Source organism: Pseudomonas sp. MC6, assembly GCF_054790575.1.
Genome location: NZ_CP186504.1, coordinates 1,495,247 through 1,552,917, shown reverse-complemented (window position 1 = coordinate 1,552,917; position 57,671 = coordinate 1,495,247). Strand labels below are relative to the sequence as shown.

Annotated in this window: 44 protein-coding genes, 1 tRNA gene and 1 pseudogene (2 of these 46 running past the window's edge); 20 read left to right on the top strand and 26 right to left on the bottom strand. The window is 59.9% G+C overall.

The window, feature by feature from the left end:
* The 9 genes from ACOYXE_RS07025 to ACOYXE_RS06985 form a co-directional block, all read left to right on the top strand.
* Nucleotides 1-21, top strand: partial view of a methyl-accepting chemotaxis protein gene (locus ACOYXE_RS07025; protein ID WP_160057973.1) — the final stretch only. It extends 1,614 nt beyond the left edge of the window; the window shows 21 of its 1,635 coding nt (coding positions 1,615-1,635); the start codon falls outside the window, past its left edge; its stop codon occupies nucleotides 19-21.
* 151 nt (nucleotides 22-172) lie between these two features.
* Complete coding sequence (gene pnuC, locus ACOYXE_RS07020) at nucleotides 173-736, top strand: nicotinamide riboside transporter PnuC (RefSeq protein WP_160057974.1); 564 nt, start codon at nucleotides 173-175, stop codon at nucleotides 734-736.
* Nucleotides 733-1,257: an AAA family ATPase gene (locus ACOYXE_RS07015; protein ID WP_160057975.1), complete on the top strand. Its 525-nt coding sequence runs from the start codon at nucleotides 733-735 to the stop codon at nucleotides 1,255-1,257. The genes pnuC and ACOYXE_RS07015 overlap by 4 nt, the downstream gene beginning before the upstream one ends.
* Before the next feature lie 357 nt (nucleotides 1,258-1,614).
* On the top strand, nucleotides 1,615-2,067 hold the full coding sequence (locus ACOYXE_RS07010; RefSeq protein ID WP_460928362.1) for a hypothetical protein: 453 nt from the start codon (nucleotides 1,615-1,617) through the stop codon (nucleotides 2,065-2,067).
* A 1-nt stretch (nucleotide 2,068) separates the two neighbouring features.
* Entirely contained in the window at nucleotides 2,069-2,644 is a 576-nt protein-coding gene (locus ACOYXE_RS07005) for an adhesin (RefSeq protein ID WP_460928360.1), read from the top strand.
* A gap of 73 nt (nucleotides 2,645-2,717) precedes the next feature.
* Nucleotides 2,718-3,722 (top strand): heme utilization protein, encoded by a 1,005-nt coding sequence (locus ACOYXE_RS07000; RefSeq protein ID WP_160057978.1) that lies wholly within the window; start codon nucleotides 2,718-2,720, stop codon nucleotides 3,720-3,722.
* A 63-nt stretch (nucleotides 3,723-3,785) separates the two neighbouring features.
* Nucleotides 3,786-4,466 (top strand): C39 family peptidase, encoded by a 681-nt coding sequence (locus ACOYXE_RS06995; RefSeq protein WP_127927862.1) that lies wholly within the window; start codon nucleotides 3,786-3,788, stop codon nucleotides 4,464-4,466.
* 44 nt (nucleotides 4,467-4,510) lie between these two features.
* Nucleotides 4,511-5,260 (top strand): hypothetical protein, encoded by a 750-nt coding sequence (locus tag ACOYXE_RS06990; protein WP_160057979.1) that lies wholly within the window; start codon nucleotides 4,511-4,513, stop codon nucleotides 5,258-5,260.
* 45 nt (nucleotides 5,261-5,305) lie between these two features.
* Nucleotides 5,306-6,610, top strand: coding sequence for a hypothetical protein (locus ACOYXE_RS06985; RefSeq protein WP_160057980.1), 1,305 nt, complete (start codon nucleotides 5,306-5,308; stop codon nucleotides 6,608-6,610).
* A 99-nt stretch (nucleotides 6,611-6,709) separates the two neighbouring features.
* Here the strand turns inward: ACOYXE_RS06985 and ACOYXE_RS06980 are convergent, their stop codons facing one another.
* Nucleotides 6,710-8,035 (bottom strand): sigma-54 dependent transcriptional regulator, encoded by a 1,326-nt coding sequence (locus ACOYXE_RS06980; protein WP_160057981.1) that lies wholly within the window; start codon nucleotides 8,033-8,035, stop codon nucleotides 6,710-6,712.
* Between the two features lie 354 nt (nucleotides 8,036-8,389).
* On the opposite strand from ACOYXE_RS06980, the gene ACOYXE_RS06975 reads away from it, so the two are divergent.
* The 3 genes from ACOYXE_RS06975 (at nucleotide 8,390) to nhaB (ending at nucleotide 11,814) form a co-directional block, all read left to right on the top strand.
* Nucleotides 8,390-8,656 carry a hypothetical protein gene (locus tag ACOYXE_RS06975; protein WP_311886994.1) on the top strand — a complete coding sequence of 89 codons (267 nt, stop codon included), beginning with the start codon at nucleotides 8,390-8,392 and terminating at the stop codon, nucleotides 8,654-8,656.
* A gap of 279 nt (nucleotides 8,657-8,935) precedes the next feature.
* Complete coding sequence (locus tag ACOYXE_RS06970; RefSeq protein WP_460928357.1) at nucleotides 8,936-10,237, top strand: hypothetical protein; 1,302 nt, start codon at nucleotides 8,936-8,938, stop codon at nucleotides 10,235-10,237.
* A 74-nt stretch (nucleotides 10,238-10,311) separates the two neighbouring features.
* On the top strand, nucleotides 10,312-11,814 hold the full coding sequence (gene nhaB / locus ACOYXE_RS06965) for a sodium/proton antiporter NhaB (RefSeq protein WP_160057984.1): 1,503 nt from the start codon (nucleotides 10,312-10,314) through the stop codon (nucleotides 11,812-11,814).
* Nucleotides 11,815-11,934: 120 nt separating this feature from the next.
* On the opposite strand, the gene ACOYXE_RS06960 is transcribed toward nhaB, so the two are convergent.
* From ACOYXE_RS06960 to gnd, 3 genes are read right to left on the bottom strand one after another with little or no spacing between them, the layout of a single operon-like run.
* A complete protein-coding gene (locus ACOYXE_RS06960; RefSeq protein WP_460928354.1) occupies nucleotides 11,935-12,756 on the bottom strand; it encodes an HAD family hydrolase in 822 nt (273 codons plus the stop codon).
* Nucleotides 12,753-14,276, bottom strand: coding sequence for a glucose-6-phosphate dehydrogenase (gene zwf, locus ACOYXE_RS06955; protein ID WP_460928352.1), 1,524 nt, complete (start codon nucleotides 14,274-14,276; stop codon nucleotides 12,753-12,755). Before zwf ends, ACOYXE_RS06960 begins: the two co-directional genes overlap by 4 nt.
* Nucleotides 14,273-15,253, bottom strand: a complete 981-nt coding sequence (gene gnd, locus ACOYXE_RS06950; RefSeq protein WP_160057987.1) for a phosphogluconate dehydrogenase (NAD(+)-dependent, decarboxylating) — start codon at nucleotides 15,251-15,253, stop codon at nucleotides 14,273-14,275. Before gnd ends, zwf begins: the two co-directional genes overlap by 4 nt.
* 271 nt (nucleotides 15,254-15,524) lie before the next feature.
* Here gnd and ACOYXE_RS06945 point away from each other — a divergent pair, with 271 nt between their 5' ends.
* The 3 genes from ACOYXE_RS06945 (at nucleotide 15,525) to ACOYXE_RS06935 (ending at nucleotide 18,390) form a co-directional block, all read left to right on the top strand.
* Nucleotides 15,525-15,707 (top strand): DUF6026 family protein, encoded by a 183-nt coding sequence (locus ACOYXE_RS06945; RefSeq protein WP_016983768.1) that lies wholly within the window; start codon nucleotides 15,525-15,527, stop codon nucleotides 15,705-15,707.
* 211 nt (nucleotides 15,708-15,918) lie between these two features.
* The gene (locus tag ACOYXE_RS06940; RefSeq protein ID WP_160057988.1) at nucleotides 15,919-17,667 is read left to right on the top strand and encodes a phosphoethanolamine transferase CptA; all 1,749 of its coding nucleotides are present in this window, start codon (nucleotides 15,919-15,921) and stop codon (nucleotides 17,665-17,667) included.
* 363 nt (nucleotides 17,668-18,030) lie between these two features.
* A complete protein-coding gene (locus tag ACOYXE_RS06935; RefSeq protein ID WP_460928349.1) occupies nucleotides 18,031-18,390 on the top strand; it encodes a DUF6124 family protein in 360 nt (119 codons plus the stop codon).
* A gap of 170 nt (nucleotides 18,391-18,560) precedes the next feature.
* Here the strand turns inward: ACOYXE_RS06935 and ACOYXE_RS06930 are convergent.
* The 7 genes from ACOYXE_RS06930 to fdnG all read right to left on the bottom strand — a co-directional run bounded on the left by ACOYXE_RS06930 (nucleotide 18,561) and on the right by fdnG (nucleotide 27,633).
* Nucleotides 18,561-18,656, bottom strand: a tRNA-Sec gene (locus ACOYXE_RS06930).
* A 6-nt stretch (nucleotides 18,657-18,662) separates the two neighbouring features.
* Nucleotides 18,663-20,579 (bottom strand): selenocysteine-specific translation elongation factor, encoded by a 1,917-nt coding sequence (selB, locus tag ACOYXE_RS06925; RefSeq protein WP_460929791.1) that lies wholly within the window; start codon nucleotides 20,577-20,579, stop codon nucleotides 18,663-18,665.
* Nucleotides 20,576-21,979, bottom strand: a complete 1,404-nt coding sequence (gene selA, locus ACOYXE_RS06920; RefSeq protein WP_460929789.1) for an L-seryl-tRNA(Sec) selenium transferase — start codon at nucleotides 21,977-21,979, stop codon at nucleotides 20,576-20,578. Before selA ends, selB begins: the two co-directional genes overlap by 4 nt.
* Before the next feature lie 60 nt (nucleotides 21,980-22,039).
* Nucleotides 22,040-22,966: a formate dehydrogenase accessory protein FdhE gene (gene fdhE / locus ACOYXE_RS06915; protein ID WP_460928347.1), complete on the bottom strand. Its 927-nt coding sequence runs from the start codon at nucleotides 22,964-22,966 to the stop codon at nucleotides 22,040-22,042.
* Nucleotides 22,967-22,969: 3 nt separating this feature from the next.
* A complete protein-coding gene (locus ACOYXE_RS06910) occupies nucleotides 22,970-23,635 on the bottom strand; it encodes a formate dehydrogenase subunit gamma (RefSeq protein WP_460410746.1) in 666 nt (221 codons plus the stop codon).
* Nucleotides 23,632-24,567, bottom strand: coding sequence for a formate dehydrogenase subunit beta (gene fdxH, locus ACOYXE_RS06905; RefSeq protein WP_460928345.1), 936 nt, complete (start codon nucleotides 24,565-24,567; stop codon nucleotides 23,632-23,634). The genes ACOYXE_RS06910 and fdxH overlap by 4 nt, the downstream gene beginning before the upstream one ends.
* The gene (fdnG, locus tag ACOYXE_RS06900) at nucleotides 24,568-27,633 is read right to left on the bottom strand and encodes a formate dehydrogenase-N subunit alpha (protein ID WP_460928343.1); all 3,066 of its coding nucleotides are present in this window, start codon (nucleotides 27,631-27,633) and stop codon (nucleotides 24,568-24,570) included.
* Between the two features lie 300 nt (nucleotides 27,634-27,933).
* Here fdnG and ACOYXE_RS06895 point away from each other — a divergent pair, with 300 nt between their 5' ends.
* The 4 genes from ACOYXE_RS06895 to ACOYXE_RS06880 all read left to right on the top strand — a co-directional run bounded on the left by ACOYXE_RS06895 (nucleotide 27,934) and on the right by ACOYXE_RS06880 (nucleotide 32,149).
* A complete protein-coding gene (locus tag ACOYXE_RS06895; RefSeq protein WP_460928341.1) occupies nucleotides 27,934-29,088 on the top strand; it encodes a MalY/PatB family protein in 1,155 nt (384 codons plus the stop codon).
* A 215-nt stretch (nucleotides 29,089-29,303) separates the two neighbouring features.
* Nucleotides 29,304-30,161, top strand: a complete 858-nt coding sequence (locus tag ACOYXE_RS06890; RefSeq protein ID WP_110719269.1) for a glucose 1-dehydrogenase — start codon at nucleotides 29,304-29,306, stop codon at nucleotides 30,159-30,161.
* Nucleotides 30,162-30,321: 160 nt separating this feature from the next.
* On the top strand, nucleotides 30,322-31,665 hold the full coding sequence (locus ACOYXE_RS06885) for a cation:proton antiporter (protein WP_460928338.1): 1,344 nt from the start codon (nucleotides 30,322-30,324) through the stop codon (nucleotides 31,663-31,665).
* 187 nt (nucleotides 31,666-31,852) lie between these two features.
* Nucleotides 31,853-32,149, top strand: coding sequence for a hypothetical protein (locus ACOYXE_RS06880; RefSeq protein WP_064389907.1), 297 nt, complete (start codon nucleotides 31,853-31,855; stop codon nucleotides 32,147-32,149).
* Nucleotides 32,150-32,400: 251 nt separating this feature from the next.
* On the opposite strand, the gene ACOYXE_RS06875 is transcribed toward ACOYXE_RS06880, so the two are convergent.
* The 4 genes from ACOYXE_RS06875 to ACOYXE_RS06860 all read right to left on the bottom strand — a co-directional run bounded on the left by ACOYXE_RS06875 (nucleotide 32,401) and on the right by ACOYXE_RS06860 (nucleotide 38,907).
* Nucleotides 32,401-32,937, bottom strand: coding sequence for a hypothetical protein (locus ACOYXE_RS06875; RefSeq protein WP_016983364.1), 537 nt, complete (start codon nucleotides 32,935-32,937; stop codon nucleotides 32,401-32,403).
* Nucleotides 32,938-33,014: 77 nt separating this feature from the next.
* A complete protein-coding gene (locus tag ACOYXE_RS06870) occupies nucleotides 33,015-34,934 on the bottom strand; it encodes a hybrid sensor histidine kinase/response regulator (protein WP_460928335.1) in 1,920 nt (639 codons plus the stop codon).
* Between the two features lie 5 nt (nucleotides 34,935-34,939).
* On the bottom strand, nucleotides 34,940-37,258 hold the full coding sequence (locus ACOYXE_RS06865) for an ATP-dependent DNA helicase (protein ID WP_460928333.1): 2,319 nt from the start codon (nucleotides 37,256-37,258) through the stop codon (nucleotides 34,940-34,942).
* Entirely contained in the window at nucleotides 37,255-38,907 is a 1,653-nt protein-coding gene (locus tag ACOYXE_RS06860; protein ID WP_460928331.1) for a VRR-NUC domain-containing protein, read from the bottom strand. The genes ACOYXE_RS06865 and ACOYXE_RS06860 overlap by 4 nt, the downstream gene beginning before the upstream one ends.
* Nucleotides 38,908-39,101: 194 nt before the next feature.
* On the opposite strand from ACOYXE_RS06860, the gene ACOYXE_RS06855 reads away from it, so the two are divergent.
* Nucleotides 39,102-39,326, top strand: coding sequence for a YgdI/YgdR family lipoprotein (locus ACOYXE_RS06855; RefSeq protein WP_150706623.1), 225 nt, complete (start codon nucleotides 39,102-39,104; stop codon nucleotides 39,324-39,326).
* A 112-nt stretch (nucleotides 39,327-39,438) separates the two neighbouring features.
* Here the strand turns inward: ACOYXE_RS06855 and ACOYXE_RS06850 are convergent, their stop codons facing one another.
* From ACOYXE_RS06850 to ACOYXE_RS06800, 11 genes and pseudogenes are all read right to left on the bottom strand, one after another.
* Nucleotides 39,439-39,813 carry a hypothetical protein gene (locus tag ACOYXE_RS06850; RefSeq protein WP_460928329.1) on the bottom strand — a complete coding sequence of 125 codons (375 nt, stop codon included), beginning with the start codon at nucleotides 39,811-39,813 and terminating at the stop codon, nucleotides 39,439-39,441.
* 240 nt (nucleotides 39,814-40,053) lie between these two features.
* The gene (locus ACOYXE_RS06845) at nucleotides 40,054-41,907 is read right to left on the bottom strand and encodes a polyurethane esterase (protein ID WP_160058000.1); all 1,854 of its coding nucleotides are present in this window, start codon (nucleotides 41,905-41,907) and stop codon (nucleotides 40,054-40,056) included.
* A 198-nt stretch (nucleotides 41,908-42,105) separates the two neighbouring features.
* Nucleotides 42,106-43,794, bottom strand: coding sequence for a polyurethane esterase (locus ACOYXE_RS06840; RefSeq protein WP_460928327.1), 1,689 nt, complete (start codon nucleotides 43,792-43,794; stop codon nucleotides 42,106-42,108).
* A gap of 55 nt (nucleotides 43,795-43,849) precedes the next feature.
* A complete protein-coding gene (locus tag ACOYXE_RS06835) occupies nucleotides 43,850-46,927 on the bottom strand; it encodes an autotransporter domain-containing protein (protein ID WP_460928325.1) in 3,078 nt (1,025 codons plus the stop codon).
* 61 nt (nucleotides 46,928-46,988) lie between these two features.
* Nucleotides 46,989-49,941: pseudogene (eprS, locus tag ACOYXE_RS06830) on the bottom strand (autotransporter serine peptidase EprS).
* A gap of 233 nt (nucleotides 49,942-50,174) precedes the next feature.
* Nucleotides 50,175-51,545 carry a TolC family outer membrane protein gene (locus ACOYXE_RS06825; protein WP_460928323.1) on the bottom strand — a complete coding sequence of 457 codons (1,371 nt, stop codon included), beginning with the start codon at nucleotides 51,543-51,545 and terminating at the stop codon, nucleotides 50,175-50,177.
* Between the two features lie 2 nt (nucleotides 51,546-51,547).
* A complete protein-coding gene (locus ACOYXE_RS06820; protein ID WP_160058005.1) occupies nucleotides 51,548-52,897 on the bottom strand; it encodes an HlyD family type I secretion periplasmic adaptor subunit in 1,350 nt (449 codons plus the stop codon).
* Complete coding sequence (locus tag ACOYXE_RS06815; RefSeq protein ID WP_460928320.1) at nucleotides 52,894-54,669, bottom strand: type I secretion system permease/ATPase; 1,776 nt, start codon at nucleotides 54,667-54,669, stop codon at nucleotides 52,894-52,896. The genes ACOYXE_RS06820 and ACOYXE_RS06815 overlap by 4 nt, the downstream gene beginning before the upstream one ends.
* A 209-nt stretch (nucleotides 54,670-54,878) precedes the next feature.
* A complete protein-coding gene (locus ACOYXE_RS06810; RefSeq protein ID WP_405123692.1) occupies nucleotides 54,879-55,301 on the bottom strand; it encodes an AprI/Inh family metalloprotease inhibitor in 423 nt (140 codons plus the stop codon).
* A 93-nt stretch (nucleotides 55,302-55,394) separates the two neighbouring features.
* A complete protein-coding gene (locus tag ACOYXE_RS06805; protein ID WP_160058008.1) occupies nucleotides 55,395-56,861 on the bottom strand; it encodes a serralysin family metalloprotease in 1,467 nt (488 codons plus the stop codon).
* 456 nt (nucleotides 56,862-57,317) lie between these two features.
* Nucleotides 57,318-57,671, bottom strand: the 3' portion of a protein-coding gene (locus tag ACOYXE_RS06800; RefSeq protein WP_007914896.1) for a polyamine ABC transporter substrate-binding protein. Its footprint extends 732 nt past the window's final position; only the last 354 of its 1,086 coding nucleotides appear in the window; its start codon lies off the right edge, out of view; it ends in the stop codon at nucleotides 57,318-57,320.

Here is a 57,671-nt window from a genome sequence, read left to right as displayed (position 1 = left end):
CTGCGCCAGTTCCGCGTCTAGACACCACCCCCTGTAGGAGTGAGCCTGCTCGCGATAGCGGTGTGTAAGCCACTATAAATTTCGCTGACACACCGCTATCGCGAGCAGGCTCACTCCTACACGTTTTTGGGTACAATCCGCCCCCTTCTTTTTATTTCCCCAAGGAACCCCCATGTCCGGGCTTGAACTGTTTGCCGCCGCCCTCGGTGTGATCGCCGTCTGGCTGACGGTCAAACAGAATCCGTGGTGCTGGCCGATCGGGCTGGTCATGGTGTTGCTCTACAGCTGGATCTTCTTTGAAGTGAAGTTGTACTCGGACATGTTGCTGCAAGTGATTTACGCCGCGCTGCAAGTCTATGGCTGGTGGCAATGGACCCGCGCCGGGACGATGCATGACGGCCGCGAGGTCACTCGCCTCGATCATCGGTCACTTTTGCTCGGCCTCAGCGTTGGCGCTGTCGGCAGTGTCTTGCTCGGCGCGGCCATGGCCCATTGGACCGACGCCGCGCAACCGTGGCTGGATGCGGCGCTGACCGGTTTCAGCCTGGTCGCGCAATTGTGGATGGCGCAGAAACGCCTGCAATGCTGGGCGTTGTGGTTCGTGCTCGATGTGATTTTTGTCGGCCTGTTCATCTATAAAGGGCTGTACCTCACCGCTGCGCTGTACGCTCTGTTCACCCTGCTGGCAATTCAAGGCTTTCGCGAATGGCGCGCCGATCCGGCGTTGCGCACATGAAGGTCGTGGTCCTGACCGGGCCCGAATCCACCGGCAAGAGCTGGCTGGCGGCGGGCCTGCAACAACGCTTTGGCGGTGTGCGCGTGGATGAGTACGTGCGCCGCTTTATCGAACTCAATCCCCGTGACACCTGCCTGGCTGACATCCCCGAAATCGCTCGCGGTCAGCTGCATTGGGAAGACCAGGCACGGGCGCAACAGCCGCCGCTGCTGATTCTCGACACCCATTTGCTGAGCAATATGCTGTGGAGTCAGACGCTGTTCGGCGACTGCCCGGACTGGCTGGAATCGGAATTGTTGGGGCGGCATTACGACCTGCACCTTTTACTCTCGCCAGAACAGATCGACTGGACCGATGACGGTCAGCGCTGCCAACCGGATCTGGACGAGCGTCTGGCGTTTTACCAGTCCACGCAAAACTGGCTGGAAACCCACCATCAGCGCTTTCTGATCATTCAGGGCAATTGGGCCGAACGCCAACGACAGGCTTTTGCCGCCGTCGAGCAACTGCTGGCGGAGTGACCCGGCCAACGGGTCAGTTTCCCCAAAGATTCCCCCTGTTTTGGGGGCAAAGTGTCCAATCCTGAAACACTCCGTGAGGTGCAAAGTGCCCGTCTCAGCACTGTTCACTGTTTTGTCATCGCCGTTGTTTCACGGTTGAAACACATCGTCGCAAACCCTCGTTCCAGAGCTTTGTTCAGCCAATAGACAGGTCGGCGCGCGCACGCGTGTATCAATCCTGAAACAGTGTGCGTATCAGCTGCGCGGCTGATTTTTGCAAGCATCTGAAACCAAACAACATTTAAAAAGCGGCACAGCTTTCGCTCTCTTCTTCACAACGCTGACTCGGGCCAGCCCACTGAAGAAGGAATTGCAGCCGTGGGGAATATCCAAAAAGGTTTGACCTGCCTTCTGCTGATCGGATCAGCAGCCAGCACATTGCTCAGTTTCAATGTCCACGCAGAAGGCAATGGCGTCATCGTCCTCAACCGCGATGTCCAGCCGATCCCGATTGGTCGCAATGGCGGCAAAGACCCCTACCCGACCACCGTCAATGCCAATCCGTCCGCACGCATCAACTCCACCATGAACAGCACCGAATTGAGCGACGGCGACTTCGCCGGTGTCGCCAGCGGCAGCGCGTTCCGCACCGTCAACAATGTCCAGGTCGGCAGCAATCTGCCAGGCCTCAATACCGTCACCAATCCCAATGGCATGCCCGGCATGAGCGCAGGACACGGCGGCGGTTCCGGTGGCGCGATTTCCGGCACGATCAACCGCGCCATGAGTTCCGGCCTTGCCCCCCTGACCCGCATGGCCGGAGGCCAATGAAATGAATCGTTCACTCCTTCTGCTTGCCCTGCTCGGTTGCACCACTGCCATGGCTGCTGATCCTGGTTCAGTGAACAAGGCCAACATTCAAGATTCCGGGGTTCAGTACCGCGGCAATTTCAACGTCAACCAGGCCGCTGGCGATCAAATGCAGCAGACCAACGTCAAGGCTGTGGCGATCGGCACCGAGTCCCACGCCACTACCAGCGTTATGCAGAAAATCGATACACCTGCCTCGCGCTCGATGGACGCCAGCGCAACCATCGGCGGCACCTCTTTCAGCAATGGCAACGGGATCCTGGGCGTGAACCAGGGTGCCGGGGCCAACAACCAGATGGCCAACGTCACGCGCGTCAGCATCAGTGCTGCCCCGCAGAGCGTTGACGACAGTGCCCTTTCACAACAGAACGTGGCGCTTTTACCGAGCTCAGGAGCAACTGGTACCTCACCCGGCAGTCGCCATGTCACGACAAGTGATCAGGCCTTCACCGGCAGCCGCGGGGTAATTCAGGTGAACCAGAGTGCCGGGGTGGGGAACCGTATGGCTAACACCCTGAGCATCCGGGTCGCTGACTGACCCAAACAACAAAAGCAGTGCAATTAGAAAGTACCAACACTTAACCAACTAATAAGCACGATGGAGAAACACCATGAAACCTACAATGGCTCTCAAACCACTGGTTTTCGCACTTGCAGCAGTGATGGCAATCGCAGCACAGGCAGGCGGTCGTGATGACAACAACGGTCATGGTAACGGGCATGGCAATGGACACGGCAACGGTCACGGCCAGCCACAAGGTCCAAATCTTGAACAACTGCTGCAGATCACCGCAGGCGCCGGCGCCGCTGTACTCGACGCGCAAAACAGTGACGGCAACGTGGTGAAAAACCAGGGCACCCTCAACAACGCCAACGCCAGCGACTCGCTTAATGGCTCCAATGGCAACATGGGCGCCAACGTTGCAGCCGGCGACGGCAACCAACAAGACAACGCCGCCGCCCTGGCTACTGCCGACGAAAGCTTCATCTTCGGCACCGCTGTTGCTGCCTCGAGTGCAACTCAAGTCAACAACAACAACTACGTGAAAAACTCGTCCACCTTCAATAACGCCACTCTCAACAATGCAGGCAACAATGGTTCCGGCAACATCGGCATCAACGTCTCTGCCGGCAACTTCAACCAGCAGAAAAACAACCTGGCGATCGCCGTATCCGGTGGCCGTGTAGCCACTGCCGCCGCAGCCGCCAATCAGTCCTCCACCGGCCTGGTTGTAGACAACAAAGGCGTGCAGACCTACAAAACCGACACCCTCACCGGCACCTACGCGGCCGCTGGCGTGTTCAAAGCCAAAGGCACTGCAACCATCGAAGATGATGACCACCACGGCGGTTATGGCAATCGTGGCGGCGGCCACGGTGGCAACGATGACCAGAAAGCCAAATTCGAAGCCGTCGGTACCTTTGGCCTCGCTGGCGTAACCACTCAGCAAGTGATGACCAAAGACGGCTGGAAAGCCCCTGTGGTCAACAATGCCAACATGACCAACTCGATGAACAACTTCTCCGGCAACGGCGGAGCCAACGTCTCGTCTGGTGTGGGCAACCAACAAAGCAACTCGCTGTCCATCGCTGCTGGCTGCAGAGCCTGCCTGTAATCGCGATCGAAACGAAAGCCCCGGAAACGGGGCTTTTCCTCAGTCCGCAAAGGCGTATCGATCATGCGTAAGACGGCCCTCCTCGCTCTGCTTTTCGTCTGTGGCCTGACTCAGGCCGGTCAGATGCCCGTCGCTGCCCTGCCGGGTGGCACGCTCGTCTACAAAAACGTGCAGAGCATCCGTGAGCGCAAGTTTGCCGACATCGTCGAACAGAAAACCGATTTCAGCTGCGGCGCCGCTGCACTGGCAACGGTATTACGCCAAGCCTATTGGCTCGACGTCGATGAGGAGCACATCATCAAAGGCATGCTGGTCAACGCTGACCAGGACCTTGTTCGTACTCAAGGTTTTTCCATGCTGGACATGAAGCGCTACATAGAAAGCATCGGCATGCGCGCCAGGGGTTACAAGATTCCACCGGAAAAGCTCGAAGCGGTAACCATCCCGGTGGTGGTACTGATGGAAATTCGCGGCTACAAGCATTTCGTCGTGTTGCAGCGTTCGGACAAGGATTGGGTTTACATCGGAGACCCGGTGCTCGGCCATAAACGCTACAAACATGATGACTTTGTCAAAGGTTGGAACGGCATTGTCTTCGCGATCGTCGGTCCCGGATATGACAAGGCCAACGCCTTGCGCAGCCCTCCGGTGCCCTTGACGGCCAAGAACAAGCTGGATGGTTTCAACCCGGTCAAAGATGCTGAATTGATGGATTTCGGGTTCATTCAGAGCGACTTCTTTTAATCGCCGATTATAGAAAATGGGACTGGATGTCCCGGGAGCAGCAGATGAAAACCTCATACTGGCTGGCCGCCGCCTGCCTGGCAGCGAGTGCGTCAGGCTATGCCAATGCAGGATTCAAACCCATAGAAATCAAGGACCAGGAGCTCGCCGAGTTGCGTGGTCGTTATGTGATGCCGGGGCGAATTATCAGCTTCGGCATTGTCATGAGCAGTACCTGGCGCAACGCCAGTGGCGATCTGATCGGGGCGTCTGCATCAATGCAGGTGCAACAGACCACCATCAAACCGGAATTTTACGTGTCGACCATCAAGGAGATGGGCAACGGCAATACGCCGCAACAGGGCACGGGATCGATTATCGGCGGTGCCGGCCTTAACTCATCGTCGGGCGTGACGCAGAGCGTACGCGCGGCGGGTGACGGCAACACGGCGAACAACAACGTCGCCATTAACGTCAAGGAAGCCAATCAGGCGCCAGCACTCGCCCCCGTACAGGGCCAAGCCCTGATGGCCGGCCAGACTATTTCCGGCAGTAATGCCGCCGGCAATGTCGCAGTGTCGGCAACCGGTACGGGTGGCGTGCAAATGGCGATACAAGCCAGCGGCAATCAAGGCACGGCACTGCAACAGGTCGCTTCGAGCGGTCTCCTGCAAAACACCCGTCTGCTCGGGAGTGCCAATGTGGTCAACAACCTGACTCAACTTAACGTCGTACTCAATAATAACGGCAGAAGCGCCGGCGCACTGGATTGCAACCTGACTCAACTCGGGGCCCTACGCAGTATTGGATATTGAACTACGCTGAGTCTCGATCATTGGGCTTAAAGGGACGGCTTATTCATGTATCGATCAGTATCACTGCGTGCCGCAGTGTGTTTGAGCGCTCTTCTCCCTGCGGCGATGCTGCAAGCAGCACCCGACGCAGATGTAGAGGCCCTGAAACAGGAACTTCTGGAGCTGAAACAACGATACGAAGTACAACAAAAGGCCCTGGCGGTTCTCGAACAACGAGTCCGCCAGGTTGAAGAACAACCCGCCGCCCCACCACCAAAACGTCTGGCCAAATCGCCATCGGACATGAAAGGCAATCGCGTCGCCACCGGCACCGGTGCGGCAGCAGCATCAGGAGGCGCCGCCGGGGGCAGTGGCGCTTCTTACGGGCAGTCGCTGGCGGACGATTCGCAACCGGCGCAGAGCGTTTCCAACCTGTACGACGAGGCCAGCGGCTTCTTCGGCGGCGGCAAGTTCAGCGTCGAAACCGGCATCACCTACTCGCGCTATGACACCCGCCAGCTGATTCTCAATGGCTTCCTGGCACTCGATTCGATCTTTCTCGGCAACATCAACCTCGACCGGATCAAGGCCGATACCTGGACACTCGACCTGACGGGGCGCTACAACTTCGATAATCGCTGGCAGTTCGACCTGAACGTGCCCGTGGTGTATCGCGAATCGACTTATCAGTCGGGCGGCGGCAATGAGGGCGCGGCGGGTGTCACCACAGAAGAAACTGTCACCAAGGATCCAACCATCGGCGACGTCAACTTCGGCATCGCTTACAAGTTCCTGGACGAGTCGGTCAATACGCCGGACGCGGTAGTCACACTGCGGGTCAAGGCGCCAACCGGCAAAGATCCGTTCGGGATCAAACTACGCCAGACCGATGCCAACTCCAATCTGTTTGTACCTGACACCCTGCCCACCGGCAACGGCGTCTGGTCGATCACACCGGGCATCTCGCTGGTCAAGACGTTCGACCCGGCCGTGCTGTTCGGCAGCCTGTCCTACACCCACAACCTGGAGGAGTCGTTTGACGACATCAGTTCGACGGTCAACCAGAAAAACCCGGGCAAGGTAAAGATCGGCGACAGCTTCCAGATCGGCGCCGGTATTGCGTTTGCGCTGAACGAGAAGATGAGTATGTCGTTCTCGGTGTCTGATCTGGTGCAACGCAAGAGCAAGCTGAAACAGGATGGCGGGGATTGGGAATCGGTGGTGTCCAGCGACGCCAACGCCGGTTACTTCAACGTCGGCATGACCATTGCGGCCACCGACAACCTGACCATCGTACCCAACTTGTCCATCGGCATGACGGATGATGCACCGGACTTTTCCTTCAGTCTGAAATTCCCGTATTACTTCTAGGCAAAAGCAAAAGATCGCAGCCTTCGGCAGCTCCTACATCGGATTTGTGTAATCCCTGTAGGAGCTGCCGAAGGCTGCGATCTTTTGATCTTCAGGTATCTAGCGAATCTGGTGTTTATGCAGCAGGCGATAAAACGTCGGCCGGGACACGCCAAGGACTTTGGCCGCCACACTCAGGTTGTCGCTGTGCCGGTTCAACACATCGCAAAGTGCCTGGCGCTCGGCGCGGGTCTTGTAATCTTCCAGCGTGCCCATTGGGGTAGCGATCGAGTGCTGGCTGATCAGCCCCAGGTCTCGGGCCTCGATCTGCCGGCCTTCGGCCAACACCAGCCCGCGCCGCACACGGTTGGCCAGTTCACGGACGTTGCCCGGCCAGTCATGTTTGCCCATGGCAATCAGCGCATCTTCGCTGAAACTGCGTGGGCGCCGGCCGGTTTCATGGCTGTAGAAATGGGAAAAGTGGTTGGCCAACATCGATAGATCGCCGTGGCGTTCGCGCAAAGGCGCAGTGACCACTTGCAGGACGTTTAGCCGGTAATACAAATCTTCGCGAAATCGCTTCTTCTCGATGGCCGCTTCGAGGTCGACGTGGGTCGCCGCCAGAACGCGCACATCGACCGGGATCGGCTGACTGCCACCGACACGTTCAATGTGCCTTTCTTGCAGGAAGCGCAGCAGATTGGCTTGTAGCTCCAGCGGCAGATCGCCGATTTCATCGAGAAACAGCGTGCCGCCATTGGCCGCTTCAATGCGCCCGACCTTGCGCTGATGGGCGCCGGTAAACGCGCCTTTCTCGTGGCCGAACAGCTCGGACTGAATCAGGTGCTCGGGAATCGCCCCGCAATTGATTGCCACAAACGGTTTACTGTGACGCTGGGATTGTCGATGCAGCGTGCGCGCAACCAGTTCTTTACCGGTGCCACTTTCACCGCGGATCAATACCGGCGATTCCGTGGGTGCCAGTTTGCTCAGTAATTTGCGCAGTTCGCGGATCGGTTTGCTGTCGCCGAGCAGTTCATGTTCGGGCTGATCCACATGAATCGTGCCTTGTCCGCGCAAACGAGCCATGCCGAATGCCCGGCCAAGGGTGACCTGCACCCGTGATACGTCGAACGGCAAGGTGTGGAAATCGAAGAACCATTCACAGACGAAATCACCGACGTTTTGTAAACGCAGGACTTCCTGATTGAGCACCGCGATCCATTCGGTGCCGCTGCGACTGATCAGTTCCTTGACGGCTTCGGGACGTTCGAGGTGAAACGGCTGCAAGCGCAGCAGGCCGACATCACAACTGCGGTCAGCGGCATTTTCCAGGGTGCAGCTATCAACATCCCAACCTACGGCGCGTAATCCGGGCAATAAGCGGTGGCAATCGTCGCAGGGATCGACCACCAATAAACGTCGTAACGCAGGCGCTTCGCTCATGACTGTTCCTTGGCGCCAAATTATTAGAAATGATTGTAAAAACAGTCATTTGGCAGACCCGACTGTAACATTAGCAAGATTTTGACAGGGCCTTGTATCGATTGCTTATAGGCGTACAAGCAAACACGTTATAAGAACAGAAGTTGTTAGTAAGCTATCGACTAATTCCAGCCTTAACCTTTCAGGAAGCTTCCAAAAACCTGTCTATAAAGCAACTCCATGAAAGAAAGTTGAAATTTCTTTGTTTCATGTGTGACCTGCCTGCGGGTTCGGTGCATCAGTACAAGTACCAGCCGAACGGTAAGCCCAACCGACGGCAGATCAATTGATTGGGCACGACAGAGAGAAAAATCCATGACCGCCCCGCTCCGTATCAACGAAGCTCTTCTGATTGCCAACCACGCGTTCAAACCTTTCCAGTGCGTGGCCTGGGCACCACAAGACGGCAATGGCGAACTGAGCCTGACCGTGATCGACCGGACCAATTCCCATATCGGTCGCAAGCAGATTCCCAGCAGCACCTACTCCGATCCGGCGCAACTCGAGCAACTGCTGCAGCAGGCTCGCGCTGAACTCAGCGAAGAAGGTCACAGCCTGCAATCCTGGTCGATGCCACACTAACAGTCGGGCAATGCGGATGACATTCAGGTCATCCGCCCTCTTCTATTAGTTGTTTTCTTTTTAACCCTTCGTACTTTTGTACAACTATTTCCAAGGTGTTCAGGCTTAACTGCTTGGGCGGCTTGCTATTGGTTCAAAAAGACACTGTTCTGGCACAGTGCGACCCTCCACCTGTTAGTTCTTACAGTTGTACTTCTCCCGGTTCAGGGATTGAATGTTTCGCTCATGCAGTTACCCGCCCGGTTCCCGGTACGGGTCAACTCGCAAGGAGATGCGTGCATGTCCACTCTGAACACTTTTACGCTCCCGGCGTTATCAACGACGTTATTGAACCGGACCGGTCAACTCGACAGGACATTTGCCGGGACTGGCGTTGCCCAAGTGTATTTCGCTCGCAGCGTGTCGAGCCTGACGGAGGATGTCGCCGTCGATGCCCAGGGTCGCATTCTCGTCGCAGCGAAAGTCGGCGTCACCGCCGGCAGCCGATTCGGACTGGCCCGCATGCTCGCCGATGGCTCCGCCGATCTGTCCTTCGGTGTTCAAGGCAGCGTGATCGATGCCTTCGCCCCTGGCTTCGAAGCCACCGCCGGCAAAGTCCAGGCACTGCCCGACGGGCGCATCCTGCTCGCCGGCCTGCATTATGAAAACACTCATCGCACCCTACCGGCGCTGGCCTTGTTCGATGCACAGGGCAAACCGGATCTGCGCTTCGGTGACAATGGTCGCCAGGTGGTGCGCCTGGCGGGTGATTTGTCCATGGGCAGCCGCGACAGCTGGCTACCGCCGGGCGTACCGGGCGCCGAAGCCTGCGACTTCGTCGTGCAGGACGACGGGCATATTCTGCTGATCGCCAATCACCACTTCGAACTCGCCGACCATGCCGGCATGCTGATTCGCCTCAAGCCCGATGGCAGTCTCGATGAAACCTTCAACGGCCGCGGCTTTGTGATGATTCGCCACTTGCTGCTCAATACCTGGCTCAGCAGCCTGATATTGCAAAAGGACGGGCGGATTGTGGTGGCAGGCTCCATCGACTTTCCGCAGGAAGGTCTGTTGGCGCGCTACCTGCCCGACGGCCGCCTCGACGAGCGTTTCGCCGTGGACGGCTTCATGGCCTTCAAGGCGCACGGTAAAAGTGCTCAGGTCAGTCAGGTGATTGAAACCTCAGATGCACTGCACTGTTTCGGCAGCAGTCGCGACCCGATTCGCTGTCTGGCATTCAGCCCGCACACAAACGGTCGGCCCAACCTGCACAACCATGGCGGCCAGCCACAATTATTGGAAATCGGCCCCAGTGGCTGCCAATGGAGCGCCGCGCAGCGCATGGCGGACGGCCGCATTATCGCGGTCGGTGCAACCATTGGTGGAATCGAGGCGGATTTTATCGTTGCGCGATACTTGAGTGATGGCTGCCTGGACCACAGCTTCGGCGACGGCAAAGGCTGGTTGCGCACGCGTTTGGGGCGCAGCCTCGACACGGCTAATTCGCTGGCTCTGCAGGCGGATGACGCGATCCTTGTCGGCGGTTATTCGCTGGATGGCAACTACCGAGCGATGGTCGCGCGTTACCTGAACCATTGAAAAACACGGACTGTACTTGATCTTCCGTAACGCATCCGGCAACTTGCGCGCTTCGATAAAACAAGGAGCAACCGATGTCCGGTTCAATGGCCCAGGCGTTCGCGCACAATTTTCTCGGGCAATCGCCACGCTGGTACAAGGCGACCATCGTCGGTTTTCTGATCCTCAATGCGCTGGTGCTGTTCACGGTTGGCCCGGTCGCGGCCGGCTGGCTGCTGGTGATCGAATTCATCTTCACCCTGGCGATGGCGCTCAAGTGCTATCCGCTGATGCCCGGCGGCTTGTTGTTGATCGAAGCGCTACTGTTGAAGATGACTACACCGCAGGCACTTTACGATGAGCTGGTGCACAACTTCCCGGTGATCCTGCTGCTGATGTTCATGGTGGCGGGCATCTATTTCATGAAGGACTTGTTGCTGTTTCTGTTCTCGCGGCTGCTGCTGGGCGTGCGTTCAAAAGCGGCGCTGGCGTTGATGTTCTGCTTTCTTTCGGCGTTTCTGTCGGCGTTTCTCGATGCTCTGACAGTGACCGCTGTGATAATCAGTGCGGCGGTCGGTTTCTATTCCGTCTATCACCGCGTCGCGTCCGGCAATGATCCGCGCCAGGACAGCGAGTTTGGCGACGACCAGAATCTGCCGATACTGCATCACGACGACCTGGAACAATTCCGCGCCTTCCTGCGCAGTCTGTTGATGCACGGCGCTGTCGGTACGGCTCTGGGTGGCGTGTGCACACTGGTGGGCGAGCCGCAGAACCTGCTGATCGGCCATGAAATGGGCTGGCACTTCGGCGAGTTTTTCACCAAGGTTGCACCGGTTTCGTTGCCAGTGCTGGCAGCGGGTCTGGTCACCTGTGTGCTGCTGGAGAAACTGCGTTGGTTCGGTTACGGCACGCTGCTGCCGGACAACGTTCGCGCCGTGCTGGCCAACTACGCCGCCGAAGACAACGCCGAGCGCACAGCTCGCCAACGCGCTGCGCTGCTGGTGCAAGGCGCGGCGGCATTGATCCTGATCGGCTGCCTGGCCTTTCACATCGCTGAAGTCGGCCTGATTGGTTTGATGGTGATTGTGTTGATCACCGCGTTTACCGGCATCACCGACGAGCATCGTCTGGGCAGTGCATTCAAGGACGCCATGCCGTTCACCGCATTGCTGGTGGTGTTTTTTGCGGTGGTCGCGGTGATTCATGATCAGCAGCTGTTCGCGCCGTTGATCCAGTGGGTGCTGGCGCTGCCCGTCGAGCAACAACCGGGCATGCTGTTTATTGCCAACGGCCTGTTGTCGGCGATCAGTGACAACGTGTTTGTCGCCACGATCTACATCACCGAAGTGAAACAGGCGTTCCTCGCCGGGCACATGAGCCGCGAGCATTTCGAGACACTGGCAATCGCGATCAACACCGGCACCAACCTGCCAAGCGTGGCGACGCCGAATGGTCAGGCTGCGTTTCTGTTCCTGCTGACTTCGGCGATTGCGCCGCTGGTGCGCTTGTCGTACGGGCGGATGGTGTGGATGGCGTTGCCGTACACCTTCGTGATGGGGTTGTTGGGCTGGTATGCCGTCAGCTACTGGCTCTGACAAGCACAGAATAAACCTGTGGGAGCGAGCTTGCTCGCGAAGGGAGTGTCAGACGACAGATTCGTTGAATGACACACCGCTTTCGCGAGCAGGCTTGCTCCCACATTTGGTTATGGGGTGTCAGTGAGGGAGGATGTATTTTTTGATCGCTTGGGCCACGCCGTCTTCGGTGTTGGGCGCGGTAACCACGTCGGCTTGACGTTTTACTGCCTCCTCCGCTTGGCCCATGGCGATCGACAAGCCTGCGCAATGGAACATTGCCGGGTCGTTGCCGCCATCGCCGATGGCCGCCGTCTGCTCGAGCGCAATGCCGAGATGCTCGGCCAGGGTCGCCAGTGCGGTGCCCTTGTTGGCTTCCAGCGCGGTCACGTCGAGATACACGGGTTGGGAACGCGATACTTGCGCCATGCCGTTAACCTTGGGCAACAGGCGCGCCTCCAGTTCGATCAACAGTTCAGTGTTGTTGCTGGTGGCCACGATCTTGTCGATGCGCTCCAGATACGGTTCGAAACTCTCGACCACAACCGGCGGATAACCGAGGCCATGCTGTTCTCGCGGCACCATCGGCCCGTGCGGATCCTTGAGCAGCCAGTCGCCGCCGCTGAACACCCAGATTTCCACGTCCGGTTGATCGGCAAACGTTGCCAGCGCAATGAGCGCGGTGGTCGCCGGCAGGTAATGTGCAACCAGCAAACTGCCGTCCGGATTGACGATCGTGCCGCCATTGAACGCTGCCGTCGGCAAATCAACGCCCAAGGCTTCGATCTGCTGCAGCATGGCTTTCGGCGGTCGCCCGGTGGCGAGACTGAACAGCACGCCGGCCTCACGCAGCGCACGCACCGCGTCAATGGTGCGCTGACTCAGCGTGTGATCCGGCAGCAACAGTGTGCCGTCCATGTCGCTGAGCAGAAAACGCACAGGTTGTTTCGGCACGTCACTCATCCGAGGCCATGCCAGACGCGACCATCGCGAGTCAGCAGATCTTCGGCGGCTTGCGGGCCGTCTTCACCAGCGGCATAAGTCTGCACGCTGGCGTCCTGTTGCCAGGCGTCGAGGAACGGTTGCACGGCGCGCCAACCGTTCTCGATGTTGTCGGCACGCTGGAACAGCGTCTGATCGCCGGTCAGGCAGTCGTAGATCAGGGTTTCGTAACCGGTCGACGGCTGCATCTCGAAAAAGTCTTTGTAAGCAAAACCCAGTTCGATGTTGGCCATGTTCAACGCCGGCCCCGGCCGTTTGGCCAGCAGGTCGAACCACATGCCTTCGTTCGGCTGGATCTGAATACGCAGATAAGTCGGCTGTAATTCGTCGACTTCAGTGTCACGGAATTGCGCGTACGGCGCCGGTTTGAAGCAGATGACGATCTCGGTGTCGCGCACGCTCATACGCTTGCCGGTGCGCAGGTAGAACGGCACGCCGACCCAACGCCAGTTGTCGATCATCACTTTCAGCGCGACGTAGGTTTCGGTGCTGCTGTCAGGCGAAACGTTAGGCTCTTGGCGATAGCCGTTCAGCGCTTTGCCGTCGACTTCGCCGGCACTGTACTGACCGCGCACCGAGTTGGCACGCGCCTCTTCAGTGGTCCACGGACGAATCGCGCCAACCACTTTGGCCTTCTCGCCGCGAACCGCATCCGCGCCGAATGCCGCCGGTGGTTCCATGGCAACCATGGCGAGCAACTGGAACAGGTGATTGGGCACCATGTCGCGCAGTGCACCGGTGTGTTCGTAAAAACTGCCACGGGTTTCGACACCGACGGTTTCCGCGGCGGTGATCTGCACGTGGTCGATGTAATGGTTGTTCCAGAACGCTTCGAAGAGGCTGTTGGAGAACCGGCTGACCAGAATGTTCTGCACGGTTTCCTTGCCCAGATAATGGTCGATCCGATAGATCTGCTTCTCGGACATCACCTTGAGCAAACAGGCGTTCAGCGCTTCGGCGGTTTGCAGATCGGAGCCGAACGGCTTCTCGATCACCACCCTTCTGAACGCTTCCGGGGTTTCTTCGAGCAGTTTCGCGGCGCCCAGTCGGCGCACCACTTCACTGAAGAAACGCGGCGCGGTGGCCAGGTAGAACACCGCATTGCCAGTGCCGCTGTCGGCGATCTTCGCCGCCAGCGCGGAATAAGTGCTGTCGTCGAGGAAGTCGCCCTGGACGTAGCTGATACCTTTGGCGAGCTTGGCCCACAAGACCGGATCAAGCATCTGATCGCCCTTGCCGACCTTGGCCGCCACTTCGGTACGGATGAAGTCTTCGAGCTTCTGCGCGAAGGCTTCATCGGTAATGGCGTTGTGGTCAACGCCGACGATCCGCAGATTTTCGTCAAGCAAGCCGTCGCGACTGAGGTTGTACAGCGCCGGCATCAGCAAGCGCTTGACCAGGTCGCCGTGGGCACCGAACAAAAACAGCGTGGTCGGTGGTGCGGGTTCTGCCTTGGATTTTCTGCGGATCGTATGGGTCATTTCTTCGGTGTCTCCACGTGGCCGCCGAAGCCGAAGCGCTGGGCCGAAAGAATCTTGTCGCCAAAGGTGCCCTGACCGCGCGAGCGGTAGCGCGAGAACAGCGAGTTCGACAGCACCGGTACCGGCACCGCTTGTTCCATGGCCGCCTCGATGGTCCATTGACCTTCGCCGCTGTCCGCAACAGAGCCGGAGTAGCCGTCAAGCTTCGGATCGCTGGCCAGCGCATCGGCGGTCAGATCGAGCAACCACGACGACACCACGCTGCCACGACGCCACACTTCAGCGATATCGGCCACGTTCAGATCAAAACGCTGATCTTCCGGCAGGCGCTCGCTGGACTTGGTCTTGAGGATGTCGAAGCCCTCGGCGAACGCGGCCATCATGCCGTACTCGATACCGTTGTGAATCATCTTCACGAAGTGCCCGGCACCGGCGGGACCGGCGTGAATGTAGCCATGTTCGGCGCGGTGGTCGTCGGATTTGCGATCCTTGGTGCGCGGGATGTCACCCATGCCCGGTGCCAGTGCGGCGAACAGCGGATCGAGGCGCTGCACGGTTTCAGCGTCGCCGCCGATCATCATGCAATAGCCGCGCTCCAGGCCCCAAACGCCTCCGGAGGTGCCGACGTCGATGTAGTGCAGGCCCTTTTCGGCCAGGGTCCTGGCCCGGCGGATATCATCCTTATAGTTGGTGTTGCCGCCGTCGATGATGGTATCGCCGGCTTCGAGCAAAGCGCTCAGGGTGTTGATGGTGTCTTCGGTTGGCGCGCCGGCCGGCAACATGACCCAGACCGCACGCGGCTTGGCAAGGCCGGCAACCAGTGCCGGCAAGTCGGCGACGCCGGTGGAGCCCTCGGCGACCAGGTTATCGATGAAAGCGGTATTGCGGTCGTAAACAACGGTGGTGTGACCGTTGAGCATCAGACGTCGCGCAATATTGCCGCCCATGCGGCCCAGTCCAATAATCCCGAGTTGCATGTGCTGATGCTCCTTACTACAAATAAATGTGTGTCATTGGTTATAGCCCAACGCGACTGATGGAGGTTAGTCCAGAGCGTTGCGATGAAGTTTCCGGGCATTGTGCCCGATCCAGACTGATAACGCCCCGAATCATGCAGAAGACACACCGACCCTGAAAAATAAAAAAGTTCCATTCCCAGGCAAAAGAAATCAAAATCGGCGCCGATAGTAAGTCAGCACCCCAGAGCGGGGGCCTTACATTTGATGCACGCCATTTGCGAGGTGAGCAATGGGCACAGTACACACAGCAATGCCGCCACAAACCCTGTACGTGACAATCCGTCGCGATGAATTGCGTCAGTTGAAAGACGAACGTGACCAGTTGAAGCAGGAACTGGCGCAGCTGCGCCTCTTGACCCAAGGTGCGCAACCGCAACCTTTGCCGGTCGTTCAGCGTCACCCCCACGCCTGATCCCCCGCCTGATTCGGGAACGGCCGCCGCTGTTCCCGACATGATGCACCCCTGCCCGCCGGGCGAAAGCCAAAAAGCGGCAACTAACAAACTTTTCACATTCTCTTCGTAATACTCCGCCCCATTCTGGCCGTACCTGCGCGTACGGCTTTCGTTCGTCGGTTTCATGGATGTTCCGGCGGTGGTTGTAACGAGTGAGCTGGAGCGCCGAATGGCATTGTTCAAACGCAGCAAAACGACTGCGACAGGTTTCGACTGGGCCGGTTTTCTCTGGCTGTTTGTATTCTTCTGGTACTTCTCGGGTATCACCCAACTGCTGATCCAACTGACTGGTACCTCCGGCTTCACCGGGTTCCGTCAGGCGTTCGTCATGAGCGCGATCTGGCTGGCACCGATGTTGCTGTTCCCCAAGCGCACCAAACTGCTCGCCGCCATCATTGGCTTGGTGCTGTGGGCCTGCTCGATGGCCAGCCTGGGTTATTTCTTCATCTATGAGCAGGAATTCTCCCAGAGCGTCATCTTCATCATGTTCGAGTCGAACATCTCTGAAGCCGGCGAGTACATGACCCAGTACTTTGCCTGGTGGATGGTGCCGGCGTTCCTCGCACACACCGCCTTCGCTTACTTCCTGTGGACGCGTCTGCGCCCGGTGTACATGCCCCGTGGCCGCGCATTCGTCGCAGCAATGGCAATTCTGATTGCCGTAATCGGCTATCCGCTGGTCAAACAAACGCTGCGCATGGGCACCTTCGCCCAAGGCTTCGAAAAATTCGAAACCCGCATTGAGCCGGCCGTGCCATGGCAGATGGTCGTGGCCTACCACCGTTACCAGGAAACCCTCGCCGACATGCAGGGCATGCTGCACAACGTCAGCAAGATCCCGCCGCTGAAAAACCTTCAGGACGCCTCGGCCGATCAACCGAAGACCCTTGTGCTGGTGATCGGCGAATCGACCAACCGTCAGCGCATGAGCCTCTACGGCTATCAGCGCAACACCACGCCGGAACTGGACAAGCTCAAGGATCAACTGGCAGTGTTCGACAACGTCGTCACTCCACGTCCGTACACAATCGAGGCGCTGCAGCAGGTCCTGACCTTCGCTGACGAAGAGCATCCGGATCTGTACCTGTCGACACCGTCGCTGGTCAGCATGATGAAACAGGCCGGTTACAAGACTTTCTGGATCACCAACCAGCAGACCATGACCAAGCGCAACACCATGCTCACGACCTTCTCCGAGCAGGCCGACGAGCAGGTGTACCTGAACAACAACCGCAACCAGAACGCCGCGCAGTACGATGGCGACGTGATTGAGCCGTTCAACAAGGCGCTGGCTGACGCGGCACCGCGCAAGCTGATCGTCGTGCATTTGCTCGGCACGCACATGAGCTACCAGTACCGCTATCCGCCGACGTTCGACAAGTTTCAGGATCGCAACGGCGTGCCACCGGGCGTACGTGATGATCAGGTGCCGACCTACAACAGCTACGACAACGCCGTGCTGTACAACGACTTCGTGGTGTCGAGCCTGATCAAGGATTACGCCAAATCCGATCCGAACGGCTTCCTGCTGTACCTCTCCGACCACGGTGAAGACGTGTTCGACTCGGTGGGCCACAAGACCCTGGGCCGCAACGAAAACAAACCGACCGCGCCGATGTACACCATCCCGTTCATGGCCTGGGCATCACCGAAGTGGAAAGCCAACCATGACTGGAACTTCGCCGGTGATCTCGATCGCCCCTACAGCAGCTCGCACCTGATCCACACCTGGGCCGACCTCGCCGGATTGAGCTTCGATGAACTCGACCACAGCAAGAGTCTGGTCAGCGACAGCTTCAAGGCGCGGCCATTGCTGATCGGCGATCCGTACCAGACTGAACAGCGCGCGCTGATCGACTTCAGTTTGATGAAGCCGAAAAAGCCCGACGCAGCACCGGCGGGTGTCGCGCAGCAGTAAAACCAGAAGGGGCCGGAAACGGCCCCTTTTTTCATGTCCACCGCAAGCGAAGTGCGTTATCAGGGACAGACCACCTTTCCCCCAGAGATTCGCGCGACTTTTCGCGTTTTAAACTGGAATGTTTAAAAGACACCTCCAGACACGTCTCTGAGGCTACAAATTCTTGCGCCTTTGCCTACAGCTACGCCAGAATCCGCCGGCTTGTGCGCCTTGGGGGCGTCCCGCCATTACGTTATGGCGGCTTTGCGTGGGGCACTTCGGTGCGCCGGGATCCTTGAGCCTGGTCTGCTAACCCGCGTACAGCCGCCACCCTATCCGTTTAGCAGCGATGGATGACGGCTCCACATCTCAAGGAGCTTTACCATGATCAAACCAACACCCAACCCACCCGAAACCGACCTCGCCTCCCCCTACGAATCTCTCGATTCAAAAAAGCTCAACGACGCCGCCGAGCGCGCCCTCGATCACTATCTCTGCCCACCTGGCTCCACCCCACCACCACGTAAAACCCGCAGGATGTACGCCGTCACCGCAGACTTCAAAAACGAGGAACTGCTGGCCGATGCCAGCGAAACACTCGCCTCAGACAGAACCATCGCCCATGACTTCGCCCATCTGATACCGGCGTCACAGCGCAGGACGCTGTTGGGGATCGCGCAGTTGATCATGCTCGGCGAGCTGGCGGTGAATCGGGTGATGGATAATCTGGAGTTGCCGCAGTAGCGGGCCTCGCGACAGACTCCGAGTAAGGCGCCGGCAGTGCCGACGCCTTCGCGAGCAGGCTCGCTCCCACAGGGATTCGTGTCGCTCACGCGGGTGCGGTTCCACCGCCGAATTTGCGGGAGCGAGCCTGCTCGCTCCCACACTGGACCGGGGAGGTCCGGAGGTAAAACTGGCGGAAGGCAGCCGGAGTCGAACCTGCCCGGGAACGGATGCCGTCCCCAACCGGGTTTGAAGCCCGGCCGCGCCACCGGGCGCGATTGCCTTCCTTGAACTCATTGTGCGCAGGCGTTGGCCAGCGCGTTGTCGGGGCGGATCTGGCGGGATTCGCCGAGGCGTCGGGTCAGGTCGACGCGGTCGAAATATTCCAGATACTGAATGCAGCGTTTGCGTCCCAAGCCTAGCGCATCGCGAAAGGATGTCACCTGGATCTGCGGATTTTCCTTTGCCAGTTTGATTAACACGTCAGCCATTCGGCGCAGTTGCACGTCGCTCAAGAACAGGTCGCGCACCACTTGATGCATCAGACCGAGCCGGGCCAGTTTGCGCAGCAGCAGGCGTACGACGGCGTCGTCCTGGCCGAGCATTTTCGCGATGTCGCGCACCCACGGTGGGTCGAATTCGGCGTTTTCGAACAGCGGTTGCATCTGATGCCAGAGGGCTTCGTCCTCGGCATTCAGGCGCACCTGATGATCCGCCAGATGCAGCCACGGCCCGCTCGCCTGGATCGATCCGGCGTTGAGCAACTCATCCAGCAAACTCACAAACGTCGAGCGCTCCAGTGCCAAACCACTGAAGCGGCGCAAGCGATCGCGGTCCGGGCCCATCTGGTCGGGCTCCAGTTCATGGAACTGCGCCAGTTGTTCCAACAGGGTGAATTTCAATTGCGCCCAGCGTTGCACATTGAACAGCAGCGGGCCTTGGCGGGTGTCGATCAGGCGCACGTTTTCCGCTAACGACCAGGTTGCGCACGGGCGATTGAACTGACGTTCGAGCCTCAGCGGATCGAGGCCGCCCGCGCTGTAGTTGAGCAACACGGGCAGGACCTGTTCGAACTCGTCGCCCGAAACCAAGGCGCGCAGTTGCGCGAGACGTTCGGGGCTGCGACGTTGTCGCGCCGGGGCGAACGGGTCAAGCACCTGTCCGCCGCCCAAGGTGCGTTGCGCGCTCTGGTCGCGCAGGATCAGCCGATCGCCCTTCACCGCGTGCACCGGCGCATTGATCAGCAGTTGCGCAAACATGCGCTCACCGGCACTCAAGCGCGGCCCTTCGAGCAAGGCCACCCGAGCGACGACATCTTGCGTGCCGAGGTGCACATGCACCGGGTGAAAGTGTTCGAAGGTGCGTTCACCGGGCAATAGATGAAAGTCGATATCGACCCGTTGCGTCGGCGCGTGTAGCCATTCGCTCAGCAGCCACTGGCCGCGATGGATCTGCGCCAGTTCGAGGCGTTCGCCGGTCAGGTTCAACGCCACTCGCTGGCCGGCGAAGGCCTGTTCGGCGGGCTGATTCTGCGCATGCAAGCCGCGCACTCGCACGGTTTTCCCGGATGGCCCGAGGCTGAGTTTGTCGCCGATGGCCACCGCGCCCGACAACGCCGTGCCGGTGACCACAATCCCCGCGCCGGCGACGCTGAACGAGCGGTCGATGGCCAGGCGAAAACCACCTTCACGGCTGCGTTCATGCACTTCACTTTGCGTCTGTAGCAACAACTGGCGTAACCCATCAACGCCCTGCCCGCTCAGGCTCGACACGGTTAGGATCGGCGCCTCGTCAAACGGCCCCGGAGCGAGCAGGTCCAGCACCTGCCGCTGCACCTCTTCCACCCTGCCCGCCTCGGCCCGGTCGCATTTGCTGATCGCCACCAAAGCGCGCGGAATGCCGAGCAATTCGACAATCGCCAGATGCTCGCGGGTCTGCGGCATCACGCCGTCATCTGCGGCGACCACCAGCAACACCAGATCGATGCCCTGTGCGCCGGCGAGCATGTTGTGGGTGAATTTCTCGTGGCCGGGCACGTCGATAAACCCGGTCAAGCCGGCGCCGGGTTCAAGTTCGGCATAGAGATAGCCAAGGTCGATGGTCATCCCCCGCTCGCGCTCCTGCGGGCGACGGTCGCCAGTTTGTCCGGTCAGGGCTTGCAGTAGCGAAGTCTTGCCGTGGTCGATGTGCCCTGCCGTGCCGACGATCACGGTTCGACCTGCAACTGCGGCAACTGCGCGAGCCATGCCGGTTCATCGTCGAGCTGGCGCAGATCCAGCCACAGCGCATCGTCATCGATACGACCAAGCACCGGGATCGGCAAGGCGCGCAGCGCCCCTTCCAGATTAAGCAGAAAGCGACCGCGCAAACGCTTCGACACCTGCGGACGCATGCACAGCGCCGCACTCGGCAAACGCGCCACCGGTTGGCTGCCGCTGCCGATCATGCCCAAGGCGTCAACTGCGCTGACCTGCCACAGCGAACCCAAGACTTCAGCCAACGCCGGTTGCAACCGTGAAGCCTGGATGAAGATGTCAGCTTGCGGACGGGTCAGCAGACGCAAACTCGGCAGACGTTCTGCGAGGCGATCCGGATCGCGGTACAACCCCAGCACCGCCTCCAGCGCCGCCAAGGTCAATTTGTCCACCCGCAGCGCGCGTTTCAGCGGGTTCTTCTTGATCTTTGCGATCAGCTCTTTACGCCCGACGATCAACCCGGCCTGCGGGCCGCCAAGCAACTTGTCGCCACTGAAAGTGACGATATCGGCGCCATCCAGCAGCGCCTGACGCACCGTCGGCTCTGCCGGCAACCCCCAACGAGTCAGATCCAACAGACTACCGCTGCCCAGATCCTCCAGCAACGGCAAGCCATGTCGATGCGCCAAGTCGGCCAGCTCAGCCGTCGGCACCCGAGCGGTAAAACCTTCGAGGCTGTAGTTGCTCGCATGCACACGCATGATCAAACCGCTGCGTGGGCTGATCGCCGCTTCATAGTCACGAGCATGGGTGCGATTGGTCGTACCCACTTCGTGCAGACGCACGCCGGCGCGGGCCATGATGTCGGGAATGCGGAAGGCGCCGCCGATTTCGATCAGCTCGCCACGGGAAATGATGCCTTCCTTGCGCGCGCCCAGACTGTTCAGCGTCAGCAGCACGGCGGCGGCATTGTTGTTGACCACCGTGACGGCTTCGGCGCCGGTCAGTTCGCGGATCAGGCCTTCGATCAGATCATCGCGATCGCCGCGTTTGCCACTGGCCAGATCGAATTCCAGATTGAGCGGATAACGCGCAGCCATTTGCACCGCATCGATGGCTTCGTCCGGCAACAAGGCGCGGCCGAGGTTGGTGTGCAGGACGGTGCCGGTGAGGTTGAAGACTCGGCGTACGTTGCTGCGTTGTTGCTGGGCCAAGCGTTCCCCGACACGGCCGGCGAGTACTTCGGGGCTGATTTCGACGGCTGATAATTGCCCGTTCAACACGCTGGGCCGCAGTTCATCGAGCAATTGCCGCAAACTCGCCAGCAACCACTCACGCCCGTGACGCTCAAGCAAAGGCACACATGCCGGGTGACGCAACAAACCATCAATGGAAGGTAACCGCAGGGACATCAGCCACTCCTGGAGACAGTTCACTGCGCCCCGCAGTGAAAAACAAGAGTGTAGACGTTGTAGTCATTCGTCTCCGGGGGCCAGCAATAGATTAGGCGCCAAGCGCTGATAACCGTCCTGCGCCAGACGCATGTCCAACAGCAGACTGCTCAAATCAGCCGACAACGCCTCAGCATCGGCATCGTTTTCCAGATACACCAGTTTCAGATAACTGTTACAACCCGGACAGACCTCCGCCCTTAACGGCGCCTGATTGGCGGCGTGGCGATCATCCTCAAGGCTCAGATAATCAAGGCCCTTGCTCGACTCGCAATACACACACTTGACCCGCACCACATGCCATTCACAGGTACACAGCGAGCAGACCAGATAACGCAAACCGTTGTGCTTGCCGCGATGGCGGATCACCCCGGCCATCGCCGGTGAACCGCAGGCCGGGCATTGGCTGAGGCTGTCGCCGGGTTTGAGTTTCAGGTCCGGCGCGCTGAGCAGCCAGTGACTCCACGCCACTTGCAGCGCCGCGCCAAGAAACGGCACCAGTTGCGCCGGCACCATTGAGTATTGGCCACTGACCAACGCCACGGCCCATGCACGTAACTGGCCGGGACTGGCGACCCGCAACGTTGTCAGCGCCTCAATGACGGCGGGCTGTTCATCAGGTTCATAACGCTGCAGCAAAGCTTCGAGATAAGCCTGCCAGCCCTCTTCGCGCACCAAGGTATCAGCCGCAAACGGCGGCAAACCATGTTGCTGACAAGCCTCGATCCGTTGCTGATCAAACGGAGCCGTCAGCGGCGGATCGTCAAACACCTGCTGCTGCACCCGGCACAATCCGGCAATCAGCCGCAGATACTCGGCCAGCGCATGCCCCTCGGCCAGTTGCTCCAGTCGATCAGCCCGCAGCGCAAACAGATTCGAAGGCGGTAGATACAGAAACGGCGGCGAACTGGCCGCCGCTTCGATTTCCCCGGGTTCCAGAATGGTTGGCAAAAGTCAGCCCTTTTTGGTGATCGGTCGCTCCGGCGCGTCTGGTTGACGCTCATCGCGGCTGATGTCGCGATACCACAGTTCATGGTGTTTCTTCGCCCAGGCGCGACTGACCCAGCCATGCATCATCGCGTCCACCGAACCCTTGATCCACAGCCCGGCGTAGATGTGAATGATGATGCTCAGCACCAGAATGAACCCGGCCAGCGCATGCAGGAGCATCGCCCAGCGAATCACGGTGATGCCGAAATACGCACTGAACCAGGCGCGCCAGATCACCAGCCCGGTGAACAGCAAACCGAGCATGCACAGCAGTAAAGTCCAGAAAAGCAGCTTTTGCCCGGCGTTATATTTACCCACCGGCGGCACGCTTTCCTCGTCGTTGACCATCACCCGATTGATCCGTCGCAGCCACCGCCGGTCATTGGCGATGAAGAAATTGCTGCGCCAGAAGCTGAACACCAAGCCAAGGAACAACACGAACATGGCGATGCCCATGTACGGGTGCAGAATTCGCGTCCACGGCCCGCCGCCGAACAGATTGCTCAGCCAGAACAGCGACGGATGAAACAACGCCAGCCCGGACAGCCCGGCCATGAAAAACAGGATCGCCACCAGCCAGTGATTGGTGCGCTGGTTGGCGGTGTAACGCAGGATCGTCTTGTTGCTCATGACCGGTCCTCCCCGCGTGGATCGAAGGTGTGCACCGCCGGATCGACGACATGCACCGAGGTGTCGGGTGGCGCCGGATGCTCATCCTCTTCAACCCGGTTCGGGCCGATGCGCACGTAATGGAAGAACCCGGCCAACACCGCCGCGCCCATGGCCAGCAGGCCCAGAGGTTTGCTGATGCCTTTCCACAAGCCCACCAACGGACTGATTGCCGGATCCTGCGGCAGGTTGGCGTAGATGGTTGGCGTGTCGGCGTGGTGCAACACGTACATCACGTGCGTACCGCCAACACCTGCCGGGTCATACAGACCTGCATTCTCGAAGCCACGGCTTTTCAGGTCGACAATGCGTTCGGCAGCGTGTTCCTTCATGTCTTCCTTGGTGCCGAAGACGATGGCGCCGGTCGGGCAGGTTTTCACGCAGGCCGGTTCCAGCCCTACCGCCACGCGATCCGAACACAAGGTGCACTTGTAGGCCTTGTGATCCTTCTGCGAAATACGCGGAATGTTGAACGGGCAACCGGTGATGCAATAACCGCAACCGATGCAGTGATCCTGATCGAAATCGACGATGCCGTTGGCGTGCTTGATGATCGCGCCGGGGCTTGGGCACGCCGCCAGACAACCGGGCTCGGCGCAGTGCATGCAGCCGTCCTTGCGGATCAACCATTCGAGATTGCCGGCGTCGGTTTCGTGCTCGGTGAAGCGCATCAACGTCCAGGTTTCCGCGCTCAGGTCTTGCGGGTTGTCGTAGGTGCCGTGGTTGTGGCCGACCTCGTCGCGCAGCTCGTTCCATTCCGAGCAGGCGACCTGGCAGGCTTTGCAGCCGATGCATTTGGTGGTGTCGATCAGCTTGGCCACCGCCTCCTGATTCCTCACCGACGGCGGCACCGTGGTGGTGGTCGAGCGGGCAATGATGTCTTGGCTGGCCATCTATAGTTTCTCCACGTTGACCAGGAATGACTTGGATTCCGGGGTCTGGGTGTTGCCATCGCCGAGGAACGGCACCAGGGTGTTGGTCAGGTAACCGTGACGCGTCAGGCCGGTGAAACCCCAGTGCAGCGGGATGCCGATCTGATGCACGACCTGGCCGTTGACCTGCAGCGGCCGGATCCTTTTTGTCACCACCGCCACCGCCTCGATAAAGCCGCGTTTGCAACTGACCCGCACCCGATCTCCGGCAGCAATGCCCTTCTCTTTCGCCAGCACTTCGCCGATTTCCACGAACTGCTCGGGTTGGGCAATTGCGTTCAACTTGCAGTGCTTGCTCCAGAAGTGGAAATGCTCGGTGAGCCGGTAACTGGTACCGGCGTACGGGAAGTCCTTGGCCTCGCCGAGGGTTTCCCAGACCGAATCGAAGATCCGCGCCGCCGGGTTGCTGGTGGCTTTCTTGTTCTGCGGGTGCAGCGGGTTGATGCCGATCGGCGTTTCGAACGGCTCGTAGTGCTCGGGGAATGGCCCCTCGTTCATCTTGTCGACGGCGAAGAACCGCGCCACGCCTTCGGGGTTCATGATGAACGGGTTCATCCCGGCTTCCGGCGGTACATCGGCCTTGTAGTCCGGCACATCGGTGCCGCCCCAGGCCTTGCCATTCCACCAGACCAGACGCTTTTTCGGGTCCCACGGCTTGCCAGCGACATCCGCCGAAGCACGGTTGTAGAGAATCCGCCGGTTGGCCGGCCAGGCCCACGCCCAGCCCAGATGCTGGTGCATGCCGAACGGATCGCTGTTGTCGCGGCGGGCCATCTGGTTGCCGGCCTCGGTCCAGCTGCCGGCGAAGATCCAGCAACCGGACGCGGTGCTGCCGTCATCCTTGAGCAAACCAAACCCGGCCAGTTGCGAGCCGGCCTTGACCGCGACGCCAGTGGCATCGGTGAAATCAGCCACGGCGCTGCCGTTGATTTCCTTGGCCAGTTCTTCCGGCGAAGGCTCGTCGGGGATCTTGTATGGCCACGTCAGTTTCAGCAGTGGATCAGGGAATTTGCCGCCCTCGGCCTGATAGCGCTTGCGCAAGCGCAGGAACAATTCGCTCATGATGCGAATGTCGGTCTGCGCTTCGCCCGGGCCGTCGGCGCCTTTCCAGTGCCATTGCAGCCAGCGGCTGCTGTTGACCAGCGAGCCGTCCTCTTCGGCAAAACAGGTGGTCGGCAGGCGAATGACTTCGGTCTGGATCTCCGCGCTTTTCACATCGTTGTACGGCCCGACGTTGTGCCAGAACTCAGAGGTTTCGGTGGCCAGCGGATCCATCACCACCAGCCATTTCAGCTTGGCCAGTGCGCCCATCACGCGGTTCTTGTCCGGCAGCGCAGCGATCGGGTTGAAGCCTTGGCAGAAGTAGCCGTTGACCTTGCCCTGGCTCATCAGGTCGAACATCTTCAGGACGTCGTAGTTGGGGATGTCGAGCTTCGGCAAATGGTCGTAGCACCAATTGTTTTCGACGGTGGCGTTGGCGCCGTACCACGACTTCATCAGGCTGACGTGGAATTTGCTGTAGTTCTGCCAGTACGACAGTTGTCCCGGCCGCAGTGGCACTTGCGTGCGTTTATGGATGAAGGCGTTGTAGTCCTGCTCGCTGTCCTGACCCAAGGTCAGATAGCCCGGCAGTGCATTGGAGAGCAAGCCAAGATCGGTCAGGCCCTGAATGTTCGAGTGACCGCGCAAAGCGTTGACGCCGCCACCGGGCATGCCGACGTTGCCCAGCAGCAGTTGCACCATCGCCGCGCTGCGAATGATCTGCGCGCCGATCGAGTGTTGGGTCCAGCCGAGGGCGTAGAGAATCGTCATGGTCTTGCCCGGGGTCGAGCAAGTGGCGATCTCTTCCCAGATTTTCTGCATCGCATCGACCGGCATCCCGCAGATCTGGCTGGCGAGGTCGATGTTGTAGCGGCTGTAATGCTGCTTCATCAATTGATAGACGCAGCGCGGGTCTTGCAGGGTCGGGTCGACTTTGGCGAAGCCGTCCTCGCCCAGTTCGTAACCCCAGCCGGATTTGTCGGTATAGCTGCGCTTGGCGACGTCGTAGCCGCTGAAGATGCCGTCTTCGAAGCCGTAGCCTGCTTTGACGATGAACGAGACGTCGGTGTAATTGCGCACGTATTCGTGCTGGATTTTGTCCTCGGTCAGCAGGTAATTGATCAGGCCGCCCATGAAGGCGATGTCGGTGCCGGTGCGGATCGGCGCGTAGTAGTCGGCCACCGAAGCGGTCCGGGTAAAACGCGGATCGACCACGATCAGCCGCGCAGCGTTGTGCGCTTTGGCCTCGGTCACCCATTTGAAGCCGCACGGGTGCGCTTCTGCTGCGTTGCCACCCATCACCAGGATCAGATTCGCGTTGGCGATATCGGTCCAGGTATTGGTCATGGCTCCACGGCCGTAAGTCGGGGCAAGACTTGCCACCGTCGGGCCGTGTCAGACACGCGCCTGGTTATCGAACCCCAGCATGCCGAGACTGCGAATCACCTTCTGGGTGATGTAACCGGCTTCGTTGGACGCCGCCGATGCGGCGAGAAAACCGGTGCTCAGCCAGCGATTCACCGTTTGCCCGTTGGCATTTTTCTCGATGAAGTTGGCGTCGCGGTCGGCTTTCATCAGGTCGACGATGCGGTCGAGCGCTTCGTCCCAACTGATCCGCGTCCATTCACTGCTGCCCGGCTTGCGCGTTTGCGGGTAGAGCAAGCGGCCGGGGCTGTGAATGAAGTCGAGCAGGCCTGCGCCTTTCGGGCAGAGGGTGCCGCGGTTGACCGGGTGGTCTGCGTCGCCCTCGATGTGAATGATGCTTTGCGCTACGTTCTTCGCGGTATCGCCCTGGCTGTACATGATCAAACCGCAACCGACCGAGCAATACGGGCAGGTGTTGCGGGTTTCATGGGTGTGGGCAAGCTTGAAGTGGCGCACCTGCTCGGCGAAGGCCAGCGTTGGGGCCATGCCCAACGCGCCCAGGCTCGAGCCTGCAAGGCCGATACCGGCGACCTTGAAGAACTGACGACGGCTGAGATCCATCGTGCACTCCTGATCAGGTGGAACCCGGTACTTGTGCCGGGTTTTATCTGGACAATCACGGTTGCGGCAAACGTCTGCCGACCTTTTCACTGTAGACAATGACCATACGATCTGTGTGAAAACCGACCGTCGGCCGTTTGTCGGGCAATACACGAATCTGTGTAGGAGCTGCCGAAGGCTGCGATCTTTTGATGTTGCTCTTTAAAAACAAAATCAAAAGATCGCAGCCTTCGGCAGCTCCTACACGGGTTGTAGGTTTATCATGCCCGCAGGACCAATCCCGCCTTCACGAGACCGCGCATGACTTTCGATTTTGATCAGGTATTCGACCGCCACAACACCGGCAGCACCAAGTGGAGCCGCTATTCGGCCGACGTGTTGCCGATGTGGGTCGCTGATATGGATTTCGCCGCGCCGCCGGTGGTGATCGAGGCGCTGCAGCAACGCTTGCTGCACCCGTTGGTGGGCTACAGCGTGGCGCAGGAGAACCTGCGTGAAGCCATCGTCGCCGACCTCTGGAACAAGTTTTCCTGGAAGGTCAAACCGCAAGAGCTGATCTTCCTGCCGGGCGTCGAGTCCGGTTTCAACATGGCTTTGAAAGCGCTGGTGCAGCCACAACAGAACGTCGTGGTGCAAGTGCCGAACTATCCGCCGCTGCGCCATGCGCCGGGGCACTGGGGGTTGAACAAGGTCGAGCTGGAGTTCGTCGCACAGGCTGACGGTACTTACCTGACGCCGCTCGACGTGCTGCGTGAGTCGCTGAACGGTGGCGGCGCGCTGTTGCTGAGCAACCCGCACAACCCGATCGGCAAGGTCTTCGGCCGTGAAGAGCTGCAAGCCGTGGCCGATATCTGCGCGGCGCAGGACGCCTGGATCATCTCCGACGAAATCCACGCCGAGCTGTGCTTCGACGGTCGCGTGCATATTCCGACGGCGTCGCTGAGCACGGAGATCGCCGAGCGCACCATCACCCTGATGTCGGCGAGCAAGGCCTACAACATCGCCGGCTTGAAGACTTCGTTCATGATCATCCAGAACGCCGCGCTGCGCGAACGCGTCAATCATGCCCGCTGCGGCATGGTCGACAGCGTCAACCCGCTGGGCATGGAAGCCACCCGCGTCGCTTACAGCGAAGGTGCGCCATGGCTGGCCGAGTTGAAAACCTATCTGCAGGCCAACCGTGACTGGTTGGTGGAAGCGGTGCGCAGCCGCCTGCCGGGCGTGAGCATCAACGTACCGCAGGGCACGTATCTGGCCTGGCTGGATTGCTCGGCGCTGGATCTGGACAACCCGCAGCAGTTCTTCCTTGAGCAGGGCAAGGTGGGCCTCAGCGCCGGTCTGGACTTCGGCGATCAACACCAGCAGTTTGTGCGCCTGAACTTCGGCTGCCCGCGCTCGTTACTGGAAGAAGGCATCGCCCGGATGGAGCGCGCCCTGACCCACCGCAACATTTAAGAGCACCAAATCCCCCGTGTAGGAGTGAGCCTGCTCGCGATAGCGTCCTGACATCCAACATCATTGTTGACTGAAATACCGCTATCGCGAGCAGGCTCACTCCTACAGGGGATTTGCATTTCCAACTCGGGAAATTCGTTGGAAATCCGATCGAACTCACGGCAAACACCCCGGGTCAACCACCCATACCAGCCCTGAGACCTCGGAGACCCGCGATGACCGACTATCCAAAACCACCCTTCCCCGCACAAGCCCAAGCCGTTCCCGGTTCGCAGCGCAAAATGGAGCCCTATCCCGATTGCGGTGAGCAAAGCTATGTCGGTTCCGGGCGACTGGCCGGCAAGATCGCCCTGATCACCGGCGCCGACAGCGGTATCGGCCGCGCCGTGGCCATCGCATTCGCCCGGGAAGGCGCCGACGTTGCGGTGGCGTATCTGAATGAACACGAAGATGCCAAGGAAACCGCTCGCTGGGTCGAACAGGCCGGGCGTCAGTGCTTGCTGCTACCGGGCGATATCGCACAAAAGGCCCAGTGCCAGGCCTTGGTCGACAAGACCGTCGAACGCTTTGGCCGCATCGACGTGCTGGTCAACAACGCCGCATTCCAGATGACTCACGAAAACTTCGAGGAAATCCCCGACGAGGAGTGGGTGATGACCTTCGACGTCAACATCACCGCGATCTTCCGCCTGTGTCAGGCGGCGATCAAACACATGCGCGCCGGCTCGTCGATTATCAATACCAGCTCGGTCAACTCGGACATGCCCAAGCCCACCCTGCTCGCCTACGCCACCACCAAAGGCGCGATCGCCAATTTCACCGGCGGCCTGGCGCAGATGCTCGGGCCCAAGGAAATCCGCGTGAACTGCGTGGCACCGGGGCCGATCTGGACGCCGCTGATCGTCTCGACCATGCCCGATGAAGAAGTGCAGAACTTCGGCGGCAACACCCCGCTCGGCCGCCCCGGCCAACCAGTGGAAGTCGCGCCGATCTACGTGCTGCTGGCCTCGGACGAAGCCAGTTACATCACCGGTCAGCGCTATGGCGTCACCGGTGGCAAACCGATGCTTTGAGTAAACGCACTGTAGGAGCTGCCGCAGGCTGCGATCTTTTGATTTCGATGTTAAAAACAAGGTCAAAGGATCGCAGTCTGCGGCAGCTCCTACAGTGGCGGCGTCAGAAGCGAAAGGGTCTCTGCAGGCGGCCGTCATTAATCACTGAGGGCGGCACATCATGAGTTTTATCGTGTGGGTAGCGGTGCTCGGCGCCGTGCTGCTGACCCTGGCACTGACCTCGTCGTACCTGCGCTGGATGCCGGTCACCACCTCGGCCGTTTGTCTGTTGCTGGGGATCGGCATCGGCCCCAGCGGCCTCGACTTGCTGAAACTGTCCCTGGAAAATGCCTCCCTGTGGATGGAGCATCTAACGGAAGTCGCGGTGCTGTTTTCCCTGTTCGTCTGCGGTTTGAAATTGCGTTTACCCCTGCGCGACAAGCGTTGGCGGATCGCCTTTGGTCTGGTCGGGCCGGTGATGGTGCTGACCATCGCCGGCGTTTGTCTGCTGCTGCACTTTGGCTTGAGCTTGCCGTGGGGGCCGTCACTGTTGATTGGCGCGATTCTGGCGCCGACCGACCCGGTGCTGGCGGCGCTGGTGCAGGTCAACGATGCCCGAGATGTCGACAGTGTGCGTTTCGGCCTGTCCGGTGAGGCCGGGCTCAATGACGGGGTGGCCTTTCCTTTTGTGATTCTCGGCTTGTTGCTGATCCACGGGGACGGTTCTGCAGCCGACTGGCAGGGCTGGGTCTTGCGCAGTTTATTGTGGGCGGTGCCCGCCGGATTGCTCACTGGATACTGGATGGGGCGCGGTATTGGCCGCGTGACTTTATCGCTGCGTATCCACAATGACGACAGCACGCTCAGCCCCAATGATTATCTGGCGTTGTCGCTGATTGCCCTGGCCTACGTCATCGCCGAGGCGATTGGCGGCTATGGCTTTCTCTCGGTGTTCGCCGCCGGTTTGGGCTTGCGTCAGGTTGAAGTCAAATCTACCGGCGCCAGCCAACCGCCCGCCGAGCATCTGGTGCAACCGGTAGTCGGCCATCAGAACGTCGAACCGCAACACGCGGTGCACGGTGACACCGAACGCCTGGAAAGCAGCCAGGTCGCCGCCGGGATCATGATGGGCGATATGTTGTCGTTCGGCAGTCTGGTCGAACGCGCCATGGAAGTGTTTCTGGTGACCCTGCTCGGCGTGGTGCTGGTGGCGCACTGGGATTGGCGGGCGTTGCTGGTCGGCGGCGTGCTGTTCTGCCTGATCCGCCCGGCCTGCGTCACGCTGATGCCTTGGGGCGCACTGATGGAAGGACGGCAACGGCTATTGATCGGCTGGTTTGGCATTCGCGGGATCGGCAGCCTGTTCTATCTGTTTTATGCGTTGAATCATGGGCTGACCGACACGGTGGCCAGCGTGTGTACCGACCTGACCCTGTCGGTGGTGGCATTAAGCATCTTGGTCCACGGCATCAGCACGCAACCGATCCTCGCCCGCTACGAACAGCGTAAAAAACAAAAAACCTGATTATTGATTACAGTTTTCACCAGGAAATTGATCGAACTTCTTTCTGTAAAAAAATGGATCGCGGGATAATCGCTGGCAGTCACAAGCATAACCCCTCGCCAGATGCATCCGGCGGGGCCCGGCAGGTTCGGTTCCACTGCGGCGTTTAAGCCTGTTGAAGGAATCCTTGAAGAATAAGGTTACGGTCATGAAAGAATGCTCGACTCCGGCACAAATCAAGGCTTGCAGAGCACTGGCTCTGGAACGCAATCGTCAATTGTTCGATAACGCCCACACCCTCAACCGCGCGGCCAATGCGCTGCTTGACGTTAAGGATCTGGACATCGAACAGTTTGAGCGCTATCGCGCGCTGCGCAAGAAAGCCGATTCGATGTTTGAAGATGCCATCGATCATTTGTGCGTGTTGAACGAGGATTTTCCGCCGATCCCGATGTCGTCGCAGAACTCGGTGGCGTTGCGTCGAGAGCTTGAGACGGTGGAGTGAGCCAGACAGCCCCTCACCCTAGCCCTCTCCCGGAGGGAGAGGGAACTGACCGCGGTGAATTGGTTGAGGTACACCGACTTGAGATACCGAGTTGAGCGCAGATTTTGACCGCGACGAAGATCTGCTCCCTTCCCCCTCGCCCCCTTTGGGGGAGAGGGCTGGGGTGAGGGGGATCGATCTGAATGGCAACACAAAATCCAGGCGAATGAAAAAGCCCGGCCACACAAGCCGGGCTTTTCTATACCTGCCCATCACCCTCCAGGATTGGTCACCTGAATAAACACCGCATAACTCCCCAACAACACCCAAAACGTCGCAAAGATCCAAGGCGTACGCACCGAAAACAGCAGCGACTTGCGATAACCCTTGTGGCTCGACTCCATTTCGCTGAACAGCGGCGATTCGTCATACGCCAGGCCCATCAGCGGCTCGCTGTGCAGCAAGTGGCTCTGTTTGAAATGCCAGTGATCGATGATGTCGTACGCCGCGCGAATCCCCGGCCAGGCGTTCAGCGAGCTGAGCAGTCCGAGCAAGGCGAGAAACGGCGGCACCACCAACGTAAATAACTTGCCCCACTCCGGGTTGAGATTGGCCATGCAGGACGCAAAGGCAATCACCAGAAACGACTGCGCCGCCAGATAGGCATCGGTGCGGTTGGCGAGGATGCTGGTTTCGTACTGGATCTCCCGCCGATAGAAATCCAGCCGTTCCTTGGGCGAGCCGAACATCTTGGCGTCATGTTCGGTCAGGGTTTCTTCAGCGGTTGGCTCAGTCAGTATGCGAGACAAAAGACGCAGGCTCCGGGGTGGGGAAAATGTTTAGAAGCCCCCGTTGGCGCGCAAGTTCAGCCGGATTGACCGGCGCCTCACTTCATCGATTGAGCAATGATCGCCACCAGATTCATTTGCGTGAACGGCTTGGGCAGGCGTGGCAGTTGTGCAGCAAAACCTTCCAGACGTTCGGCATAGCCGGTGGCCAGGATAATCGGCAGATCCGGTTTGAGCAGACGCACCGCATGGGCCAGTTGCGCGCCACTCATCTGCGGCATGGCCATGTCGGTGATCATCAGGTCGATGACTTCACCCTGATCGAACAATGCCAGCGCCCGCGCCCCGGACGTCGCACTGACCACCCGATGGCCGAGGTCTTCAAGCAGCAGGCTGGTACTGGTCAACACCAGCGAATCGTCATCCACCACCAACACGCTGAGTCGTGGCACCGTCACCGGTTCGGCGGGAGGAAGCAGCGGCTTGCTGATCATGCCCTCGACGGCCACCGGGATCCACAGTTCGGCCGTGGTGCCCCGGGCCTTTTCACTCTTGAGAATGAAGCGCCCCCCGAGTTGCTCCATAAAACCGTGGACCATCGACAAGCCCAGCCCGGTGCCCTTGCCCAGGCCTTTGGTGGTGAAAAACGGATCTCTGGCCGAGGCCAGGGTGTGCTCGTCCATGCCCTCGCCGGTATCGATCACACTGAGACAAACATAACGCCCCGCCGGCAGATCCGAATGCCCCAGTTCGAGCACCACTTGCGGTTCAGCAGTGATGCTCACCGCGCCACCGTCGGGCATGGCGTCGCGGGCGTTGGTTGCCAGGTTGAGCAAGGCCAGTTCCAGCTGATTGGTGTCCGCCAGCACCGGCTCCAGATCTTCGGGAAACCGTGTGTCGATGCGGATACCCGGACCGAGGGAGCTGCGCAGCAAACCGGTGATGCCCTGGACCAATTGCGCAATATCGACCGACTCGGTTTTCAGTTCCTGACGGCGGGCGAAGGCCAGCATGCGCTGGGTCAGTGACACACCGCGCAGTGCGCCCTGAGTGGCGTTTTCCAGCAGGCGGCTGATTTTCGCATCGTCGCCCATGCGCTTTTGCACGATTTCCAGATTACCGAGAATCACCGTCAGCAGATTATTGAAGTCATGGGCGATGCCACCGCTAAGCTGACCGATCGCCTGCATCTTCTGCGCCTGGAACAACGCTTCCCGGGTTTTCTCCAGCGCTTGCTGCGCCTGGTGGGCTTCGGTGATGTCGCGGGTGATCTTGGCGAAACCGAGCAAAGTGCCGGTATCGCCACGAATCGCATCGACCACTACATGGGCGAGAAACCGCGTGCCGTCCTTGCGCATGCGCCAGCTCTTGTTCTCGAAGCGGCCCTCGCGGGTGGCGATTTCCAGCGCCCGTTGCGGCTCGCCGAGTTCGCGGTCTTCGGGGGTGTAAAAGATCGAAAAGTGCTGGCCGATGATTTCTGCCGGCAGATAGCCCTTGATCCGCTGGGCGCCCTGGTTCCAGTTGCTGACCCGACCTTCGGGGCTGAGCATGTAGATCGCGTAATCGGTGACGCCCTGCACCAGCAAGCGGAATTGCTGTTCGCTTTGCTTGAGGGTTTCCTCGGCCATTTTGCGGTCGGTCAGGTCGCGGGTGATCTTGGCGAAACCGAGCAACTTGCCGCTGGGATCAATGATCGGATCGATCACCACGTGCGACCAGAAGTTGGTGCCGTCCTTGCGCACCCGCCAGCCCTCGCCTTCGAAACGCCCTTCACGGATCGCCGTATCAAGCGCCCGTTGCGGCAGACCGGCGGCGCGGTCGTCAGCGGTATAAAAGCGGGAGAAATGTTCGCCGAGGATTTCCGCTTCTTCGTAGCCCTTGAAGCGTTTGGCGCCGGAGTTCCAACTGGTGATAATGCCGTCGGGATCGATCATGTAGATCGCATAGTCGACCACAGCATCGATCAGCAGACGAAAACGCATCTCTTCGATCGCCGCGGTCTTGTTTTTCTCGCTCATCACACTCACCAGCCATTGTCATGATCGGAAGTATGCGTCAATCCGGCGAATTGGGAAGCGGCCGACTCATGATTGATTGCCCACCAACGCGGCAGCAGTTGTTTGATCCGGCTCTCGGCGAAGCGATCGTCAATCAGCATCACCACGCCGCGATCCTCGCGGGTACGGATGACCCGCCCGGCGGCCTGCACCACTTTCTGCACGCCGGGGTACAGGTAGGTGTAGTCGTAACCGGCGCCGAAGATCGCCGCCATGCGGTATTTCAGTTGTTCGTTGACAGGATTGAACTGCGCCAGCCCCAGTGTGGCAATGAACGCACCGATCAGTCGCGCGCCGGGCAAATCGATGCCCTCACCGAACGCGCCGCCCAACACGGCAAAGCCGACGCCCTGGCTGTGGGCGGTGAACTGATCGAGAAAGGCCTGTCGTGCGCCTTCGAGCATTCCCCGCGATTGCTGCCAGAGGGTGATGTGCGGATAGCGCTCGGCCATCAATGACGCCACTTGTTGCAGGTAATCGAAGCTGCTGAAAAACGCCAGATAGTTGCCCGGGCGCTCGCTGAACTGCCGCGCGATCAATTCGACGATCGGCTCCAGCGACGCCTGACGATGGTTGAAGCGCGTCGAGATGCGGCTGACGATCTGCACCTGCAATTGTTCGGCGCAAAACGGCGATTCGACATCGATCCACACGGTATCGGCGGGCGTACCGAGCAAGTCCGCGTAATAGTGGCGCGGGCTGAGGGTGGCGGAGAACAGCACGCTGCTGCGCGCCGCTTTCAGGCGTGGGCCGATGAACGCGGCCGGCACCACGTTGCGCAGGCACAACTGCGACAGCGGCTTTTTACGCTCGAGGTCACGCTTGCTGATGTCGAACAGGTAATGCTCGTCATACAGCTCCGCCACCCGGGCGAACTGCAGCAGGTCGAAGTAGAAATTCTGCAAGGCACTGTCGAGACCCTGCGGATGGTCATTGAGGTAATCGCCAATCGCGGCGCAACACAGCGAAATCGCTTGCAGGAGTTTTTCCGGAGCCTTGTCGTAAGCCTGATAGGCCGCCAGTTGCGGCGCATGCAGGGCGTTCCATTCACGGTTGATCCGTTGCAGGGAGTTTTTCAGCGCCGCCGGCGCGGTTTTGCGCACGCTGCCCAAGGTGAACTGATCGAGACTGGCGCTGTACATCTGCCGGCCCCGCTCGACGAGGTTGTGCGCCTCGTCCGCCAGTACCGCGACTTTCCATTGGTTGAGCTGGGCGAGACCGAAGAGCATGGCGCTGAAGTCGAAGTAATAGTTGTAGTCGGCGATCACCACGTCGACCCAACGGGCCATCTCCTGACTCAGGTAATACGGGCACACCGCGTGTTGCGCGGCGACCTCGCGCATGGCCGTTTGATCGAGCAAGCGGATTCGACTGGCCGCTTCCCGCGCGGCCGGCAGGCGATCATAAAAACCTTGGGCCAGCGGGCAGGACTCGCCGTGACAGGCTTTGTCCGGGTGTTCGCAGGCCTTGTCGCGGGCGACCATTTCCAGTACCCGCAAGGGCAAGGCTGGCGACTGGTCGAACAACACCTGACTGGCGTCCAGCGCCAGTTTGCGCCCCGGTGTCTTGGCGGTGAGGAAGAACACCTTGTCCAGTTGCTGCGGCGCCAGGGCTTTGAGCATAGGGAACAGCGTGCCAAGGGTTTTGCCGATGCCGGTCGGTGCCTGGGCCATCAGGCAGCGCCCGGTGCTGACAGCCTTGAACACCGACTCGGCCAGATGCCGCTGACCGGGACGAAAATCGGCATGGGGAAACGCCAGTTGTTGCGCGGCCAGATTGCGCGCTTCGCGATGGGCCATTTCCTGTTCGGTCCATTGCAGGAACAGCGTGCATTGCTGCTCGAAAAACCCTTTCAACGCATCTGCGTTGAACGCTTCGACCAGACAGGTCTCTTTCTCGCTGACGATATCGAAATACACCAACGCCAGATTGATCTGTTCCAGTTCGAGTTTGCGGCACATCAACCAGCCGTAGATCTTCGCCTGCGCCCAGTGCAACTGGCGGTGATTGGCCGGTTGTTTGCTCAGATCGCCACGGTAGGTTTTGACTTCTTCCAGGCAGGTTTGCGCCGGGTCGTAGCCGTCCGCCCTGCCCTTCACCTTCAATTGCCGGAACTCGCCTTCCAGCGCCACTTCGCTTTGATACTTTTCGCTGCGCCGTGAGGCCACGGTGCGGTGGCCGGAGATGCCTTCCAGCGCCGTGGGTGATGGGGTGAAGCGCAGGTCGAGGTCGCCGGTCTTGGCGGTGAACTCGCACAGTGCGCGCACGGCAATGCTGTAGCTCAAGCGCTCTGCTCCGCCCATTGCACATAACACACGGCCACCGGCATTTGGTGTTGGTGACAGAACTCAAGCCAGCGCAGCTGGTTGTCCTGCAAGCGATCGCCGGGGCCTTTCACTTCAATCATTCGGTAAGTTTTGTGCTGCGGCCAGAACTGGATCAGGTCAGGCATGCCGGCACGGTTGGCCTTGATATCGAGCAATAAACGGTTGAACCAGTGCTTGAGGTGTTCGGCCGGCAGACAGGCCAGCGCTTGCTCCAGCAGTTGTTCATTCATGGCACCCCAGAACACGAACGGAGACTGGATGCCCCATTTTTCGACAAAGCGCTGGCGAATGGTCGCGGCATAGCGGCCGTCGTCGAGTTCACTCAGACACGCCTCAAACAGCTCGGCGCGGCGTTGCTGGAAGTCTTCGTTGAGCAGGTCCACCGGGCCACGCTGGAACGGGTGAAAGAAAGCCCCGGGCAACGGCGCGAAAATCGCCGGCCAGCACAACAGGCCGAACAGCGAGTTGATCAGGCTGTTTTCCACGTAATGCACCGGGCCATCGTCATCGTGCAGATGCGCCTGCACGTAAAACTCCACGGACAACCCGGGATCGCTGCGCGGCAATTGCAGGTCCAGACGCTCGACCGGTCTGGCCGTCGCGCGTTTGAGCGGCGGGCCGCCGAGCTTGCGCCGCACCCTTGGCAATATCCGTTGCAGGCCTTGCTGCTCGGCGGCGCTTTCCGGCGCTTGTTCCGCCAGCGTCGCGAGCTCCAGCGCCAACGGGTATTCGCCACTGCGTTCCAGCACGCGAATCATGCGCAAACGGGCGCCGGGATAGGCGCAGTCGCGGTAAATGCTCAGGGCCAGGGCGAACTCGGTGATGCGCTCGCAATACTGGCCGATCTGGAACAGCACCTTGCCACGCCGGCGTTGCAGCCACGGGTTGTCGAAGTGCAAGGCATTGACTTGCTCGGCGATGGTTTGCAGCGGCTCGCCGGCCTCGAAGCGCAATTGGCAATTGTGCAGGAACACGCAGGCGTCGACGTCTTCACGGCTGCGCAGGCCTCGCGAGTCGGCGCAGAACTCGACTTTTTCATAGGTGAAAATGCCCAGATCGGCGAGGACGAATTCCGACCAGTCCTGATACAGGTTGCCGAAGAACATCAGACGCAAGCGGTCGCACAGGTCCATGATGGTCAGGCTGAACAAGCGGTCATCGAGCAGCGGCGCCCAGTCGCGCAGGCTGCGGGTGTCTGCAAACTGCTCGGCCAGTACTGGCAGCCAATCGTCCTTGCGGCCCTTGGGCTGCTCGATAAAGGCTGCAAACGCTTGCAGGATCTCGGCCTTGAGCAACACGTCGAACAACTCGGCGAGGGCCAGCGGCGCGTGCTCGTCGATCCAGCCTTGTTCCAGCAAGGGTTGCGCGGCCTCGACGATGTCACCGATCTCAACGTAATTGAGTTTGCCGGCACGAAAGTGCACGCCCTTGCGCATCACCATCCGCACCAGCAGCCCCTGACTCGGGCGGGGCAAGGCGTTGAAGTCGCGGATGAATGCGTGTTCCGTCTCGCCCATCACATCGGCATAGCGAAATTCAAGCCAATCAAGCACTTGCCGGAAGTTGTTAAGGTAATAGAACGGGTCGTCGAGGGGATTGGCAGTCACGGGAATTCTGGGCCATGGCGAACGAGTACTGGTTATGCGTACAGATAACAGCTGTGAGCCGCCCGGTGCAAACGGAAAATGATCAATGGCATTTTTTCACCGGGCTATCGAACTTTTCCCCCGGGGATGGCACCAACCGCGTTAGAAGGCCGACAATGCTCGGCATCACATCGAATGAGGATTTAGAGGTGGGTATGAAAATCAAGTCACTGGGCATCCCTTTCGCCATCGCCGCCGCACTGGCACTGGCCGGTTGCTCGACGCCGACGGTGGTCACCCTGCAGAACGGCACCCAGTATCTGACCAAGGACATGCCGAAGACCAAAACCAAGGACGGCTTCTATGAGTTCGAGGATATTTCCGGGTCCAAGGTCAAGGTCCGTGCCGATGAAGTGGCCACGGTTCGCGAGGAAGATTGACACCCCGCGAACTCTGTAGGAGCTACCGAAGGCTGCGATCTTTTGATCCGGATCTTGAAAATCAACCTCAAAAGATCGCAGCCTTCGGCAGCTCCTACACAGGAATTGCGTGTTATTCGAAGGTCGGCATACCCGGCAGGCTACCGTCGCACGGCATGTACGTGCCACCGCGCTTGACCACTTCACCCTGCAAGCGCCGGCAGCGTTCCAGATCCTGTTGCGCCATGCGATCGATGCTCAGATTGCCGGTGGTCTGCGGCTGTTTGTCGTCACCCAGGCGCAGGGTCACGAACGGTTGTTCGGGCTGAATCTGAAAGCGGCTCTTCTCTTCGACCGGTTCGACTGCCTCGGTTTTCGGCGGGCTCGGCAATTGGTCGGTGGTGATGCCGTAACGGCTCAGAATCGAACTTTGAGGCAGATCGGCGCAGACATTGGCCGAACACAGCGCCAATGCAACAAACCCGACATACCCCTTGAAACCTTTCACGTTTGAATCTCCTGTACTCAATGGCGGCTAGCTATAGAACGTTTGTGCACGTGCTGGCTTTAGGCCGCATTTCCTGTTTTGCAGGGGTTTGAGTCAGGTCGTGGCCGTCGAGTCACTTTTGAAACCGCTTTATCGTTCTTCGCGAGCAGGCTCGCTCCCACAGGGGTTTTGTAAACGACACAGATCCAGTGTGGGAGCGAGCAGGCTCGCGAAAGGGCCCTTACCGGCGCCCCATCAACATCAGGCAATCACAACACCGTCAGCACTCAGGCTATTCAGCGACACCCCGACCAACGTCACCGAGTCGTTGCCAAACGTCAGCACCGTGTCCTGCCCGACAGTCGCAGCATGAGCCCGGAAATCCTCCGCCGGCAACACCCCCTGCACACCAAGAAACACCAGTTTGTCATTGGACGTGAAGCCGACCACCCGGTCCTGCCCGAACGCACCGTTGAACAGAAACGTATCCGCCCCGCCCCCCGATTCCATCAGGTCATTACCGGCACCGCCGACAAACACGTCATTGCCCGCGCCGCCAATCAGGTGATCGTTGCCGTCCAGCCCGAACAACCAGTCACCACCGGCATGTGCCTTCAACGTATCGACGCCGCTGGTGCCTTTGACGCTGGACTCGTACGCAGTGACGTTGTTGCCGACCTTCAAGCCGCTGGCCGTGACGCTGTGGGTCACATCGTCCTTGAACAGGCCCCAGAGAAAGCCCGGTTCCTTAGTGACAATGCTGCCTATGTCGCGGGTGATGCTGATCCCGCCGTTGGCGTCGCGCACGTACAAATTGCCGGCACCGTCATTGGCGAAGTCGAAGTTTTTTACCGCGCTTTGCAGATCGAGGGTGTTGTTGCCCTGCCCGCCAAGAATGACGTTGTAGCCACCGCCATCGCGGAAGGTGTCATTGCCGGCGCGACCTTCCAGATAATCGTTGCCGCTGCCGCCCTGGATCAAATCATTGCCGTCGCTGCCGATGATGAACGTGCTGCCCTTGTGGGTTTCAGCGTTACGGTTGAGGTCCTGCACCCAGGTGTTGCCCCGCGCCGGGTCCGAGAGGTTGGCGACGATGATCGTCGAGTCGCGGCTGGTCAGGTCATAGAATTTTGAGTCGATCACCCGGTTCATGCCGTCGCCGTAAGCGGTCGGCAAGTGCGAGATCCAGGTGGGAATGTTGAGGATCGAGTACGGCAGCAGATTCCACGCGGTCGAGGCGTAGTGATCGTTGAAGCTGACGATGTTGTCGGTGGCCGACTCTTTCGGTGCATCGTGCACGCCGATCGAGGCACCGGTAAAAGTCGAGCCGTCGAGGGCGCGGAACACCGGGTCGTTTTCGTAGCCGACGTTGAGCACTTTGTCGGTGCTGCTTTGGGTTGGCGAGGCGTAGGCGATGTAGTTGGAATCGGCAAAGAAACCGCCCCACTTGCCGCCACTCAGATCCGCCATGCTGTTGACCGCCAGACCACCGAGGCTGTGACCACTGACGAGAACGTCCTTGCCGCTAAGGCCGTTGGCCTTGGCAAATGCCACCACGTCATTGAGCAGATTGCCGAAGGCTTCACCGACGTAATTCTTCGCGTAATCCTTGGGACCGAACGCGGCGAGCAGGTCGTTGATCACGTCGCCGATGGAGTCGAGGATCAGGTTTTCCCGCGGGCCGCTAGTGCCGCGAAAGGCAATGCCGAGTTCGGTGAGATGGCCCTGGGCGTCGTACTTGCCGAGGATTTCCACTTGCGCGGTGGTGTAACCGGCCTTCTCGCCGAAGAAGGTTCCCCGCGCATCGGTCTTGCCGTCATAGCCCAGTTGCGAGGCCGTGATCGGCGTCCAGCCGGCCTGTTTCACGGCGTCGAGGGCGAGTTTTTCCGAGTCGGGATTCCACGGAATGCCGGGGATGACACCTTGCGAATCGGTGCCGCCGAGCAGCGCCGTGACCAATGTCGCAGGCAGCCCGAGGCCGAAACCGTTGTGCTGATAACCGGCGGCAAAGCCGTTATCGAGGTTGTGATAGGAATACAGCGTGATCGCCATGGCATCGCTGAACAACGCCTTGGAATCGGCTGTGCCGAAGTTCTTGTAGTCATACACACCCATTGCTATTGCCTCTCTCTTGTTGGAATTGTTAGAGATAGCTCACAGCCAGGGCGCCCCACGGGGACGCCCCGGAGCATTTCAGAAACTACGAATAGCTTTTAATGTAGGAGTGAGCCTGCTCGCGATAGCGGTGTGTCAGTTTGCATTTCTTCGTCTGACACACCGCTATCGCGAGCAGGCTCACTCCTACAGGGGTTACTAGGCGAACACGAACGCCGAGTCCGACAGGTTAGCCACTCCCACCCCGATCAGGGTCACGGCATAGTCGCCAATCTTCAGCACGGTATCGTTGCCGGCCTGCGCCGCGTGCTGCTTGTAGTCGTAGCCCTGCCCCGCGCCTTCGACGCCCATGAACACCAGTTTGTCGCTGCCCTGATAGCCGTTGATGGCATCGAAACCGAACGCGCCGCTGAACAGGAAGGTGTTGTTGCCACCCACGGCGGTCATCACGTCATTGCCCGCGCCACCGACAAAGGTCACATCGCCCTTGTCGCTGATCAGCTTGTCATCGCCACCGAGGCCGAACAGCCAGTCACCATCAGCCGTGGCGTGCAGCGCATTGCCGTAGCCATCGCCGCTGAGTGAATGGTTGTACTGGGTCAGCTCGTTGCCGTTGGTCAAACCCTTGGCCGTGACGCCCCAGGTGATTTCCTTGCTGCCCCACCACGAACCCGACTCCTTGCTCACCAGCGCGCCGATGTCGCGGGTCATGCTGATGCCGCCGTAGGCGTCGCGCACGTACAGCGTGCCGTCCCCGTCGTTGGCGAAGCTGAAGTTCTGCAACGGTTTCTGCAGTTCGAAGGTGTTGTGGCCCTGGCCACCGAGCAGGATGTTGTAGCCGCCGTCATCACGGAAACGGTCATCGCCGCCCAGGCCTTCAAGGAAGTCATTGCCCGCGCCGCCCTTGAGCCAGTCGTTGCTCTGCGTGCCGATGATGAAGGTGCTGCCGGTGTGCGGCTCACCGCTGCGGCCAAGATCTTCAACCCAGGTCTTGCCGCGAGAAGCTTCTTCCAGGTTGGAGACGATGATCGTCGAGTCTTTATGCGTCAGGTTGTAGAACTTCGAATCGATGACCCGATTCAAGCCATCGGCATAGCCCAGCGAGCTGTGGGCCGACCAGCTCAGCGGATTGATGATGCTGAACGGCACCAGGTTCTGTGCGGTGGACGCGTAGTTGTCGTTGAAATTGACGATGTTGTCGGTGGTCGAATCGTGCGGCTTGTCATGTTTGCCCATCGACGCGCTGCTGAACGTGGTGCCGTCGAGCACGCGGAACACCGGGTCGTTTTCGTAACCGATATTGAGCACGTTGTTGCCGGTGCTGCTTTGGGTTGGCGAGGCGAAGGTGATGTAGTTGGCGTCCTTGAAGAAACCGCCCCAGTTGCTCGCGCTCAACTCGGCCACGCTGTTGACGCCGAGCCCGCCGAGGCTGTGGCCACTGATCAGCACGTCCTTGGCGGCGATGCCATTGGCAATCGCGAACGCGGCGACAGCCTTTAGCAGATTGTCGAAGGCGTTTTTCGCGTAATTGCTCGCGTAATCCGACGGCCCGATGGCGGCCAGCAGATTGTTTTTCAGGTCGCCGAAGGTGTCGCTGTAACCCAGCCCACCGGTGCCACGAAAGGCCACGCCGATGCCGATCAGTTTGCCGGCGGCGTCGTATTTGCCAAGCACTTCGGCTTCGGCGCTGGTAAAGCCGTCCTTCTCGCCAAAGAACGTGCCCTGCGGCCCGACCTTGCCCTGATAACCCAGTGCCGTCGCCGTGACCGGTGCCCAAGCGGTGGCCGGCAACGGTTTGCCGGTCGGCGTGTAGGCATAAAGCGTGAGTGCGATGGCGTCGCTGTACAACGCTTTGCCATCGGCATTTTTATAATCGAACAGTCCCATGTTGTGCTCTCTCTTCCTTCAAAAACCGGCAGTTCCGCAGAACTGCCGGTACGCCTTAGAACTGCCAGTCGAGGGTCAGACCCACGCCGTGGTCCTTCTCGTTCGAGCCGATCAGTCCGTTGTAATCCAGGTTCACCCGCACATCGCGGTTGAGCGCCAGACCCGCACGCACGCCGACCACTGCCGCGTCGCGATCCATCGACACGCCCTGCACGGTGAACGCGCTGTTGCCATTGGCGAAGGCCAGATGGCTGTCGGCATCGACATTGTTGAGGTTGTGCTGCCAGCCCAGGCTTGCGCCCAGTTCCAACTGATGCTGATCCGACAAAGCGAACGAACGCTTGGCGCGCACGCCGAGGGTCGACAGCACCACATCACGGTTGTCCTCGCCGCCCTTCAACGCTGCCGCGTCACCCTTTTCGGTGAAGCTTTCAGTGTTGAGGTGCACGTAAGCCAGATTGGCGAACGGCTCCAGGTTCATCGGTTGCAGGCCCAGATCATAAGCGGCCTCGGTGAACACTTGAGTGGTGGCGGCATCGTGCTTGGTCTTTTGTTTACTGCTGACGTCCCCGAACTGCAGATCACGTTTGACGTCGACACGGTGCCAGCTGTAGGCGCCGCCGACGGTCAGACGCAGCGCATCGATCTGATGCCCCAGGTACGCACCCAAGTGGTAGCTGTCGACCGACGCCGACGAATGCGTGCCGCTGCCCATGCTCAACGAGCTGTCGCTATAACCGGTAACGAATCCCAGACGGGTATCTTCAGCGATCAAGCCGTCGACACCGGCCAGCAGGCCGCCGATGGAGCTGTTGGAATCGGCATTGTCATGCCCGCCATCGCTCTTGCCCCACGAACCCAAGACCTTGACCCAGGCGTTGCTGCGGTCATCCGTCGGTGCGCCGGCATTGAACAGATCACGTTCGCGCAGACGCTCGCCCACCGCTTCACGCAGGTAACGGCTGTCGTTGATCAGCATCGTGCCAATGGCCGGATGGATCTCGCCGGACAGTTGCTGGAAGGCTTGCTGCGCCGACGCCGCATTCGGCGACAGCAACAGGGTTTCGAACAGCGCATTGCCAGCGCCCAGCCGTTCAGCCGCCGCACCGACAGCGCGTTGGTTTGGCGTCAAACCGACGCTGGCGAACGAGGCGTCGTTGCGCCCGACCGCCAACTGGATGCCATCGGCCGAGTACGCCAGCGTGCCGCCGAGAAAGGCGTAATCCGGCAACACCTGACCGAAGCGCCCTTCAATGCCACCCGCCGCTTGCAGGATGTTGTAGCGCGTGCCGAGCAGGCTTTGCACCTCGTTGGTGGTCAGCAGTGTCGGGCTGTTTTCCAGTGACATGCTCACCGTGGCGCCTTCAATGACCGCTTTGCCAGTCGCGACAATCTGATCGCTGCTGGTCGGCGACAGCTCTACGGCGTAGGTCGAACCCGGTGCAAACGTCACGTCACCGGCCACGTTCAGGGTGCCGATGGAGTTACCCGGCGCCACCGTACCGCCGCTGTTCACCGACAGCGCGCCGATATGGCCATTGCCGCCGAGGATACCGCCGTCATTCACCGTCACCGCCGATTGCAGCGAGCCGTTGATGGCCAGGCGGCCCTGATTGACCAGGGTCGGGCCGCTGTAAGTGTTGTTACCGGTCAGCACCAGCGTGCCGAGACCTTGCTTGGTCAAACCGCCGTGACCGGAAATATCGTTGCGCCAGGTGTCGAGGCCGCAGGTGATATCGGTGCACACGCGTTCGGTCGGCTTGCCCTGATCGATGATCGCGCCGATGCCCGGCAGATCCGCGACAAACTGGCCGGAGCCGTAAGCGCCGTCGATACGGAATTCCGCCGGGATGTCTTGTTCGGTGACAAACATCGACGGGCCGTCGATGCCTTTGCGCAGGTTGATCATGCCCCAGCCGTACAAGGCGTCGATGCCCGGCGCGCCGAGGTCGGTGGCGGTGGTGCGCAAGACCGTGGCGACTTGATCGCCGGTCATGTACGGGAAGCGCTCCATCAGCACCGCCATGGAACCGGCGACGTGCGGCGCGGCCATCGAGGTGCCGTTGTAGTTTTTGTAGCCGGTGGTGAGGTTGTCGGCGTTGGTGCCTTCGATAATCGAGCTGAAGATTTTCGTGCCTGGCGCCGAGACGCAGAAACTCGCGGTGTAGCCGCAGCGCGAAGAGAACGTACTGATGATGTACGGGTTGGCGCTGGCCTGGTCCGGGTTCTGCTGCAACGCGGCGACGGTGATCCAGTTCGGCGCGATTTCCGGCACGAAATAGCCGAGGCCGGCGATGGCGTCCGGGTTGTTGAGGTTGTAGTCGTTGCCGGCGGCGAAAATCGTGACGATGCCGCTGCGCGCGGCGGCAATTGCGCCGTCATAGGCGCCGCCCGGTTTGGTGCCGAGCAGTGTGCGGATCTCGTTGAACTGCACTTGCGCGTCATTGACGGTGAAGTGCGGGTACGCCGGATCGCGCCCACCGAGGTCGAAACGGTCAGTGATGCCGATGCCCCAGCTGTTGTTGATGATCCGCGCGCCGCTGGCGATCAGTGCGTCCCAACCGGCCTTGTACACCGCGCCATCGTTACCGCGAACGATGCCGTCTTCCGGGCCCGGGTCGCCGTTGTCGGCGCTGATGATCTGCGCCCCGAATGCCACGCCGTGCATCGGCCCGCCGTCGCGACTGCCGGCGGCGATGCCGCCAACGTGGGTGCCGTGGGCGCCGAGTTTGCCGTCGGAACCGACCGAGGGCGAACCGTCATAGCGGAACGCATCACCGGCTTTGACCGGGATGTACGGGTCGGTGTATTCGCGGATCCCGCTGGTGACCAGGGTGACCACCTTGTTGCTGCCGGAAAACTCCGGGTGCGCGGCATAGACCGGTTGGTCGAAGATGCCGAGTTTGACGCCTTTGCCGGAATAGCCGGCGGCGTAAGCGTAATCCGCGCCGATGGCACCCAGGCCCCAATCAGCCTTGAATTCGCTGCTGCGCCAACTCGACGGATCGCCCGTGCGACCGCTCTCCACGAAGGGCGCGGCATGGGCTGTGCCGATGGCACAGAGCACGGCGAGCGTGAGGGTTTTCAGGGCAAAGCGGCCTCCCGTTTGCGCGGGGGTATTGTTGTTATTCATCCAGCGACCTTCCTTAGTGATGTTGCGAAAAATCCTGATCGTTCCCACGCTCCGCGTGGGGTTAGAACTGCCAGTTCAGGCTCAAGCCAACGCCATGAAGCTTTTCGCGACTGGCCAGTTGTCCGTTGTAATCAAGGTTGACCCGTACGTCCTTGCTCAACGCGAGGCTGGCCTGCACGCCAACCAGCGCGGCATCGCGCACCAGCGCCGAGCTCTCCACCGAATACGGCGTGCCACCGCTGGCAAAACGCAGATGTTGTTCAGAGTCGATGTCGCTCAGGCTGTGCTGCCAGCCGAGGTGGCCGCTGACGTCGAGTGATTGCGCAGGCGAAAGATTGAAGGTCTTGATCGCCCGCACGCCGAGGGTGCTCAGCACCGCGTCACGTTGATCGCCCGAGCTTTTCAGCGCGGCCGCGTCGCCCTTCTCGGTCAATCCTTCGGTGTCCAGATGCACGTAGGCCAGGTTGGCGAACGGCTCCAGCGCCAATGGTTGCAGGTGCAAGCGATAAGCCGCCTCGCCGAACACTTGCGTGGTTGCCGCATCGACCTTGGCCTTCTGTTTGCCACTGACGTCGCCGTATTGCAGGTCGCGCTTCACATCGGCGCGATGCCAGCTGTAGGCCGCGCCGGTGCTCAAGCGCCAGGCGCCGATTTCACGACCGGCGTATGCGCCCAGGTGATAGCTGTCGACCTTGGCCGAGGAATGCGTACCCGAGCCCATGCTCAATGAGCTATCGCTGTAACCGGTGACCAGACCGATGCGGGTCTGCTCGTCCAGCGCGCCGTCGACACCGGCCAGCAGACCGCCGATCGAAGTGTTGTAGCCTGCCGTATCGTGGCTTGAATCGGTCGAGCCCCAAGCGCCGAGGGCTTTGATCCAGCCGTTGCTTTGCGCAGCAGTTGTGTCGTGCAGACGCTCGCCCACCGCATCGCGCAATTGGCGGCTGTCGTTGTTCAGCATCGAACTCAATGCCGGGTAGATTTCGCCACTCAGTTGCTGGAAGGCTTGTTGCGCGGAACTCGCATCGGGTGAGCGCAACAGGCTTTCGTACACCGAGTTGCCGGCGCCCAGGCCTTCGATGGCAGCCGCCACCGAGCGTTGATTCGGTGTTTGCCCGATGCTGGCGAAGGTTGTGGCGTTACGTTCGACGTTCAGTTGAATAGCGTTGGCGGCGTAGTCGAGGCTGCCGCCGATAAACAGGTAGTTCGGCAATACCGCGCCAAACTGACCCTGAATGCCGCCGGCCGCTTGCAGGATGTCGTACTGGCGACCGAGCAGGCTTTGCGCTTCGGTGGTGCTGAGCAGCGTCGGGCTGTTTTCCAGCGACAGGCTGACAGTGGCGCCGCTGACGCTGGCCGTGCCGCCGGCAACGATGCGATCGCTGCTGGTCGGCGACAGTTCAACGGCGTAGGTCGAACCCGGTGCGAAGGTCACGTCACCGGCCACATTCAAGGTACCGATGGAGTTGCCCGGCGCCACGCGTCCGCCGCTGTTGGCGAGCAGCGCGGCGATTCGCCCGGTACCGCCGAGGGTGCCGCTGTCATTCACCGTCACCGCAGACGTCAGCGAGCCGTTAACCGTGAGCAAACCGCCATTGATCGTGGTCGCACCGCGATACGTGTTGTCGCCGGTGAGGATCAACTGCCCGCCGCCGGACTTGATCAGACTGCCCTGATACACCCGACTCGCCGCCGCTGCATCACGGGCAGTACCGACCGCGTAATCGGTCTGATCCTGTTGGCTGGCGCCCGCAGCAACGCCATTCTGCCAACCCTTGTCTTGCAGTGTTTGCTGCCAGGCGCTGTGCTCGGCGAGATCTTCGGTCTGACGCTGAATCAGCGCCTTGTCGGAGATGTCATTGCTCCAGACATCGCGTTGCCCGGCCCCCAGGGTGACGTCGAACGCACCGAGTAATTGCCCCGGCCCGCGCATCGCCCGGTTCAGATTGGCCACGCCCCAACCGACCCGCTCGGTCGGCGCATCGGTGACCGAACCATCCAGTTGCGTGGCGGTGGTCAGCAACACTTCAAGTGCCTGCTGATTGTTCATGTACGGGTAGCGTTCCATCACCAGCGCCAGCGCGCCGGTCGCATGCGGCGCCGACATCGAGGTGCCGGACTTGATCGCGTAACCGCCACCGGGAATGGTGCTGTCGATCTTCGCCCCTGGCGTGGTGATGCACCAGTATTTGGCGAGGCCACACTGGTTGTACTTTTGCTGATTGCTCTGATCGAGGCCCGACACGGCCAGCCAGTGACCTTCCAGATCCGGCTGAAAGTACGGCAGCGCGGAACGCACGCTGGCGTTTGGATAGCCGCTGTTACCGGCGCTGAACACGTTGATCACGCCGCGTCGGGACACACCGGCGGCGGCATCGAGCCAGGTGCCTTTGTTCCAGTGCTGCGCATAAGCGGCGTGCAGATCCGCCAGAGTGCGATAGCTGACGTCCGGTGGCTGGCTGCCCCAACTGTTGTTGATCGCGCGCACGCCGGCATCGGCGAGGGCGTCGTATACCGCTTTGAAATAGCGCGGATCGGGGTTGGGGCCGAAGAGGAAGCTGTCGTTTTTGTTGGTGTTGCCGACGTAGATCTGCGCGTTGTACGCCACGCCGTGCATGCCGGTACCGTCGCGCGAGGCGCCCATGGTGCCGACGACGTGAGTGCCGTGCGAGTCGTTGTTGGGATTGATGGTGCCATCGACGTTGAACGGTGAGCCGTCGATGTAGCTGCCGCTGGCCAGTACCGGGTGATAACGGTTGGTGGCGAATTCCGGGTGGGCGGCATCGAAACCGGAGTCGAGCGCGCCGATTTTCACGCCTTGGCCGGTGATGCCGGCGGCGTAGGCTTGCTCGGACCTGCATGCGGCTCAGGCCCCAGTCGCGGAGGAATTCAGCGCTGCGCCAACTGGCGGGATCGCCGGGTTGGCCGCTTTCGAGGTATTGCGCCTGAGCCTGGGTTGCAGAAATCACAAGCAGCAGGGTGCCGACCGAAATCGGCTTGATGCGTACGTCCATGTTCACCACTCACTTTTATTGTTTTATGCAGGTTGTTTTGCGGTGTTGCCTGTTCCCCTCACCCCAGCCCTCTCCCCCAGGAGAGGGAGCTGACCGAGGTGTGTTGCGTCATTCATCGACCTGGAATACCCCGTCGGTGTTGGATTCGGTGCCGCTCGATCAGGTCGGTGTACTTCTAAAATATCCTCCGATCAGTCCCCTCTCCCTCTGGGCGGTCCGACGTTTCGGGAGGGTTAGGGTGAGGGCTGTTGAGCGACCACAAAAGCCTCATCCACCCGCGCCAGATCCTGCTCGTTCAATGTCCCGGCGTAGTAATGCAACTTGGTCCAGGCCATCAGATAGTCGTACCGCGCCTGCGCCAGATCGCGGCGCGTGGTGAACAGTTGCTGCTCGGCGTTCAACGCGTCGAGGTTGGTCCGCTCACCGCCGAGAATGCTCTGCTTGGTCGACACCACCAGCGCTTCCGCCGAGGTCAACGCCTTCTGATAAGCGCGCAGTTTGCTCACCCCCGACAAACAGGCGCTGAACTGCCGACGCAGTTCGATCAGCGTCTCGCGCGTCTTGCCATCAAGCTCGTACTCCGCCTGCTCCATGGTGCGGCTGGCCTGACGCGTGGACGCCGAGACACCGCCACCGGCATACAACGGCACGCTGACTTCAAAACCGATGGTGTTGGTTTCGTAGCGTTGGTTGTAGGTGTTGCCGCTTTCCGATTCGTTCTGGCGCATCGACGCGTAAGCACTGACTTTCGGCAAATGCCCGGCGCGATTGCGTTCCACTTCATAACGCGCAACTTCCACGGCCTGGCGCTGCGAGGCCAGATTCGGGTTATTGCTCACCGCCATTTCGTGCCAGGTGTCGTAATTGGCAGGTATCAGCGCGAAGGTCTCGAAGTTTTGACCCAGCGGCGCCAGATCACCAATATCCACCGCCGGCACGCCAACCAGTGCGCCCAGTTCCCGCAGCGCCGCGTCTTGTTCATTGCGTGCTTCGATCTCTTCAGCCGTCGCCAGTTCATAGCGCGACTCAGCCTCAAGAATATCGGTGCGCGTGCCCTCGCCTTGCTTGAACATGTGTTCGTTCTGCTGGAACTGCTGCTCGTAGGCCTTCTTCTTCGCTTGAGCGATGTCGATCTGATCCTGTGCGAACAGCGCTTTGGTGTAGTTATCCAGCACGCGAACCAGCAGTTCCTGACTCTTGCCGCGAAAATTTTCATCGGCAAACAACGACTGCGCGACACCTTTGCGATACGCGGCATAAGCCTCGTAGTCGAGCAGCGGTTGCTGCAGGGTCAAGGCCGAGCCGTAACTGCTGTAGTTGCGCTCATCGGTACGGTTACGCGCGCGCTCATCCAGAGAGGTGGCTTTCGAGGTGTTGCGGCCCTTGTTGTAGGTGTAACCGATGCGCGGCAGCAGGCCGGCGCGGCCAATCGCACGGTTTTCCAGGCCTGCGTCACGTTCCTTGATCGCCCCGAGGAACACCGGGTCATTGCGCAACGCCTGTTCGTAGATCTCGAACGGCCCCATGGCCGCTGCTGCTGAGTGACTCGCGAGCAGCATCATTGCCGCGCCGAGCAGGGAAAGCTTATTCATACAGCCGAACATCCTTATTCCTCGGTCAACGCGGAGCCGGCCCGGTCGAGCAGCGGTTTGAACAGATAGTTGAGGAGTGAACGTTCGCCGGTGCGCACGAACATTTCTGCCGGCATGCCGGGCTTGATCACCAGACCGTTGAGTTTTTCCATGGCCTGATCGCTGACGCTGCTGCGCAACACGTAGTACGGCACGCCGGTTTTCTCATCGACCATCTGGTCGGCGGAAATCAGGCTGACCTCACCCGGAACGCGCGGGGTTTTGCTCTGGTTGAATGCGGTAAACAGGATGTCCACCGGCAAATGCGCACCAACTTTGTCGATCAGGTTGATTGGCAAGTGCCCTTCCACTTCCAGGGTGGTGCCTTGCGGGACGATCTCCAGCAACGTTTCCCCCTGGCGCACCACGGCACCTTCGGTGTGCACGCCGAGGTTGACTGCCACACCGTCAGCGGTGGCGATGATTTCGCTGTGTTGCAGGTCGAAACCGGCGGAAGTCAGTTGCTCCGACAGGGTCACGCTTTTCAGCTGCGCGTCGGCCAGTTGCGTGCGAACTTCCTTCTGGTATTCCTCGGCATGCTGTTGCAGCTTCAGCCGCGACTCGAGGATGCCCTGTTCCACACGGCCGCTTTCACCGGTGTTTTCCGCCAGTTGCTGCTGCACTTGCGACAGTTGCCGCTGGTACTCCATCAAGCGGTTGCGCGGGATGTAGCCGTTGTCGGCGAGCGGTTGCAGATTGCTCAACTGTTGTTGCAGCGAGCTGGCCTGAGCATTCAGATCAGTACGCGCGCGACGCATGCCGGCCAGTTGCGCGGTGGCGCCTTCGATGCTCGCACGCAGTCCGGCCTGCTCGCGGTAGTACGCCTCGCGACGGCTGCTGAACAGTTGGCGCTGACCTTCCAGCACCAGTGCCAGACGCGGATCCGGGTCATTGCTCAGCTCGGCCGGAAAGGTCACTTGCTTGAGGTTGTCACGCTCGGCCTGCCAACGCGCAAGGCTGGCCCACGCCATACGGTACTGCGCTTGCAGCGATTGCACGTCAGCGGCGACTTGCGTCTGATCGAGGCGGAACAGCGGCTGGCCCTGCTTGACGATTTCGCCTTCGCGCACCAGGATCCGGCTGACCACGCCGCTGCTCATCGACTGCACGGCTTTGCGTTTGCCCGACACGACGACCGTGCCCTGCACCGGAATGCCTTGATCCAGCGGCGCCAGGGCCGCCCAGGTGAAGAAGCTGCCAGCACCGACGATCGCCAGAATCCAGCCCATGCGCGCGAAAAACTTCGCATCGCGCTCCGGGCGTTCGGTGATGTAGGCGTGTTCCATGCTCGCTTCGTTTTCAGTGTTCATGCTTGCGCTGCTCATACACCCGAATTCCTTGTCGAGGGCTGATACTGTCGGCTCATGCTGAGCCCGCCCGGTGTCTGTGCAGCTTTTTCCCGTTGTTGTTCTTGCTGGCCGGAAAGTGCCTTGAGCACGTCCTGACTCGGGCCGAAGGCTTGTAAACGACCGTCATTGAGGACCAGCAACTTGTCAGCCTGGGCCAGTACCGAAGACCGGTGCGTCACCAGCACCACTGTGGTGCCTTGCGCTTTAAGCGCAGCGATGGCGCTGGCCAATGCGGCTTCGCCGACGGTGTCGAGGTTGGAATTCGGTTCGTCCAGCACCACCAGACTCGGCGTGCCATACATTGAACGCGCCAGGGCCACGCGCTGCTTCTGGCCGCCGGACAAACCACTGCCATCCTCGCCCAGTTGCGTGTCGTAGCCTTGTGGCAGGCGCAGGATCATTTCGTGCACGCCAGCCTGTTGCGCGGCGGCGACGACTTTCTGCGGATCGGCCTCGCTGAAACGGGCAATGTTCTCGGCGATGCTGCCGCTGAACAATTCGATGTCTTGCGGCAGGTAGCCGATGTACGGGCCAAGGTCATCGCGGTTCCAGCGATGAATATCGGCGCCATCGAGACGCACGGTGCCGCCAAGGGTTGGCCAGACACCCACCAGTACGCGGGCCAGTGTCGATTTGCCGGAGCCGGAAGCACCGAGCACGCCGAGCACTTCGCCGGCATTCAGATTGAAATTGACCATCTGCAACGTAGCCGCGCGTTGCCCCGGTGGGCCGGCGCTGACTTGTTCGAAGGTAATCTGGCCTTTCGGCGGCGGCAGCGCCATGGCGTCGTCGCTGGGCGGGAACGCTTGCAACAACGCATCGAGACGGCGGTAAGCCAGCTTCGCCCCGCTCCACTGCTTCCACACCGCGATCAACTGGTCGATAGGGCTGAGCACGCGGCCCATCAGAATAGAACCGGCAATCATCATCCCGGCGGTCATGTCACCCTTGATCACCAGTAATGCGCCCAGCCCCAAGACCAACGATTGCAGGCACAGGCGCAGGGTTTTGCTCAAGGAGCTGATCACTGCACCGGTGTCGCTGGCCTGATTCTGCAGACCGAGGAACCGCGAGTGCACCTGGAACCAGCGTTTGCGCAGCGAACCGAGCATGCCCATCGCCTGAATGGTTTCGGCATTGTGTAGATGACTGGTGGCCAACTGACTGGACTTCTGCGAATAACCGGCGGCCTCGCCCAGCGGCTTTTTGGTCATGTATTCGTTGAGGCACGCCAAGCCGATCAGCAACAGTGCGCCCGCGGTTGCGAGTCCGCCGAGCCAGACGTTGAACAGGTAAATCACGAACAGATAGACCGGGAACCACGGCGCATCGAAAAACGCGAACAGCGCAGGCCCCGTAACGAATTGGCGAATGTGCGTCAGGTCACCCAATGACTGCCCGGCGTTGCCCTCGCCTTTGAACAGGTTGCGCTCGAACGCGGCTTGATAGACGCGCAGGTTGAAGCGGCGCTCCAACTGACTGCCGATGCGGATCACGATAAAGCTGCGCACCACTTCCAGCAGGCCGATAAAGGCGAAGAAGCCGACAACCATCAGCGACAGCATCGCCAGGGTCGTTTCGTTCTGCGAGGACAGCACCCGGTCATAGACCTGAAGCATATAGATGGAAGGCACCAGCATCAGCACGTTAATCAGCGCGGTAAAGCAGCCGACGCTGATCAGGATACTTTTATAGTCACCCAATGCCTTGAATAAGGGCGCGGTGGCTGGGGCCTTCGCCATCTTCATTGTTTATTCCTGGAAAATATTTCCCGCCATTCATTGGCGAGAGTCGAATTAATTAACCGCACAACGTCGGAACTTGATTTTTTCGTCTGCCGCTTACACTTTCATAACAACTCAAGCGATTAAATGCGGTGCAGTTGCCACTCAGCGTTACTTATAACCATAGCCTGGCGCTTTATATTAAAACTTTGTCGCCATCTGGATAATCAAGGCTATTGCGCTGCACGCTCAAGCGTAATCACCAGACCTGACTTCAAAGTGGTCAGATAAAGCCCGTCACGTTGTCGGCTGAAAAACTGGATTCTTGAGCCTTCCTTGCCAGTAATCGACAGGCCGTCCGGATCGGGAAACCAACCGATCGGGGTTTGCTCAAGCCATGCACCGAGACAGTCGGCCCCTTTGCCCAAGGTCTGATTGGATTCAAGGTCGATCAGGCAAGTGTTCGAGGGCTTGTCCTGCAGCTTTTGCGCTTCTCGACCATCATCCCGGGTAGACAACGTCGCTTGCCATTGCCCCGCAAACATCGAGGGTTCTTCAAGTCTGAGGCTGCTGGCCATACTGGTTTCTCCTGAAATCATCATGAGCGCCGCCGAAAGCCACGCCGCCACCTTGTAGGTAATAGCTTTACTGTTCATGGGAATATTCGCTCCGGCGTGTAGCCTTGCTTACCGACCAACACGATGCAAGCAAAGAAAGCGGCGCATCACACGCCGCTTTCCACTGCTACATCACGCGACGATGTCGCTGGTGGCTGCCTGGCCAACGGTGCTGACCTGGAAGTCCGCCACGCCGTGCCCGGAAAAGTCCACCGACAACAGGCTGTTGCCGCCCGACGACGTCAGAATCGCGTCACCGGCGGAACCGGTGAAGCTGCTGACGAAGTGCAGGCCGGAACCGTTGGTGATGCCAGTCAGGTCGATTTTGTCCAGACCGCTGACGAAATCGAGGATCTGATCGATCGCACCCGGCTTGGAGTCAGAACTGGCCGCGAACACAAAGGTGTCCGAACCGGCGCCGCCCCAAAGTTTGTCGGCACCACCAGCGCCGTAGAGGATGTCGTTGCCGGCACCGCCCTTCAGCTCGTTGGCCACGCTGTTGCCGATCAGCAGATCGTTACCCGAACCGCCGATGGCGTTCTCGATGATCGCGCCCTTGGCGATGGACACGTTGCCCACCAGGCCGCCAACGTCGGAGAACGAGGCGTCATTGAGGTTGATCTTCTGGTTCTGGGTGAAACCCGAGAAGTCCAGAGTATCCTTGCCGCCGGCATCCCACACCGAGAACACCACTTTGTCACTTGACGACGAAGCGCTGAGGAAATCGCGACCAGTGTTGGAGTTGAAGCCGTAGGTGGTGTCACCGGTGCGGGTGGTGGTGTTGGCACCGTAAAGCTTCTGGATGGCAGCAATATCGTCCATCAGCGGGCCGGACGAATACGCTTCGACACCGCCCTTGCTGAAGTTCTGATTGGTGTTGCTTTCGCTCCAGTAGCTCATGACGCTGTAGCCGCGGGTGTCTTGCCCGTAGGAAGCGTCGTTGTAGGTCGGGTTGCCATTGCCGGCGTTGTAGTCGCCAGGGTGAGCGAGACCCAGGCTGTGGCCGATCTCGTGAGTCAGAGTCTGACGACCGTAGTTGTTCAGATCCGGGTTCTTGTTCTGCGTGTAGCCACTGTTGATCAGGTACCACGAGGTGCCGTCATAACCGGCGCCAGTGCCTGGCAGATAGGCGAACGCTGCAGCGCCATCCTGGCCACCGCTGTAGTTACCGAAGGTCATGTGGCCGTCACCGCCCGAGGCTTTCTCGGTGAAGGTCACGTTGGCCACGTCAGCCCAGGATTGCATGGCGAGCTTGGCCTGGGCTTGTTGTTGAGCACTGAACTGACTGAACCCGCTGATCCCGTGCTTGTTCATCGTGCTGGACGATACCGAAGTCAGGAACGTGTAGGTGAGTTCGATCTTGCCGCTGCCGTCCTTGTCCTGGTAGGCAGCGCCGTCGCGCAGCAACTGGGTTGCGGCCTGGTCGACGGAGAAGGAGGGTTTGCCATTGACCGTGAGGTTGCCGCCACGATCGTACTGATGGCTGAAGCTATTGATCTGGTTGTACGCCGAACTGGCTGCGGCCAGTGGTTGAGGCGCCGCGGACAGCAGAAAAGCCTGTTCGGCGGTATCAATAGCATTCGCTTTTACTTTCGACATAAACACACTTCCTTGTTTAGCAATGGAACAGTTTTTGTCCGATAGGACTCTCTCTGGCGAGATCGTCCTATCACTCGCCCAATGAAGGCGTAAGAAACCTGACACAATTTGAAATCTGCCGTAAAGGATTTTTTTGAGATCAAATCGGGCTGTTTCGCAAAACTGCCGTAAACAAAGCGTGCGGAGGTGAAAGAATGTTTTAGTTGCGCGGCTTTTGCCTAATTGTCTGACGATTTTCTATTTAAATATTAAATATGGGTAAGTTGTTTTCTGTTAGGCGCGTCTCACTTTGCTGCACTTTATTAGTGCGATGCCAGTGTATTGATATCAACCAAATGGCTCACCCAAACTGTAGGAGCTGACGAGTGAAACGAGGCTGCGATCTTTTGACTTTGCCTTTCAAAAGCAAGATCAAAAGATCGCAGCCTGCGGCAGCTCCTACAGGGGAAAAGCGAGTCAGCTACCGGTCCGGATCTTGTTCCACACCCGCGTGCGAATCCGGTCAATGTTCAACGGCATCGCCTCCAGCGCAAACAGCTTGCCCATCATCTCCGGGCTCGGATACACCTTGGTGTCGTTCTTGATCGCCGGGTCGATCAGGCTGTCGGCCTGCTCATTGCCATTGGCGTAGTGCACGTAGTTACTGATGCCGGCCATCACGTCCGGGCGCAGCAGGTAGTTCATGAACGCATAACCGGCCTTCTCGTCCGGGGCATCGGCGGGCATGGCGACCATGTCGAACCAGATGGCCGCGCCTTCCTTGGGAATCGCGTAACCGATGTCGACACCGTTTTTTGCTTCTTTGGCGCG

Coding starts and splice junctions, on each gene's coding strand:
- ACOYXE_RS06820 (WP_160058005.1), bottom strand. CDS start 52,897: ATGAGCAGCGCAAGCATGAACACTGAAAACGAAGCGAGCATGGAACAC.
- ACOYXE_RS06945 (WP_016983768.1), top strand. CDS start 15,525: ATGGGCACAGTACACACAGCAATGCCGCCACAAACCCTGTACGTGACA.
- ACOYXE_RS06975 (WP_311886994.1), top strand. CDS start 8,390: ATGACCGCCCCGCTCCGTATCAACGAAGCTCTTCTGATTGCCAACCAC.
- ACOYXE_RS06980 (WP_160057981.1), bottom strand. CDS start 8,035: ATGAGCGAAGCGCCTGCGTTACGACGTTTATTGGTGGTCGATCCCTGC.
- ACOYXE_RS07000 (WP_160057978.1), top strand. CDS start 2,718: ATGAAACCTACAATGGCTCTCAAACCACTGGTTTTCGCACTTGCAGCA.
- ACOYXE_RS06805 (WP_160058008.1), bottom strand. CDS start 56,861: ATGTCGAAAGTAAAAGCGAATGCTATTGATACCGCCGAACAGGCTTTT.
- ACOYXE_RS06910 (WP_460410746.1), bottom strand. CDS start 23,635: ATGAGCAACAAGACGATCCTGCGTTACACCGCCAACCAGCGCACCAAT.
- ACOYXE_RS06855 (WP_150706623.1), top strand. CDS start 39,102: ATGAAAATCAAGTCACTGGGCATCCCTTTCGCCATCGCCGCCGCACTG.
- ACOYXE_RS06990 (WP_160057979.1), top strand. CDS start 4,511: ATGAAAACCTCATACTGGCTGGCCGCCGCCTGCCTGGCAGCGAGTGCG.
- ACOYXE_RS06885 (WP_460928338.1), top strand. CDS start 30,322: ATGAGTTTTATCGTGTGGGTAGCGGTGCTCGGCGCCGTGCTGCTGACC.
- ACOYXE_RS06840 (WP_460928327.1), bottom strand. CDS start 43,794: ATGGGACTGTTCGATTATAAAAATGCCGATGGCAAAGCGTTGTACAGC.
- ACOYXE_RS06985 (WP_160057980.1), top strand. CDS start 5,306: ATGTATCGATCAGTATCACTGCGTGCCGCAGTGTGTTTGAGCGCTCTT.
- ACOYXE_RS06995 (WP_127927862.1), top strand. CDS start 3,786: ATGCGTAAGACGGCCCTCCTCGCTCTGCTTTTCGTCTGTGGCCTGACT.
- zwf (WP_460928352.1), bottom strand. CDS start 14,276: ATGACCCATACGATCCGCAGAAAATCCAAGGCAGAACCCGCACCACCG.
- ACOYXE_RS06960 (WP_460928354.1), bottom strand. CDS start 12,756: ATGAGTGACGTGCCGAAACAACCTGTGCGTTTTCTGCTCAGCGACATG.
- ACOYXE_RS06810 (WP_405123692.1), bottom strand. CDS start 55,301: ATGAACAGTAAAGCTATTACCTACAAGGTGGCGGCGTGGCTTTCGGCG.
- ACOYXE_RS06935 (WP_460928349.1), top strand. CDS start 18,031: ATGATCAAACCAACACCCAACCCACCCGAAACCGACCTCGCCTCCCCC.
- ACOYXE_RS07015 (WP_160057975.1), top strand. CDS start 733: ATGAAGGTCGTGGTCCTGACCGGGCCCGAATCCACCGGCAAGAGCTGG.
- ACOYXE_RS06825 (WP_460928323.1), bottom strand. CDS start 51,545: ATGTTCGGCTGTATGAATAAGCTTTCCCTGCTCGGCGCGGCAATGATG.
- ACOYXE_RS07005 (WP_460928360.1), top strand. CDS start 2,069: ATGAATCGTTCACTCCTTCTGCTTGCCCTGCTCGGTTGCACCACTGCC.
- fdxH (WP_460928345.1), bottom strand. CDS start 24,567: ATGGCCAGCCAAGACATCATTGCCCGCTCGACCACCACCACGGTGCCG.
- ACOYXE_RS06835 (WP_460928325.1), bottom strand. CDS start 46,927: ATGAATAACAACAATACCCCCGCGCAAACGGGAGGCCGCTTTGCCCTG.
- ACOYXE_RS06890 (WP_110719269.1), top strand. CDS start 29,304: ATGACCGACTATCCAAAACCACCCTTCCCCGCACAAGCCCAAGCCGTT.
- pnuC (WP_160057974.1), top strand. CDS start 173: ATGTCCGGGCTTGAACTGTTTGCCGCCGCCCTCGGTGTGATCGCCGTC.
- ACOYXE_RS06815 (WP_460928320.1), bottom strand. CDS start 54,669: ATGAAGATGGCGAAGGCCCCAGCCACCGCGCCCTTATTCAAGGCATTG.
- ACOYXE_RS06880 (WP_064389907.1), top strand. CDS start 31,853: ATGAAAGAATGCTCGACTCCGGCACAAATCAAGGCTTGCAGAGCACTG.
- gnd (WP_160057987.1), bottom strand. CDS start 15,253: ATGCAACTCGGGATTATTGGACTGGGCCGCATGGGCGGCAATATTGCG.
- ACOYXE_RS06870 (WP_460928335.1), bottom strand. CDS start 34,934: ATGAGCGAGAAAAACAAGACCGCGGCGATCGAAGAGATGCGTTTTCGT.
- ACOYXE_RS06970 (WP_460928357.1), top strand. CDS start 8,936: ATGTCCACTCTGAACACTTTTACGCTCCCGGCGTTATCAACGACGTTA.
- nhaB (WP_160057984.1), top strand. CDS start 10,312: ATGTCCGGTTCAATGGCCCAGGCGTTCGCGCACAATTTTCTCGGGCAA.
- ACOYXE_RS06895 (WP_460928341.1), top strand. CDS start 27,934: ATGACTTTCGATTTTGATCAGGTATTCGACCGCCACAACACCGGCAGC.
- ACOYXE_RS06845 (WP_160058000.1), bottom strand. CDS start 41,907: ATGGGTGTGTATGACTACAAGAACTTCGGCACAGCCGATTCCAAGGCG.
- ACOYXE_RS06940 (WP_160057988.1), top strand. CDS start 15,919: ATGGCATTGTTCAAACGCAGCAAAACGACTGCGACAGGTTTCGACTGG.